Here is a 57671-nt window from a genome sequence, read left to right on the forward strand (position 1 = left end):
ACCGTCGTCACCTTCACCCTCAGCGACATCTCCCACCGCATGCCGATGGGGCAACGCGTGCGCCCGCGTCTCACCGCGTTGAACGACGCCGTCCGCGAAGCATCCGTCAGCTACGGCGCGACGCTCGTCGACCTCTGGCCGGATCACGCCGCGCACGATTCCCGCTACTTCGGTCCGGATCGGCTGCACCTGTCCGAGCAAGGCCACCGGCGGCTGGCAGGGCACGTGCTCGATAGACTCGGCGTCGCGCACGACTCGTCATGGCTCGAACCGCTCCCCGGCCCGGCCGGACGCGCCGGCCTGCGGGCGGACCTGCGCTGGGTGGCCAAAGAGGTACTCCCGGTCGCGGTCAGCCGGTTCCGCAACCGGCTCATCGGCCGCCAGCCTGGTGACGGCTTCCTGCCCAAACGCCCCGACCTCCTGCCCGTCCTCGAGGAGAGCCGTCCATGGGCGCCCGAACCCGCCTGATCGACACCGCGGCGAACCTGCTGGCCGAAGACGGCGTCGCAGCCGTGACGCTGCGCGGGATCGCGAAAGCGGCCGGCGTCTCGCACGGGGCGCCGTTGCGTCACTTCACCGGCCGCGCCGCCCTGCTCTCGGCCGTCGCCACCCGCGGCTACACCGAGCTGCTCGACCGGGGCACCGAACTGCCGGACGCGACGCCGCGAGAACGGCTCATCGCGGCTTGCCACGGCTATCTCGACTTCGCGCTGGCCAATCCGGCGATGTTCGAGCTGATGTTCCGCCGCGACCTCATCGATCCGGCCGATCCCGAACTCACGCGGGTGAGCAGCGCGGTGTTCGACTTCTTCGCCACGCTGGTCGCCGACGTCCAGCACGAAGACTGGCATCCCGCCACCGATCCGCGGTTGCTCGCGTCCTCACTGTGGGCGTCGCTGCACGGTCTCGCCCAGCTGTGGCTTTGGGGCGGGCTGGCGGGCGCCAGTTTCGCGTCGTCACCGGAGATCGCGCTGGCCGTCACGCTCGACGCCTACCTCGGCTGACCCCGGAGGAGCCGGGCACCGACACCTCGGCCGACATGCCACCCCCTTGCCGGGATCCGAACATCTGGGCGAATATTGTCGGACCCCTCTCCTAGGTTGATCCACTCCAACCCACTCAGGAAGGGGGAGCCATGCCCGACCATGACACGCTGCTCGCACGCGTCCGGAAACTTCTCGCCAAGGCGGAGGACCCGGCGGTCACCGAGGCCGAAGCGGAGTCGTACAACACCAAGGCCGCCGAACTGATCGCCCGGTACGGCATCGATCAGGCGCTGCTGGCCGATTCAGGGGCGACGGCCGACGAGATCACCCAGGTCTTGATCCCGATCGACAACCCGTACAGCCGGGACAAGGCGGGACTGCTCACGAACATCGCCCATCCGCTGCGCTGCCGGGCCCTGCTGCACCGGCTCGGCCAATCCGTCACCGGGGTGACCGTCTTCGGTTTCCGCTCGGATCTGGAGCGGGTCGAACTGCTGTACACGAGCCTGTTGCTGCAGGCGACCACCCAGCTGACCAGGGTCCGCCCGGAGAACCGCGTGTTCGCGGGCGAATCGCTGGCCGCGTACCGGCGCACCTGGCTGCACGGGTTCTCCGGCGCGGTCTACGAGCGGCTGCGCAACAGCGAGGACACCGCGGCCCGCACCCACACCGCCACCGCGGGCCGTCGCTCCGCCGAACTGGTGATCCAGGACCGGACGACGATGGTCAAACAGGCATACGACGAGCGATACGGCGACCTGCGCTCGGCCCCGCCGAGGCGGCTGTCCGGCAGCGGCTACCTCGACGGGCACTCCGCGGGCGAGCGCGCCAACCTCAACACCACCGGCATCACCGGACGGCGCCGCGCGCTGCCGGTACGTTAAGCCCGCACCGCACAGACATCTCCCCCTCGTGAACAGCCACGGCGCGAACGAAAGCCGTACCTGAAAACCACCTCGTGAGAAGCGTGCCCTCGGGTCTACTGAGGACATGATCGTGATCGAAGACCTGTCCACCCGGCCCGAGCTGCGCGAGCCCGCGCTCCGCCTCGGCGGTGTCGGCGGCGAGTTCCTCCAGCACGACCAGACCGGTTTGCTGGCGAAGTCGTCCCATCTGGCCGCACGCTGGCCGGAGTACTTCCTCGTCCTGCTGGAAGACGACGTCCCGGTGGCGAGAGCGGCCGCCGTCCCGGTCGAATTCCCGACGGCCGAACGCCCGGAACTGCCGGACCACGGCTGGGACGCCGCCCTGATCTGGGCCGCGGAAGACCTGATGAGCACCCGTGAGACGAATACGCTGATCGCACTCGAAGTGATGGTCACGCCAGGCCACCGAGGTGGCGGCCTGGCCACGAAAGCGTTGGAAGCGTTGAAAGAACGCGCCTCGGGGACGGGGATGCGCAAACTCGTCGTGCCGGTCCGTCCGGCCGGGAAGGAGAACGAACCGGGACTGTCCTTTGAGGACTATGTCGCCCGCCGTCGGCCGGACGGGCTGCCGGAGGATCCGTGGCTGCGCACGCACGAGCGGCTAGGTGCCCGGTTCGTGAAGGTGGCGCCGTTCGCGATGACGGTGACGGGCACCTTCGCGCAGTGGAAGGCGTGGACCGGTGTCGAACTCCGGGACGGTCTCACGACCGTGCCGGGCGGGATCGCGCCGGTACTCGCCTCCTCGGCGCTGGACCTCGGCGTCTATGTGGAACCGAACGTCTGGCTGGAGCACCTGGTAGACGGAGTCGGCACCTGCTAGATTTCTTTGGCATGTGCAGGAGCGTGGGGTGAACGACACCGGACCGACCGGCGACGAGTTGCTGCGGCTGCTGGGAACTCTGGCGAATCCACACCGGCTGCGCATTGTCGCGGCGCTCCGCGCGGAGCGCGCGTACGTGAGCCAGCTGGCGCGAGAGCTCGGCATCAGCCGGGCGCTCATGCAGCTCCACCTGCGCAAACTGGAGGCGGCCGGACTCGTGTCGGCCACTCTCGAACTGTCGGAGGACGGGAAGGCGATGAAGTTCTACGAGGTGAATCCGTTCCTGGTCGAACTGAGCCCGGACGCCATCGCCGCCGCGGCACCGACGCTGAGTAGGTCAACACCGGGTACAGCGACACCGGACACGGCGATAACGGACGAGGGCGAGCAGAGGGAGCGACCGTGAAGTGGCATCAATGGCAGGAGGTCGCCGGACTGGTCGGCATCTTCGTGTTCCTCACCGTGGTGATCACGGTGGTCGTCTGGCAGTTCGGCGCGACCATCCGGGCCAAGGGCGCGCTCGCGCGCGAGCAGGAATACCGCAGGCTCGCGGAAAAGGCCGTCCAGGCGCAGGAAGAGACCGAACGCAAACTCACCGAACTCGACGGGCGCCTCGCCGATCTCCAGAAGAACGTGGGATCGGTCGAGCGGATCCTCAAGGAGGTCGACTGACCACCCGCGCTCCGGCTTGAACCGGATCGAAAGGCCCTGGGCCGCCGAGCGGCAACTCGACGACCCAGGAAAGAAGAAGCAAAAACCTCGCCCGAGGCATCTCACTCCTTCACGCAAAGGACTGTAGTTCATGCTGCCCGAAAACAAATCGCGCGCACCGGTGACCGAGCGGATCGCCGTCTGGTCTCTGCGACACCGCGCGCTGACCCTCGTCGCCTGGGTCGCGCTGGTGCTCATCGCCCTGCTGTCGGGAACACTGCTGGACGGCGAAAGCCGACGCAGTACCGATCCCGGTGAATCCGGCCGCGCGCAAACCGCCTTGAACGCCCAGAACACCTTCGATCCCCTACGCGAGAACGTTCTCGTCGAGGCGAAGGACCCCGGCTCTCCCCCGTTCGCCGCCAACGGGGACCTCCGGCGGGCGACCGAAGACCTGGTCACCACGCTCGCCCGGTCCGGCGCCGTCGCCGACGTCCGGTCCCCGCTGACCACCGCTGGCGAGGAAAGAGTTTCCGGTGACGGCAGGTCCGGTCTGGTCGGCTTCTCGATCGCGGGCGGGGAGCAGGAAATCCGCCCCAACTTCGAGACCGCGGCGACGCGGATCGACCAGGTCGCGGCCCGGCATCCGTCGGTCCGGCTGGGCCTGTCCGGCGATCTCAGTCTCTCGACCGTGGTCGACAAGGGAATCCGGGAGGACGTCAAGCGGTCCGAGTTCCTTTCCCTGCCGCTGACGCTGGTGATCCTGCTGATCGTGTTCGGCGCGCTGGTCGCCGCGTCGGTCCCCTTGCTGCTGGCGGGCACGAGTGTGGCGGCGACGTTCGGGTTCCTCTCCGTCGTCGACGACTTCGCCCCGATCAACGGCGCGACGACGGTGATCACCCTGCTCATCGGAATGGCGGTCGGTGTCGACTACTCGCTGTTCTTTCTCAGGCGACAACGGGAAGAACGCGCGCGCGGGCACTCCGTCGACGACGCGATCCGGATCTCGGCGAGGACGTCCGGCCACGTCGTGGTCGTCTCCGGCGTCACGGTCGTCCTCTGTGTGAGCGGGTTGGTGTTCACGGGACTCGACAATTTCAGCGGCCTCGCGATCAGTACGGTGTTCGTGGTCGGTTTGGCCGTGCTCGGCGCGGTCTTGGTCCTGCCCGCGTTGCTTTCACTGCTGGGTGACAAGGTCGATCGAGGCCGGATTCCCTGGCTGGGCAAGCGACGCACGGTCGCGGAAAGCTCGCGGTTCTGGTCCGCTACGGCACGGGCGGTCACCCGGCGGCCGGCGTTGTGGGGCGGACTCGCGACCGCGTTGCTGATCCTGCTCACGCTGCCCGCGCTCGGCATGCACCTGCAGGATCCGACACCGGCGGAGAGCCTGCCGCGATCGACGGCGACGATCGACGCCGCCATCCGCACCCAGGAAGCGTTTCCCGGGGTGGTCTATCCCGCGACAGTGGTACTGACGGCCGAGAACGGGGGCCCGGTGGACAGTCCGGCGCTCCGGTCGGCGATCACGGAACTCGACCGGCGGATCGGCGAAACCGGTGGGGTGCTGAACAAACCGCTCGCGGTCGGGAACGCCGGTGACGCGGTGGTCGTCCGGGTCCCGCTGTCCGGCGCGGGCCGGGACGCGACCTCCGATGCCGCGCTGGCGAAACTGCGCACCGAGGTGCTGCCCGCGACGATCGGCGAGGTGGACGGGGTCGAGTTCGCCGTATCCGGCCGGACGGCGAACGCCCGCGACTTCGCCGACCGGGTCATCGAGCGGATGCCACTGGTCTTCGGTTTCGTGGTGCTGGCCGCGTTCGTGCTACTGCTGCTGGCTTTCCGATCGGTGGCGGTGTCTCTCGTGTCGATCGCGCTCAACCTGCTGTCGATCGGCGCGGCCTACGGCGTGCTCACCTGGATCTTCCAGCACGGGCACTTCGCCTCACTGCTGGGTTTCACCCCGTACGGCGGGGTGGTCGGCTGGCTGCCGATGTTCATGTTCGTCCTGCTGCTCGGACTGAGCATGGACTACCACATCTTCATCCTCAGCCGGATCCGTGAACACCGGGCCGACGGTGCCCTCGCCGCGATCGTCCGCGGTACCGGCAGCAGCGCGGGGGTGGTCAGCAGCGCGGCGGTGATCATGGTCGGGGTGTTCAGCGTCTTCATCACGCTGAGCGCGATCGAGTACAAGATGATGGGCGTCGGGATGGCGGTCGCCGTACTGATCGACGCCACCCTGGTCCGCGGGGTGCTGCTGCCCGCGTTCCTCGCGCTGCTGGGAAATCGGGTCTGGCGGCCCCGTCATAAATCCGTGGCTGCCGAACGTGTCCCGGAACTATCGTCGCCGAATGCCTGACGCGCTCTTCGCCCACGCCCGGCTCGCGCCGATCTACGACGCCTTCGACGGCGCTCGCGACGACCTCGACCACTACCTCGCCATCATCGAGGAACTCGGGGCGAAACGAGTGCTCGACGTCGGTTGCGGCACCGGCTGCCTCGCCGTCCTCCTGGCCGCACGCGGGATCGAGGTGGTGGGGGTCGATCCGGCCGAGGCGTCACTGGAGATCGCGAAAGCCAAGGACGCGGCAGGGAAGATCACCTGGATCCACGGTGACGCGAAAGCCGCGGGTGAGGTGGGCGCCGATCTCGCCGTGATGACCGGGAACGTGGCCCAGGTCTTCCTCACCGACGCCGAGTGGGACCGGACTCTCGAAGGCATCCACACCGCGCTGACGCCCGGCGGGTATCTGGTGTTCGAGATCCGGCGTCCGGGCCGCCGCGCGTGGGAGGACTGGAGCGCCGACACCGCGCACGAGATCATCGACGTCCCGGGCGTCGGCGAAGTCGAGCAGTGGCGCGAGGTCACCGAGGTGAACCTCCCGTTCGTCTCGTTCCGGTACAGCTACCGGTTCTCCGACGGCGAGGTCGTCACCTCGGATTCGACCTTGTGGTTCCGTGAGCGCGAAGACTTGGAGGCGCTGCTGAGCGAACACGGTTTCCGCGTCCTGGACGTCCGGGACGCCCCGGATCGTCCAGGACGCGAGTACGTGTTCATCGCTCAGCGGAGCTAGAGGACTTCGTCGTCCGGAATGGTCTTCGGGCCGGTGAGCTTCACATCGCCCCGGACGACGACGTTCTTCCCGAAGGTGACGTCGCCGTCCACTTCGAGACTCGTGCACTCCTTGAGCGAAGGCGCGGAAGGGATGCGCGCGTCGAAGTCCGGCAAGAGCTTGTAGAACTCCTTGCTCAGCGACACGACCGGCGGGGTGGTGGTGTACTCCGGGATCAGCTCCCCGCCGGGGTCGAGCACGTAGGCGTCGGAACGGACGACGAGCAGGTCGTCGGTGGTCTTGACCGGCGCGAACCGGGTGCGCGGGATCTCGATGGCCCGCGCACCCTCGACCGAGCCGATCGCCGCTCCCATCGCCGTTTCGAGCTGGATCACCGGTGTACTGGTGGCATCGGCCGGATCGACGGTCTTCCGGTTCACGATCAGCGGCAGCACCGGCGCGGCGGGGTCGGCGTCCTGCAGTTCCTTCAGCCGTTCGAGGTCGAACCAGATGTTGTTGGTGTTGAAGAACCGCCACTTGGCGACGTCGCCGAACGAGTCGTCGCCGTCGGGCACCTGTGCGGATTCACGCAGGACGATCCGGCCGTCGCGCAGCGCGAGGTGGCCGCCCTTGCGGTCGGCCGCGGTGCCGAGCACGGTCTCCATCGCGAACGGGATGTTCTCGCTGGCGAGCCACGCGGCGATCCGGGCGTCCGGGAGCGCGCCGAGGTTGTCGGCGTTGGACACGAAGCACCAGCGGATGCCTTGGGCGAGCAGGAGATCGAGCATCCCGCTCACCGCGAGCGCGATGTAGATGTCGCCGTGGCCCGGCGGGCACCATTCGAGTTCCGGGTTGGCTGGCCACTCGACCGGCCCGCCGTCGGCGGTGATCTTCGGTTCGCGGCCCTGCAGGAAGTCGGCGGGGATGGCCTCGTCGGCGAGATCGGGGTACTTCTTCAACAACTCCAGCGAGGGCTCGCGGGTGCCCGCCGAATTCATGAGGATCAGCGGCAGCCGCGCGTTGTACTTCTCGCGGGTGGAGAGCACCTGCATCGCGATGACGTCGAGGAACGTCTTGCCCGGTTTGATTTCCAGCAGCGATTTCGGTCCGGTGAGCCCCATGCTCGTGCCGAGTCCGCCATTGAGTTTGAGGACAGCGGTGCGGTCCAGGACCCGGCGCGCTTCTTCGGCGTCCGGTTCCGGCAGATCCACGAGCCTGCTGATGTCACCGAGGGGTTCGAGTTCGTTTCCCGGCAATTCACCCGCGCCGGGTTCGGACAGCTGCTCGATACGTCGTCGCAGGGCGGCCAGTTCCATGGCGTGTGCGCCCGCGGAACGCATTTTCGACAGCGTTTCGGCGAAACGATCGGACAGGTGCGCTTCAGAGCTCATTGTGCCCTTTCTGAACCACTGCGTCGGGGCGTCAGTCTATTACCGGGCGCGGCGCCAGGCCGTGCTCCGGGGTCAGTACCCCGGTCATGCGGACGTCATGCGGTTCCGCGGGCAAGTGATGAACGAGTTCGGTGTCCCGGACGACGGCGATCAGCGCGGCGTCCGGCGCGGCGAAGGAGAGTGACCGGTCGTAGTACCCGGCGCCCCTGCCGAGCCGGACGCCTTCGTCGTCGACGGCGAGCGCGGGGATCAGGACCAGCTCGGCCGCCCCCAGCGTGTCGGGACCGAGCCGGCGGCCGGTCGGTTCGAGCAGTCCCCGTAGCCGGCCCGGCCCGAGACTCGACGGGCCTTCGTAGTCGGCCCAGCCGAGCGGCCCCGGTGCGCCGGGGACGATCGGCAGCAGCACGCGTTTGCCCTGGTCGCGAAGTTGATCAAGGAGCGACGCCGACCCCGGCTCGGTGCCGAACGGGACGTACGCGCACACGACCGCGCCCGGCAACAGGACGGCCGCGGCGGCCAGCGAAACCGCCTCACGAGCCCGCTCTTCCGGTACCAGCGAACGCCGTTCGGCGGTTATCCGGGAACGCCACTCCGCCTTGCTCAGGTGTTCATTGCCGGGCTTGCCCACGTGGTCAGGTTAGGCTTCACGCCTATGACAGGCGCAGCGACCACCCCGGCGGCACGGACCACGAGGAGCTTGCCCGATCGGGCGATTTCCACGGCTTCGGACCGCATCACTCCTGGTAACGGTGGTGAACTTCAGTTCACCGACGGGCCTTCATCGCGTGCCTGGTCGAACGAACGGATCGAGATTTCCCAGTCATGACGGAGCCCATCGCCGAAGCGGCCGAGACCGAAGACGCGGGACAGTTCCGTTCCGTCGAGGATCAGATCGCGCTGACCCTGGACGCCGCGGTACGCCCGCGACCGGTCCGGGTCGCCATCTCCGAGGCCCAAGGCCTCCTGTGCGCCGAAGAGGTCGTCGCCGAACACGCGCTGCCCGGTTTCGACCAGGCCGCCGTCGACGGTTACGCCGTGCGAAGCGTCGACGTCCGCACCGCCGGCCAGGAGCCGGTGCAGTTGCCGGTGGTCGGCGAGATCGCCGCCGGTTCACGCCAGCCGCGACGGCTGCAACCCGGCCAGGCCGTACGCGTCGACACCGGCGCGCCGCTGCCCACCCTCGCCGACGCCGTCGTCCCGACCGCCTACACCGACGGCCACCAGGCCAAGGTCACCGTGCACAAGTCGGTGCCGTCCGCCGGTTACGTGCGCCGGACCGGCGAGGACGTACAGATCGGTGACGTCGCCGTGCGCAAGGGCGACACGATCGGCTCGGCCCAGGTCGGCCTGCTCGCCGCTGTCGGCCGCGCGAAGGTGCTCGTCTATCCGCGACCGCGGGTTTCGATCGTGTCCGTCGGCGACGAACTGGTCGACATCGACCGCACCCCGTCGGTCGGGCAGGTCTACGACGTCAACTCCTACGCGCTGTCCGCGGCCGCGCGGGACGCGGGCGCCGAGGTGAGCCGCGTCGGCATCGTCCCCGGTGATCCGAAGCGGCTGCGCGAGATCGTCGAAGGCCGCCTGCTGATGTCGGAGATCGTCGTCGTCGCGGGCGGCGCCGGCGGGAGCGCGGGCGACGAGGTGCACGCGGCGCTGTCCGATCTCGGCAACATCGACATGACCCGCGTCGCCATGCACCCCGGCTCGGTACAGGGTTTCGGCAGGCTCGGCCCCGATTCGGTGCCGACGTTCCTGATCCCCGGCAACCCGATGAGCGCGCTGGTCGTGTTCGAGGTCCTGGTCCGCCCGCTGATCCGCGCCGCGCGCGGCACCCGCAACCCGCATCGCCGGATCGTCGGCGCGCGGCTGCTCTCCCCGATCACCTCGACCAAGGGACGCAAAGGTTTCCTGCGCGGGCAACTGCTGCGGGACGAGGGCAACGGCGAATACCTGGTGCAGCCACTCGGCACTTCCGGCGCGCACCTGCTCGCGTCGCTGGCCGAGGCGAACTGCCTGATCAACATCGACGAGGATCTCACCGAGGTCGCGGCGGGCGAGCAGGTCAAGGTGACCTTCCTGGCCCAGAGAGCGTAATGGGCGCACCGATTTCCGGCGTCGCCTATCCGATCGAGAGCAGGCATCCGGGCTGGCCCGCGAAGCTCGGGCCGCTCCGGGTACCGGCCGGGATCCTGGCTGTCCGACCGGTCCGGCTGCGGGACGCCGGCGAGTGGAGCCGCGTCCGGCTGCGGGACCGCGAACATCTCGAGAGATGGGAACCGACCGGCGTCGGACCATGGCCGGAGCGCAACGCGTTCTGGTCATGGCCGTCGCAGTGGCTGGCCCTGCGCGGCCTCGCCCGGCGCGGGCAATGCCTCCCGTTCACCATCACGGTAGATGGACGCTTCGTCGGGCAGATCACTGTGGGTAACGTCATCCGGGCCTCCCTCCGGTCCGCTTGGATCGGCTACTGGGTGTCATCGGACATCGTCCGCAGCGGTGTCGCGACCGGCGCCGTCGCCCTCGTCACCGACCACGCCTTCGACTTCGGCGGACTGCACCGGCTCGAGGCGACCGTCCGCCCCGAAAACACCCCCAGCCTGCGGGTTCTCACCAAAGTCGGGTACCGGCGAGAGGGCCTCTTCGAGCGTTATCTCGACGTCGCGGGCGGCTGGCGGGACCACTTCTGCTACGCCGTCACCAAGGAAGAAACCGGTGACGGACTGGTATCCCGGCTCGTCGCGAAGGGCCTCGCGGAGCGGGTTTGACCTCCTCACGGGTCGTTCCGGTGACCGCGTTACCACAAACTGTGAGATTCACCTAATTTGGTGATGCATTTTCCGTGATCGAAACCGGCGAGTCTGCGCGGCGTGTGTGACTGTTGTGGCTAGCGTGACTACAGCAGTGGATCGGGGGAGGTGACGGGAGATGCCCAGTTCGGTGATCATCGTCGCGCTCGCAGCGGCATGGCTCGTCGTTCTCGTGCCCATGGTCGCCCGCAAGCGCCAGCAGGTCGCACGGACGGCGGACTCGGCCCTCGCGGCGCGAGTCGTGCGGAGCGGGAGCACACGCCACGAGGGACCGGAGGAGTTCGCCATGGCGGAGAACACGGAACCATCGGTAGAAGACGACCTGGCCGAGCTCGAGGCGGAACTCGACGCCGACCTCGAAGAGGAGGAGCCGGAAGCCGAACCGCTTCCCCAGCCCTCGCGCGCGTCCCGCACCGAACGAGAACGCCAAAGCGCGGGCTACCGTCCCGGCCGGGGCGGGTTCGACCCCGAGGCGGCCGACATCGCCGCACGCGCCAAGTACGCGTTCCGGCAACGGGTCGTCATCGCCCTGCTGGTACTCGTGGTCACCACCGCGGCTGTCGCCGGCTTCCTGACGCCGATGGTCTGGTGGGCCAACGGTGTCGTCGACGCCGTCCTCATCGGCTACCTGGCCTACCTGCGCCGCCAGGTGCGCATCGAGAACGAGATCCGGCAACGCCGCCTCGCCCGCTACAACAGCACCCGCGCCCCGCGCCGCCCGTCGATCGCCGACGACGAGACCTCCCACGAAGACGTCGAGGTCGCCGCCGCCGACCGCCCGGACATCGTGGAACGCAAACCGTCCCCGATGTCCCGCCTCCGGCGCCAAGCCGTCGTCGTCGACCTCGACGACGAGGACCCGGCCTTCCACGAGCTCGACGAGCCCGGGACCAGGCCGTTCCGCCGGGCCGTCGGAGAGTGACCCCCCTCGTTGGGAGCTCCATGAGCCACTGATAGGCTCATGGAGCTCCCAACGAGGGGCAAGCTTCACCAGGGGCTGTAGCGCAGTTGGTAGCGCGTCTCGTTCGCATCGAGAAGGTCAGGGGTTCGATTCCCCTCAGCTCCACAGCAGCTCAAAGGCCCTTCCCAGGAATATGGGAAAGGGCCTTTTTGCTATCCGTACAGCAGCAGGTCAGTGCCGATCAATAGCCGAGGGGATTAGGACTGTCCTCATAGGCCTTCTTCACGAGGTTGGCGAAGTTCTCATCCACTCCTGGCACGGAGACGTCCAGGCCCAACGAGCCGCCACCGGCCGTGGCAGCCCCGACCTTGCCCTTGAAATGGACCCGGCGGTCGTCGGTCTCGCTCAACCCGACCTCCGCCTCACCGCCCAGCCCGACCCATGCCTCCGGCTCGGCCTTGATGGTGACCGGCCCCAGGTTCCACTCGGCCGCCGGCAACGCGTTCGTCCATGCCACCTTGGTCCCGGCGCCGAGCTTGAAGCCCTCCTTCGGGGAAATCCCGGCTTCGAGGTTCGCGGAGAGACCGACCGATGTTCCCTGCTCACCGGACACCTCGACCGCGCCCACGTTCTCGTCCACCTCCGGACCGGTGCCGCGGTAGCCGACGAAACCCTCGGCGCTGCCCTTGATGCCGTCCTTGATCGAGATCCCGCCTTCGAGCTTGCCGTCCGCGCCGATGTTGTTCCTGCCGATCACCTGGCCGCTCGGGGTGACCACTTCGTTCCGCACGGCGTAGGCATAGCCCTTGTAGCCGCCGAAACCACCCTTGCCGTCCGGTTCGATCGCCTCGCCGTCAGCGTCCGGCCCCAGATCGACGAGACGCGGGCTCCGCTTGATGAGCTCCCACATCGTCCGGTCACAAGCCTCGGTGTCGCACACCCCCGGGAAGATCCTGATCGGCTTCGTTCCATCGCCGTCGTCATCGAACCAGCCCAGTCCCTTGGGTACGGCGAGGGCATTCATAGGCATCACCTGGGCAGTGCCCTTGGTGCCGGTAGTGCCGACGGGGACCACCTCGCCACGCTGAGGGGTGCCGAACTTCCCCTCCTTCTGAGCTTGCCGAGCCCTAGCCGGACTCTTCCGCGCCGCCTCACCTCTCTCCCGCTGCACGGCACCCTTCAGACTCTCCAGCGCACGTCCTTCCTCACCACGCTGTATGACACCGAATCTGAGTTCCTTCTGAGCTTGCCGAGCCCTAGCCGGACTCTTCCGCGCCGCCTCACCCCTCTCCCGCTGCACAGCACCCTTCAGACTCTCCAGCGCACGTCCTTCCTCACCACGCTGTATGACACCGAAATTGAGTTCCTTCTGAGCTTGCCTGGCACGCCCCGGATTCCGCTGCGCCTCCTCACCCCGCTGCTGCTGAGGAGTCAGGACGGTCTCACCACGCTGCGGCGAACCGAAGTCCTTCTCCTCCTGCTCCTGGCGAGCCCGACCCGGACTCCGCTGCGCTTGCTCATCCCGCTTGTGCTGGTCCTCGGCTTTCGGGTTCTTCTCGCTTTCCTGCTCCGCCCTCGGCTTCACGTCGGCTGAATCGAAGTTCTCCTTCTGCTCCTGCCGAGCCCGGCCCTGACTCTTCTTCGCCTCATCGCCCTTCGTCTTCCCGCTGGACTCCTGCCGCGGCTTCGGCTCGGCCTTCGGTTTCGCCTGCACCGGCTGGGAATCCTTGGCCTTCGCGGCTTTCGCCTTGTTCATCGCCACTTTTTCGGCGTTCTGCTGACTAGGCGACCCGCCCGGCTCGGTGGCCGCATGTGCCGCGGCGGCACCCAGCACACCGAAAACGACCGTCAGCACCCCGCCCGAAACGGAATACAGCACAGCCTGACGTAAAACGGTATTGGTGTGTTTCATCGTGATTCTCCGAACGTCGACGACGTCGGAATGGTGACCGGTAGGGGTACAGCGCCGGTACATCGCCGCGGCCGACCGGTATGGAATCCTCATGCCGGGTGATACCGAACCGACTCGCGCCGGACTGGTAGTCGGTGATCAACTGACGCCGTCAGCGGAAGAAGATCGAGATCACGGCCGTGCGGACACGGCAATCAGCGAGATGAGCCCGCACGGACCGCGATGTGACGATGAAGCCCGCAACGCGGCGGCGTACCGAAGAACGACAAGCCGTTGGACGAGACCGTCGAGGCGGTGGCCGACGCCGGGTTCTTACCTCTGAGGGCGGAAGAATGACGTCGACGCGACAAGAGCTCATCGACCGGCTCACCCGGCGATTCGATTACCACGATCCCGAGTACACCCCCGACATCGCGGAAATCGTCAACCGCGAGATCGGGAAGAACGAGGGTGTCACCTATTCCGAAGCGCATGGGGGCATGTGGATCCTGTCCCGTTACGAGCACATCAAGGCGGCCTTCAAAAACCACGAGACGTACAGTTCCGGCAGTGGCGTCTTCTTCCCCCGTGCGGCGGGGACGCCGAAATTCTCGCCGATCGACTTCGACCCGCCGGAGCACCGCGCTCGCCGCAAGCTGATGTCGCCGCCGCTGCAGCAGGAAAAAGTGCGGAACCTCGAATCCGCCGTCGTCGAACTCACCGCCCGCATGATCGAACCGATGGTCGATCGTGGACACGGGGATTTCACCGGAGAGGTGTCGAAGCCACTCGCGATCGGCGTGCTCGCGATCGCGCTCGGATTGTCGGAGTCGGCACAGCACCAGATCCGTGAACTCACCACCACGCTGTGGGCACGGCTTTCGAAGAACCCCGACATGACCGATTTCTGGTCGGAGTTCCGCCAGCTTGTCTCGGAAGAAGTCCGGCGGGCGACGGAAGAGCCGGGGGATTCCTACCTGTCGCGGTTGGCCGGGCTCGAAGTGAACGGCGAGCCGCTCGCCGAGGAAGCCCTTCAGTCGATCATCGTCTCGTATTGCATCGCCGGCCATGAGACCACGATGAACACGATCAGCCGGATGCTGTGGTATCTCGGCGGAAATCCCCATCTCCAGGAACGGCTCAAAGCCGAACCGGCGCTCATGCCGGTCGCGGCAGACGAGACCCTGCGCCGGTGGTGCCCCACCGATCGGTTCACCCGCGTCACCACCCGCGACGTGACGATCGCCGGGACCGCCATCCCTCGCGGCTCCCGGGTGGTCTTCCTCCTGGACGCGGCGAATCGTGATCCGGGGAAATTCCCCGACCCGGACACCTTTTCCCTCGACCGCGGGAATTCACACCAGCACCTCAGTTTCGGGTTCGGCATCCACCATTGCATGGGCGCGCACCTGGCGAGGCTGGAGCTCAGGACCGTCCTGGGCGAACTGGCGCGGCATCCCGTCTACCACCTCACCGCAGAACCGGCCCGCCACTTCGAAAACGGCAGGCACATCGTGTTCGAACAGGTCCCGGTCAAATTCGAAACCAGCTAAAAGGGGAAACAAGTGGAAACTCGACCCGCCCTCGACGGTCTGGTCCGGCTGACCAGTGGCCTGTGGGCTTCGCAGACGCTGGTCGCCGCCGAAGACCTCGGCCTGTTCACCTTCCTGTCCGGCGGGAGCGCGACCGCGGCCGAGGTCGCGGCGGGGACCGGGATCGCCGAACGACCGGCGGAGATCCTGCTCACCGCGTGCGCCGCACTCGACCTGCTGGAGACCGACAGCGGCCGCTTCCGCAACACGCCGGTCGCCGAGGCTTATCTGGTCAAGGGAAAACCTGACTACTTCGGCGACTACATCAGGATGCTCGGCCAGTACGCCAATCCCGGCTGGATGCGGGTCACCGACGTGGTCCGGGCGAACCGGCCGTCCAGGCTGCTTTCCGGTGAACAGCAGGAAATCTTCGAAGAGCAGGCGCGACCGAGGATCTTCTGGGACGGCCTGTACCCGCTTTCCGCCGGTACCGCCCGGGTGCTCGCGGCCGAGGTCGATTTCGGCGAGACGTCCAGCCTGCTCGACGTCGGCGGCGGAGGCGGCGCCTTCGCGATCGAATTGTGCCGGCGCTACCCCGATCTGCACACCACGATCTTCGACCTGCCCTTCGTCTGTGAGTACACAGTGGACAGGATCGAGGATTCGAAACTGTCCGATCGGATCAGTCTGCGCGCCGGTGACTTCCTTCAGGACGCGGAACTGCCGTCGGGGCACGACGCGATCCTGCTCTCCATGATCCTGCACGACTGGGACGAGGCCAGTAACGCCTCGCTGCTGGCCAAATGTCATCGGGCGCTGCCGAGCGGTGGGCGGCTGGTCGTGTCCGAGCTGCTGGTCGATGACGACAAGGCCGGTCCGGCCGACGCGGCGCTGATGAGCATGGCCATGCTGGTCGGAACCTGGGGACGCAACTACACGGCCGCCGAGTACCACGAATGGCTGAGTGCCGCGGGCTTCGAAGACATCCGCACGGTGCGATTCCGGGCGCCGGGGGCCAATGGGGCGATCACGGCCAGAAAGCCCTGACGAGCCTCACGTCACGAAGGGAGCCTCCCTCGCGTCATTCGCGAGGGAGGCTCCCTTCGTTGTGTCTCAAGACAAGTAGGTCCGTGAAGGCCCCTTCCCTCGACTGAGCCGAGGGAAGGGGCCTTCACGGCACCTGGATCAGGCGGCTTCGGGTTCCCGCAGAATCTCCGTGAGGTGCGCGGAGAGCGCGGCGACCGTCGGCTTCGCCCACAGGATCGTCGGCGGCAGGTCGAGCCCGAAACGGCGGCTCAACCGGACACGGAGACCGACGGTCATCACCGAGTCGACACCCAGTTCGACCAGCGGACGCCGGAGGTCGACGTCTTCGGCGGCCAGGTTCAGCTCGGCACCGACCTGTTCCCGGACCTCCTTGGTGATCAGCTCGTGAGCCTCCTCCTTCGGCAGGCTCGACCAGTCGACGTCCACCCCGTTGTCGGCTTCGCCCGCATCGGCGTCGATGGCGGCCAGATCCCGGAACATCGGTACCCGCGTGGTGCGCGCCGGCAGCGGCAGAACCCGCAGAACCGCCTGGTAAGGCGTGTCGTATCGCTCGGCGAACGCCCAGGCGCGGAACGCCTCGGACGCGGTGATCGCTTCGAGGCCGCGGGCGTTGGCCTCGAACATGGTGCTGGCGATGCTTTCCGACATCCCGACACCGAGCCACGACGTCCAGCCGATGCTGGTGGTCTCGGTGTGGCCGCCGGCGTTGCGGTGCGCGGCCAGCGCGTCGAGGAACGAGTTCGCCGCCGCGTAGGCGGTCTGCCCGGTGAGCCGGGCGAACTGGCCACAGGAGGAGAACAGGACGAAGAAGTCCAGCGTCCCCGGCGGGAACTGCCGGTGCAGCACCAACCCGCCTCGCGCCTTCGGGGCGAGCACGTCGCGCAGGCCGTCCAGGTCCACCTTGTCCATCAGTGCGTCGTTGACGACACCGGCGGCGTGGATGACGCCGCGAATGGGCGGGAGACCGTGTGCGGCCGGGTCGAGCGCCCTGGCGACGTCGCCTTCGTCGGTGATGTCCACCGAGACGGCGCGGACCGTGACCCCAGCCGCCTCGAGGGAGAGCACACTGTCGATCTGGTGCCTCGTCTGCGGGTCCGTGACGCCTTCCCATTCCGCGCGGGGCGGCAGTCCGCGCCGTCCCGCCAGCAGGAGGCGACGGGCACCGCGGTCGGCGAGCCACTGCGCGACTTCGAGACCGAGACCGCCGAGACCGCCGGTGATCAGGTAGGTGCCGGTGGCCCGGCATTGGAGGCTCGCTCCGTCGGACGGCCGCTCGATGGTGGTCAAGCGGGCGACCTCGGTGGCGCCGCCGGTCAGCGAAATGACGTCTTCGGTGCCGCCCGCGTGCCGGAGCAGCTCGAGCAGCCGGTCGGCGGTGTCCTCGCCCACCTCGTCGACATCGATCGCGCCACCCCACAGTTCCGGGCGTTCACCGGCGGCGATCCGCGCGATACCCCAGAGCGGCCCGTGCGCGAGCGCTGCCTCGTCCCCGGCCTCGCGCACGCCACGCGAAAGCGCCCAGACCTGCTGCGCCGGGAACTCCTCGCCGGCGATCGACGCGATCTCGCTGATCCGCTGAACGGTCCGGATCACCGCCCAGCTCGCCCGTTCGGTCGCGGTTTCGAGTGTCTCACCTTCGCGGATGAGCGAGGGCGCGACCACGACCGCACCCGGCTCCGACAGCAGCTGCTCGCCGAAATCGGCGGTGCAGTCGCAGTCCCGCGGCTGGTCGACGTGCGGATTCGGCTCGCAGACCCGCGCCGTCGGCACGCCGAGCGCTTCGAACCGCGCGGCGAGGGTACCGGTCAGCGAGGGGTCGCCGACCAGGAGGATCTGCCGGAGGTCATGGCTGGTTTCCGGGAGCTCCAACGCTTTCCACGCGATCTCGTGGACGAGGTCCCGCGGGCCCGCCGCGGCGGCGCCGAGATGTTCCACCGCCGCGAACCGCAGTCCGGTGACCTCGCAGACGATCCGGCCGGTCTCGTCGGCGACCAGCACGTCGGTGGTGTCCCGCGGGGAACGCGGCGACCGGCGGCTGTGCACGACGATCTTCGCGGGCGGGACGCCGTCGAAGACGACCTTTTCGATCGACCTCGACATCCACAGCACCGGGGCGTCCTCGGGGGTCACCACGACCGCGCTGATGGTCAGCGCGCCGTCGATCACGTGCGCCCAGCTGGCCGCGTGCGGGGCGTCCGGCTCGATGGTCATCACGGCGAGCTGTTCGGAGTCCGTGCGGCGCAGTTCGTCGAGGTCCCACGGGAACGCGTAACCACCGACACCCATCCGGCGGAACATCGTGTCGACCTTCTCCCACGACCACTCCGGCAGCCGGTCACGAAGATCCGCGGTGTCGATCGTGCCTTCGGTGACGCGCACGCCGGGTTCGACCGCGGCCGTGGTGTGGGTGATCCACTCGTGTTCCTCACCGGCGCCGCCGTCTTCGGCGAGGCGGGTGGAAAGCCGGAGGGTGTTCTCCGAAGACACGATCTGCACGACCCGCGGCGGGACGACGGAAAGCGGTGTGCGCAGCACGATGTCGGTGATCGCCGCCTGTTTGCCGTCGCGGACCGCCGCTTCGGCGAACGTGTTGATGATCGACGCCGCCGGCGTGATCTCGACCCCGACCACCTCGTGGCTGAGCGGATACGGACGGCAGTCCATGTCCAGATAGGTCTGCCACACCACCCTCGCGGGCGAGCCGCTGACGGCCATCTTCCCGCCGAGGAGGCTGTGCTTCTCCGGATCGTGCCCGCCGCCGACGCCACTCGACCCGACGGCCTCGTCGCCGAAGATCCAATAAGGACGGTGCTGCCAGGCCACGGGAGGAAGGGCGAGCAGCGGGGCGTCCGGATGCTCGGCCGTCCAGTCGAAGTCCGCGCCTTCGCAGTGCAGCTCGGCGAAGTTCGTCAGCAGGGTGCTGACCTCGTCCTGGTTGCGCCGCATGGTGAAGGCGACCTTCGCCTCCTCGGCACCGAGGTGGTCGAGCGTCTCCTTGATCGAGTGGGTGACCACGGGATGTGACGACACTTCGAGGAACAACCGGTAGCCGTCCTCGATCGCCGCCGTCACGGCCTCCGCGCAGCGGACCGGCTGCCGGAGATTCGCCACCCAGTAGTCGGTGTCACGGGGAGCCGTCGACCGGGTGTCGGTGAGCGCCGTGCTGTAGAGCGGCACGGCGGGGGTGCGCGGGGTCAGCTCAGCGGCCGCGGCGGCCACGTCCGCGACGACCTCGTCGACGTGCGCGCTGTGGAAGGCGATGTCCGTGTCGACCGTCCAGATCCCGATCCCGTCCGCCTTCCATTCCCCGGCGATCAGTTCGACCTCGGCGTGGTCGCCGGAGACGACGGTCGAGCCGGGGCTGGCGGAAATGGCGGCTTCGACACCGGCGCGTCCGGCCAGCCGCCGCTCGACCTCGTCGAACGCCAGACCCGCCATGGCCATCCCGCCCCGACCGGCGAGCGGCTGCAGTGCCGCCGCTCGGCGGCAGACGAACCGGGCCGCTTCCTGGACATCCAACGCGCCCGCCACGACCGCGGCCGCGATCTCGCCGACGGAATGGCCGAGCACCGCGGCCGGCTCGGCGCCGTGGCGGCGCCAGACCGCGGCGAGACCGATCTGGATCGCGAAGGTCATCGCCTGGACGTGTGAGGCGCTCCACGGCCCACCGTCCACAATGGCCTCACGTGGGGTCCAGCCGAGTTCGGCGCGGAACACGTCGGCGAGGGAGTCGATCGCTTCGGCGAAAACGGGCTCCTCGACGAGCAGCTGCCTGCCCATGCCGGACCACTGCGCGCCGTGCCCGGAGAACACCCAGACGACCTTGCCGTCCGCGGCCGACGGCACCCGTCCCTTGACGACACCGGGCGCGGGCCGTCCGTCGGCGAGCGCGCGCAACCGCTCCGCGAGTTCGGTGGTGGAATCCGCCACGACCGCCGCGCGCTGCGCGAGGTGGGAACGCCGCCGGGAGAGCGTGCTCCCGACCGCGGCGAGGGAGACACCGGGGTTCGCGGCCAGCCAATCCGCCGTGGTCGCGGCGAGCGCCCGCACTCCCCCGTCGGAAGCCGCGGACAGCGGGAACACCGACGTGCCCAGTTCCGCGGTGGCACCCTTCAGCGCCTCGGGCACGGCGACGGGGGCCTCCTTCAGGATCACGTGGGCGATGGACCCACCGACGCCATAGCTGGAAACACCGGCGATACGCGGCTGTTCGCCACGCGGCCAGGCCTGGCGGCCGTCCACCAGCCGCAGCCCGGAACCGGCCCAGTCGAAATCGGGGTTCGGCTCGTCGTGCAGGCTCGGCGGGATTTCTTCGTTGCGCAGGGCGAGAATCGCCTTGATCACCCCGGCGATCCCGGAGCCCGCCTCGACATGCCCGATGTTCGGCTTCACCGAACCGATCAGGCAAGGATCGTCGATCCTGTTCGCGCCGCCGAACACCGCCGCCAGCGCGAGGGCCTCCTCCCGGTCCCCGACCGGGGTACCGGTGCCGTGGGCCTCGACGTAGCCGACCGACTCCGGCGCGATCCCGGCCCGGCGGTAGGCCTGGCGCAACATGTGTTCCTGCGCTTCACCGTTCGGCGCCATCATGCCGTCGGACTTGCCGTCCTGGAACACTCCGCTGCCCGCCACGATCGCCAGCACCTCGTCACCGTCGCGGCGCGCGTCCGACAGTCGTTTGAGCACGACGACACCGGCACCTTCGCCACGGCCGTATCCGTCGGCGTTCTTGTCGAACGCCTTGGACTTCCCGTCCGGTGCCAGCGCCCCGGCGGCTTCGAGCGCGATGTTGAGCGTGGGGCTCGCCATGATGTTGACGCCGCCGACGATCGCGACCGGCGTTTCGCCGATCCGCAGGCTCTGGCAGGCGAGGTGCAACGCGGTGAGCGAGCCCGCGCACGCGGTGTCGACGGCGAGGCTCGGACCGCGCAGGTCGAGGAAATACGAGATGCGGTTGGCGATGCCGTAGTAAGTCGTGCCGTTGACCGCGTAGGCGCCTGTGCGGCCGACGTCTTCCAGCAGCCGTCGCCCGTAGTCGTTGGAATTCGCGGCGACGAAGACGCCGGTTTCCGAACCGCGCAGGAGATGCGGCGGCAGCCCGGCGGTGACCAGCGCCTCCCAAGCCAGCTCCAGCACGATGCGCTGCTGCGGATCGAGGAAATCGGCTTCACGCGGGGAAATACCGAAGAAGTCGGCGTCGAATCCCTCGATGTCGTCGAGGAATGCGCCCTTGCGGGTGGTCTTCCGGAGGATGTTGGTCGCCTGTGGACTGGCCGCCGCGTAAGACGACCATCTTTTCTCCGGCATCTCGCGCACGGAATCGCGTCCGTCGACAAGGAACTCCCACAACCTGTCCGGAGAGTCGAGGTCAGGGGCGAACCGGCAGCTCATGCCGACGACGGCCACCGCGTCTGTGAATTGCACGTCCTGGCTCAAGTCCCTGCTCCTCTTCGCAATACGACCCGGTCACGTTGGCGTCGCCTGCGGAGCGCGGGCTCGTTCGCCACAGCCGGGAACTCCGACCAGGCCATCTTTTGCCGCCGTCGTCCGCACTGGCATCTCCTGCTTTGCCTGCACGCCCATGGCGCGGCCGGCAGGTGGACTCCTCGCATTCGAGAAGAGGGTCTGAGCAGGTCAGGGCACTTATCGTTCGGTCAAATCGAGTCGCCGCAAGCGTATGGAGGACCGGCATGCCACACAGAAGTGCCGAAGGAACCGTTCCCTGGCCGCCGGATTTCGCCGCCAGGTACGTCTCGCACGGCTATTGGGAAGGCCGGTCACTCGCTTCGTTCCTGCGATCGGCGGCCACCGCGACGCCGGACGCGGTCTGCCTGGTCGACCGCGGTCTGCGGCTGACCTATCGCGAACTGCTGTCCCTCGCGGACGGCGCGGCCGCGAGAATGCGCGAGCTGGGGCTGCGCCCGGACGACCGGGTGGTGCTCCAGTTGCCGAACTGCTGGGAGTTCGTCGTCACGATGGTGGCGTGCCTCCGGCTCGGCGTCCTCCCGGTGCTGGCGTTGCAGGGCCACCGGAAACAGGAGATCGCGACGGTCACCGAACACGCCGGCGCGCGGGCGATCATCACCTCCGGTGTGGTCAAGGGGTTCGATCACCAGGCGCTGGCTCACGAGGTCGCCAGTGAATCGGAGACCTGTGAACACGTCCTGGTGACCGCGGACGAACTTGAGGAAGGAAGTCTGAACCTCCGGGCGTTCCTGCGTCCGCTTGAGGACGAGGTCTTCGAACCCGCGGAGCCGGACGGCACGGACGTCGCGCTCTTCCTGCTGTCCGGCGGGACCACCGGCGCACCGAAACTCATCGCCCGCACCCACAACGACTTCGCCTACCTCGTCAAGCGGGCCGCGGAGATCTGCGGAATCGGGCGCGACACGGTCTATCTGGCGGTCCTGCCGCTCGGACACGGTTTCCCGATGACCTGGGTGCTCGCCTCGCTGTTCGCCGGCGGCAGAGTGGTCGTCACCGGTTCGCCGACCCCCAAGCGGAATTTTCCGCTGATCGAAGCGGAGGGCGTGACGATGACCTCGCTCGTCCCGGCGATCGCCCAGCGCTGGCTTGAGCACCGGGCCGTCGACTCCACCCACGAGCTCGGCTCACTCGAACTGATGCAGGTGTCCGGGTCCCGGATCCCGGACGAGATCGCGAGCCGGGTCGGCCCCGTGCTCGGCTGCACGCTGCAGAACGGCTACGGGATGGGCGAAGGGCTGATGTGCCTCACCCGCCCGGGAGATCCGGCCGAGGTCATCTGCCGGACGCAAGGCAGACCGATCTGCCCCGGCGACGAGCTGATGCTGCTCGGGGAAGACGGGGAACCGGTCGCCGACGGCGAGCCGGGCATCCTGTTCACCCGTGGCCCGTACACCATCCGCGGCTATTACCGGGCGGAAGAGCGGAACGCGACGGCCTTCCGGAACGGCTGGTACAACACCGGCGACATCGTGCGCATGCGGCCGGACGGGAACCTCGTCGTCGAGGGACGGGAGAAGGACGTCATCAACCGCGGCGGCGAGAAGATCTCCGCCGAGGAGATCGAAAACTTCGCCTATCGGGCCGGGGTGGGTCTCGCCGCGGCGGTCGCCATGCCGGACCCGGACCTCGGCGAGCGGATCTGCCTCTACAGCACCGGGAAGCGACTCGACCTCGGCCGGTTGCGCGAGATGATGGAAGCCGCGGGCGTGGCGACGTTCAAGTTTCCCGAGCGGCTGGTCCACGCCGCGTCGCTGCCGATGACGGCGGTCGGGAAGGTCGACAAGAAAGCGCTGCGCGCCGATATCGCGGCCCGGATCGAAGCCGAGCGAGTGCAGGCCGAACGACGGGCGAGCTGAAGAAAGGGAGCGTCCCCGCGCGGATGGCGAGGACGCTCCCTGACCGGGTGGGTGCGGTTCCGTCGTCGTTCGTCCATAACGGAATCGGGAGACTCAACGTCCCCCTTCCTTTATGGACGTGGGCATTCCGATGACGACTGGCCCGCGCGACATGAGGACGCCAGGACATCCGGCGCTCCGGTGCCCTCGCTCGCGCCATCATGTACTGAGGAAGGTGGAAGGTTGAGTTCCCACCTTGAGCGTCAGGGTCCCGGCAAAGTCGGGATATGGCGATTTCTGGACGCCGATCGGGCTCTCCCCGCGCCTGTCCTGCGCGAGGGAGACGGTTCAGCGGGTGCCGCGACGACGGAAGGTCGGCCACGACTTCCGGCTGACTCCGAGTGGGGGCGATTCCGGACGTTCAACGGCCGGAATCTTCCCCGCTCATCCACGTCGGCCTCCAAGACGCCGGGATCGACGGTGAAGGAAGCAGGACACTCAACGTCCCGATTCCTTCACCGTCGCGACCTCGCCACACCCCGATCAGGATCGACCCGCTCTCGACAAGCACGAATCGGGCACCCGCTCGTCAATCACTTGTCGCGCGGGGTGTTCTGGTAGGCGGCGAGGCGCCATTCGCCGCCGTCGCGGACGACGGTCCACGAAGCACGGATCGCGTTGTGGTCGGCGACCTCGGACTCTCCCTTGTACAGCACGCCGCCCTGCGTCAGGAGTACCGCGGAGTCAGGCGAAAGGAACCGCAGGCTGAGCGGCTTCCCCGTGACCTGCGTGTCCTTGTAGTTGGTGGCGTAGGCGTCCTTGAGGAACTTCCGGATCGCTTCCCGGCCGTCGGCGTAGCTGCCGGCGAGGATCATCGTGCCGTCCTCGGTGAAGACGTCGGCGAAGGCGTCCGCGTCGTGATACGCCCAGGCGGCGATCACCTTCTGCGTGAGCGCCGCGATGGCTGCCTTGTCCGCGTCGGTGACCTTGACGGTTTCAGTGGTCGTCATCAGGACTCTTCCCTTTCGTGACCGGTCTCGCTGTCGGCGGGTTTCAGATGTAGAGGGTGTTCGGCTCGAGCCCGCACAACACGCGGCCGTACAGCTCGTTGTTGGTGTCGGGGTGCATGAGCGCGTGCAGGTTGACCGCCTGGATGTCACGGGCGATGCGCTGGATCGGGACGTCGGAGAAGATCGACGATCCACCACTGGCGCCGGCGAAGATGTCGATGGCCTCCTTGCTCCGCCGCACCGTCGCACCCATGTCGGCCCGCGCCTGGACCCGCTCTTCGAGCTTCCACTCGGTGCCGTCCGCCGCCTTGCCGTCGACGAGCGACGTCAGCCGTGTCGCGTGGAACTCGGCTTCGTCGAGCTTCAGCGTCGCGTCGGCGACCTGGTGGTGGGTCAGCGGCGCTTCACGCTGACTGTCGTAGGCGGTGTAGGTGATCTTCCGGTTCGGCAAGCGCTTGAGGAACGACTCCTTCGCGGCGCGGCCGAGCCCGATGACACTGCCGACCGACGACGCGGCGGCGACCGGGAGCAGGGGCGCGCGGAAGATCTCCAGCCCGGCGTTGGTCACCGACGAGTACTGGCCCTGCAGGACCGCGGGCAGGCTGATGATCCGCTCCGCCGGAATGAAAAGGTCCTTCGCGACCGTACTGACGCTGCCCGAACCACGCAGGCCGGTCGTGTGCCAGTCGTCGACGATGAGCAGGTCCGTCAACGGGACCACCCCCATGACCGGGTACGGCTCCGCGCCCTCCTCGACGAGGACGGCGATGACGACCTGCCAGTGCGCGTGACGCGCGCCGCTGATGAAGCCCCATTTGCCGTTGACGACCACGCCACCCTCGGTGGGTGCCGCGATCGCCGTCGGGCTCAGCGTCCCGCACACCCGGATGTCGGGCCGGGCGAACACCTCGTCCTGTACCGCGTCCGGGAAGAGGCCGGTCATCCAGCTGGTGATCCAGCTGACCCCGGTCGTCCACGCCGCGGAACCCTCGGCACGGCCGAGCTCCGCGGCCACCTCGACGAGCGTGCGGGTGTCGGCTTCGAAGCCGCCATACCGCTTGGGGACCCGCAGCCGGAACAGGCCGGCCTCGGTGATGGCTTCGATCGTCTCGTCGTGCAGGCGGCGGTTTTCTTCCGTCCACGCCGCGTGCTTCCGGAGTGTGGGCACCAGATCGGTGGCCCGTTGGACGAGCTGTTCGCGAGTCGGGTTCTCGGTGGTCGACACCATTTCCTCCAAGCTGTGGAACCGAGGTTGGCTGGTAGCGGGAGGACACCGGTCCTCGCGTGAACCTGTTCCGACGATCCCAGTACCGCCCCGCGGCCGCGTCTCCCTGATTGCGGCAGCTTTGAGGACGTGGGTCACCGGTTGCCGGAGTCACCATGTTCGTGCCGGAAAGGCCTTACGCCGCACCGGTTTCCGAAATGCCCCGACCAGAGGAGAACGACACCATGGTGATCGTTATGACGCCGGACGCCACCGAAGACGAGGTCGAGGCGATCGTCAGCCAAGTGGAATCCGCCGGTGGCGAGGCCTTCGTCAGCCGCGGGGTGAGCAGGACGATCATCGGGCTGATCGGCGACGTCGACCAGTTCGAGACGCTGAACCTCGCCAGCCGTCCCGGCGTCGCCAAGGTGACGAGGATTTCGGCGAAGTACAAGCTGGTCAGCCGGGAGCACCGGCCGGAGGGCCGGTCGACCGTCGAGGTCGGCGGCGTCCCGATCGGACCGCACACGATGACCCTGATCGCCGGGCCGTGCGCGGTGGAATCGCCGGAGCAGACCCTCGAAGCGGCTGTGATGGCGAAGGACGCCGGGGCGACACTGTTGCGGGGCGGCGCGTTCAAACCGAGGACGTCGCCTTACGCGTTCCAAGGACTCGGGGAACGCGGACTCCGCATCCTGGCCGACGTCCGGGCGGAGACGGGGCTCCCGGTGGTCACCGAGGTCGTCGCGCCGCAAGACGTCGAAATGGTCGCCGAATACGCCGACATGCTGCAGATCGGCACCCGCAACATGCAGAACTTCGCGCTGTTGCAGGCAGCGGGGCGGGCAGGCAAACCGGTACTGCTCAAACGCGGGATGAATTCGACCATCGAAGAATGGCTGATGGCCGCCGAATACATCGCGCAGCGCGGCTGCCTCGACATCGTCCTGTGCGAACGCGGGATCCGCACCTTCGAGACCTCGACCCGCAACACGCTGGACGTCTCCGCGGTGCCGGTGGTCCAGCACCTTTCGCATCTGCCCGTGATGATCGACCCGTCGCATTCCGGCGGTCGCCGTGACCTGGTGCTGCCGCTGAGCCGTGCCGCGATCGCGGTGGGCTCCGACGGGGTTCTCGTGGATGTGCACCCGCGTCCGGAAGAGGCGTTGTGCGACGGGCCGCAAGCCCTGATGACCGAGGATCTGCGGGAACTTTCGGGGGCGATCCACGCGCTGGCCATCCTGATGGACCGGCGGCCGTCGGCATCGCCGCGGCGCTACCTGCGCGCCAGCTGATCCGGCGGGCCGCGGAGCCGTTTCCGGTGTCCCCTCCCGGAAACGGCTCTCGCCGGGTATCTCCCAGCGCGGGGCGTCAGCCGAGGCGGACGGGCAACGTCCGGTGCCCGTTCATGATGAACGTCGGCAGTGGGCGGAGTTCACCGGGTTCGACGGCGAGGGAGAGGCCAGGGAACCGTTCGAACAAAGTGGACAGACCGATCGTCGCGACGGCACGGGCGATTCCCGCGCCGAGGCAGAAGTGCGGACCGTGCCCGAACGAGAGGTGTTCCTTGTTCTCCCTGGTGATGTCGAACTCGCCGGCGGTGTCCCCGTGTACCTCCGGATCCCGCCCGATCGCGCTGTAGTTGACCAGGATCGCGTCACCACGGGGAATCGTGACCCCGTCGAGTTCGATGTCCTCCACCGCGTACCGCAGGGGCAGATGCGCGAGCGGCGACTCGACCCGCAGGGTCTCGTCGATGACCTCGTCCCAGGAAATCTGCCCGCCGGTCACCAGCGCCCGCTGTTCGGGATGGGTGAGCAGTGCGGTGATGGCGTTGTCGAAGAAGTTGATCGTGGTCTCCGAACCGGCACCCAGGATGGCGAAGATGGTGTCGGTCAATTCCTCTTCGGACAGTCGCGAACCGTCCTCGTCCCGCGCGGCGATCAGATCGCTGGTGATGTCTTCGGCTGGCTCTTCCCGTTTGGCCGCGATCAGTTCGGCCATCGCGCCGCGCCAGCCCGCCAGCACCGCCTGCGCCTGTTCGGGGGTGACCGTGGTGTCGACCATCATGTCGATCACCTTGGCGGTCTTCACCCTGGCGTCGTCCGACATCCCGATCAGGTCGGCGACCAGCATCGCGGGCAGCGGGTAGGCGAACCGCTCGCGCAGGTCGACGATCTCCCCGGCGGGGACCGCCTCCAGTGCGGCGACCAGCCCCTGCGTGAGTTCGGCGATCCTCGGCTTGATGGCTTCGGTGCGGCGACGGGTGAACGCGCTTCCGACCAGTTTGCGCAGCCGGACGTGGTTCTTGCCGTACGCGGTCACCATGTTGTCCATCGCGATCCAGCTGATCATTTCCCAGTCCGGCGGGATCTGCCCGTTGATGAAGGCGGGCCAATGGTTCCTGGCGCTCTTGGTGACCCGCGGGTCGGACAGCACACGTTTGATCACCGAATGGCTGTTGAGCGACCACACCACGACCCCACCGGGAAGCTCCACCTGGGTCGCCGGCCCCTGCTTGCGCAGCGCGGCGGCTTCACCGTGGATGTCGGCCCCGGTGACATCTAGTGCGACTGGGCAACGGTTCTCCATGAAAATCTCCCTCGAGGACTCCATCGGCACTGAAAGACGATTCCGGCGGCCGACCGGTTGGACGAGTCAGTTCCGCGGGAAGGAGATCCTCGTGGACTACCTCGCTGCCGTGGATCGTAAGTGACGAAACCCTTGTGTTTGAAGACTTTCAGCGGGCATACGGAGCACTCGGCACGTTCGAAGACTTGTGCCGTGAGGAACGCCCGGCGAGGAGGTGTGAAACCGGTGGCGGTCGCCGGGAAACGCTCACGGGCCGGGCCTGACGCGTGGGGTCGTGAGTGATCTGGGTCGTCCTATTGATGGGTGAGACAAACGTGTCGTGGTGGAGTTGGCGGGAGCGGGCAGCGGCGCGTGAAGGCTCTTCCCTCGACTCAGCCGAGGAAACTCGACCTTCACACCTTGCCCAGTACATGATGGCGGCGGCGGTGGCCGTTCGGTACAGGTGGTCGTGAGTGGCGATTCGGGTTAGAACCCGAATCGCCACTCACGACCACCCTGACCCACCCCTCACCGGAAGCCTCAAAACGCCACGTTTGCCTTACCTCGGCAGAGAAGGAGGCCTTCACGACCTGCAAGCGTGGCGCTCGCGAACTAGCCGGGGAGGCTGGCGGGTTCGGGTACCGGGAAACAGTTCGCGAATTGGGTCACCACCGCGAGGTCGCCTTCCACCGTGACGTCTCCGTCGTCGATGGCGTGCTCGAGCCCGCGGCCTTCGAAGACCACTGCCCGCAACGCCTCCACCGAAGCGGTCACCACCGCGTCCGGCCGGTCCGAAGTGCCGTAGCCGATCTCCAGGACCCCGTCGCCGACGCGGGCGCGCACCGCGTGCTGTCCGAGGTACAGCTGGCAGTTCACTTCGAGGCCGCCCGCCGAGGCCGGATCGAACATCGTGCGCATCGCCAGCACCAGCGAATCGAGGGACAGCGGGGCGCGTGCCGGCATGAGCGGCGACCGGGCCGCCCAGCGGCCGAGTGCCAGCAGGGCGGGTTCGAGCTCGGCGCCCCATTCGGTCAACTCGTACACGGTGGACGCCGCGGGCGGCGGCAGTGTGCGCCGTCGCAGGATGCCGGTCTGCTCCAGTTCGCGCAGCCGCTGGGCGAGCATGGTCGGGCTCGAACCCGGCAAGCCCGCCCGAAGGTCGGTGAAGCGTTTGGGACCCAGCAGCAACTCGCGCACGATCAGCAGCGCCCATCGTGACCCGACCAGGTCGAGCGCGTGCGCGGTGCCGCATCCGTCGAAGTACTCGCGCGTGACCACCACGGTTTCACTATAACCACACCATCGAGTTGCGTCACCGTAGTTGATAGTCAGTTTTCCGTACTTTACGATATGGTTATCTTCGGCACCGACCAAGGGAGAGCGATCGTGAGCACCGTCATTTCGGCGGATGGAACCGCCATAGCCCGCACTCGCATCGGGCAAGGACCGCCGGTCGTACTGGTCGACGGGGCGCTTTGCCACCGCGGAGCCGGCCCGCTCACCGGCGTGGCGGAGGCACTGAGCACGCGGTTCACCGTCACCACCTACGACCGCCGGGGCCGAGGAGAAAGCGACGGCGCCGGGGTCGTCGCCGAGTCCGCATTGGAACGAGAACTCGAGGATCTCGCCGCGGTGATCGCCGACACCGGCGGTCCGGTGGCGTTGTTCGGCATGTCGTCGGGCGGGGCGCTGGCCCTGCGGGCGGCGGCGACCGGGCTGCCGGTGACGGCGGTCGCCGCCTACGAACCGCCCTTCTATCCGAGCGACGACCAGCAGGAAAGCGCGCGGCGCTATTACGACGAACTCCGCGGGCTGATCGCCGCCGACCGCCCCGGCGACGCCGTCGCGTTGTTCCTGGATCGGGTCGGCTCACCGCCGGAGATGGTCGACCAGATGCGGAAGTCCCCGATGTGGTCCGGCTTGGCCGCCGTCGCGCCGACACTGGCCCACGACTCGGCCATCATGCGCGACGCCGACCTCGGCGCGGCCGTTCCCGCCGAGTGTCTGTCCACAGTGGATGTTCCCGCGCTCGTGCTCTACGGCGCCGACAGTCCCGAGTGGATGCTCGACGGCGCACAGGAGGCGGCCAAGGTCCTGCCGCGTGGTGAACAACGGACACTGGACGGCCAGAACCACGACGTTTCCCCGGCCGCGCTCGCTCCCGTCCTCGCCGACTACTTCTCCCGCAACGGCTGACGTCCCGCCTTTTGCCGGTGCGCGACCCTGATCGCGTTGGTGAGCGCCAGCAAGGTCAGCGTGGCGAAGACGCCGATCGTGATGGGGATCAGCGGTCCGGGCGTGCTGCCGGTGATCCCGCCGATCACGATCGGGGAGAGCACGCTGCCCAGCATGCCGCAGCCGAGGATGGCGGCGTTGGTCGACTGTGCCGAGGACGGCGCGACCTTGGCCAGCCAGGCCATCACCATCGGGAGCACCGGGCCGAGCGCGAATCCGGCCAGGCTGTAGCTGAACGGCGCCAAGACCGGTGACGTGGCACTGAAGAGGGCGAGGACGGCGAAAGCCGTGCAGACGAGCACCACGCGCGGCGGTGACATCCGGACGGTCAGCACGGGAATCACGAGACGGCCCAGTGTCGAACCCGCCCAGTAGCCCGCGTCGATCTGGGCGGCTGCGGACACCGAGTACCCGACGCCGACGAGATAGGTGCTCTCCCAAGCGGCGATGCCGGTCTCGGTCGAGGCGTACACGAAGCCGATGGCGGCGAAGGCCACCAGGATGGGGAGGCCGCGACGCAGCCGTCCACTCGGGACGCCGTCGCCCTCCCGCCCGTCCGGGTCGGCCAGCAGGGAAGCACAATCCCTTACCTGCCAGCACAACAGGATGAGCACACCGATCACCGAGAACACGAAGGGCAGGTTCGACGTCCCGACCGTTCCGATCACCAGCGGACCGCCGACCGCGCCGACCCCGAAGACGGCGTTAAGGATGCTCAGCTTGATGGCGCTGCGCTCCCCGAAACCCTTGGCGAAAGCCGTGTTCAGCAACACGACGAGGCCGCCGAACCCGGTACCCGCGATCAGCGCCGTGCCCAGCAGCATCGCCCATGAAGTGGCGAGCCCCATCAGTATCGCGGCACTACCGACGACGAACACCAGCACGGTGATCGACCGGCGCGGCGGCAATCGGCGGGCGGCGATCCCGAAGAGCAGGGTCGACAGCAGCGCACCCCCGTTGAAAATGCTGATGAGTTCGCTTCCCGCGGTCGGACCGAGCTGGTAGACCAACCGCAGCTGCGGCAAGGCCGCGCCGAGGCCGGCGAACAGCGCGCCGAGCAGGACGAACAAGGCGTAAGCCAACAGGGTCCGCCGGAGGCCCGGGCCCGGCGGCCTCGTCGGCGGGGTCGGGCTTGCCTGCGCGTCGATGATCAGATTGCTCACGACCTGGCCTCCTGTGCCGAGTGCGCTCTCGCGTCGATCCACTGAGCCTTTTCATCCGCGGGCAGGCTCACTGCACCGCCCAGCGTCAGCCACCTGCGGAAGTGTCCTTCTCCGAAAGCGCCGACTTCACCGACGACATGAAAAATTCACGTCGACGCGGTGGCTCGATCACTGGCTGTGACCACATCCGGAACAGCACACTGAACGCGTTCGTGTGCGCTGGATGCGTGAGCCGACGAGGAGGCGTGTGCCGATGTCCGGATCCCGGCGATCCCCGGCACGGCCTGACGGCGCGAGCGGCTCGCAACCCAGAAGACGTTCTCCGCCGTGGCCCGGTGAAAGCCTGGAAAAAGCTCCGGTGGTGGGTCTTTCGGTCACCACCCGATTCACGGATTGGAGACTTCGATGACCGTCGCGTCCATCCAGGAGGCCTTCTCGGCCCGCGCACGAGCCCACCCCGACGCCGTCGCGGTGCGGTCCGGCGACACGGCCGTCACCTACGCGGAATTGGACGCACGGGCCGCCCGGCTGGCCGGCAGGCTCCGCGCGCTCGGTGTCACCGCCGAAACCCCGGTGGCCGTGCTGATGGACCGGTCGCCCGACCTCATCGTCGCCCTGCTCGCCGTGCTCAAGGCGGGCGGCGCCTACCTGCCGTTGCACAGCGCCTACCCGCTCGACCGGATGCAGTGGATCATCGACGACATCGGTGCCGGGATCCTGCTCACCGACACGGCGATGAGCGGCGGGGAGCTGCCCGTCACCGACGAGCTCATCGTGGTCGACCGGGAACAGGCGGGAGAGCAGCTCGGCGAAGCCCCGCTTCCCGGCGCGGACGACGACCGGCTGGCCTACGTCATCTACACCTCGGGATCGACGGGCAGGCCGAAGGGTGTCGAAGTCACCCATCGCTCCGTGCTGAGTCTTCTCGGCGATTCCTGCTGGGATTCCTCGGTCCACGGCCGGGTACTGATGGTCGCGCCCTACGCGTTCGGGGTGTCCACCTTCGAGGTCTGGGGGCCGCTGCTGCGCGGCGGTGAGGTCGTGCTCGCCCCGCCGGGGACGTTCGATCTCCAGGCGGTGCGGCGGATCCTCGCCGCGGAGGTCGTCACCTCGGTGCACCTGACCGCGGGGCTTTTCCGTGTGGTGGCCGAAGAAGCACCGGAATCGCTGGCCACGGTCAAGGAGGTCATGACCGGCGGGGACGTCGTCTCGGCCACCGCTGTCCGGCGGGTGCTCGAAGCATGCCCCGGCATCAAGGTGCGGATCATGTACGGCCAGACCGAAACGACGTTGTTCTCCACCTATGCCACCTTCGACGCCCCGGAGGAGGTCACCGGGACGGTCCCGATCGGCCGGCCGATGGACGACACCCGGACCTACGTCCTCGACGGCGACCTGCGGCCCGTTCCCGACGGCGAAATCGGCGAGCTGTACGTGGCGGGCGCCGGAGTGGCGCGCGGCTACGCGGGCCGCCCCGATCTCACCGCCGAACGGTTCCTGGACGATCCGTTCGGCGCGCCGGGCGAGCGTATGTTCCGCACGGGGGACCTGGTCCGCGTCGGCGAGGGCGGCGGACTGGAGTTCTCCGGACGGACCGACAGCCAGGTGAAGATCCGCGGTTTCCGTGTCGAGCTCTCGGAAATCGAGGCCGCGCTCGGCAGGCACGCCGGCGTGGCCCACGCCCTCGTCGTGGGCGCCCGCGAGAACGGCGAGCGCAGGCTGGCCGCCTACGTCGTCCCCGGCGCCGGCGGAGTGGATCTGGCCGAGCTTCGCGCTCACGTCGCCGAGACGTTGCCGGACTACATGGTCCCTTCGTCGTTCCAGGCACTCGACGCGCTGCCCGTGACGGCGAACGGGAAGATCGACCGGGCTGCCCTGCCGGAGCCGATGTTCGGTGCGGACAACGGATACCGCGCCCCGCGGAACCCGGTCGAAGAGACGCTGTGCGGCATCTTCGCCAAAGTGCTCGGCACCGAACGCGTCGGCCTCGACGACAGCTTCTTCGACATCGGCGGCCAGTCCCTGCACGCGGCCCGGCTCGTCCTCCGGATCGAAGGCGAGCTCGGAGTCCGCGTCACGGTCGCGGAACTCTTCGACCTCCCGACGGTCGCGCTGCTCGCCAAACACGTGGCGGAGCTGACGGCCGAAGACCAATGACGGGCAACCACAAGGGGAACAGCCACATGTCCACCTTCGACGACCTGACGGTCGACCACGTAAAGTTCTACACCGCCGACGCGGCCGCCACCGCCGAGTGGCTGGCCGGGGGTTTCGGACTCGCTCCGTACGCGGAGTCCCACACGGACGGCACACGCCTGATCGCGGTCGGCCGGAACGACATCAGGCTGGTCGTCAGCGAACCCCGCACCGACGGTGAGCCCGGCTCGTTCTACCTCGCCCGGCACGGCGACGGGGTCGGGGACATCGCACTCGGTGTCCCCGACGCGGCAGCGGCCTTCGACGACGCCGTCGCCAGAGGGGCGCGTCCGGTGTCCGGAGTCGTCGAAACCGACGGCATCGTCACCGCGACCATCGGCGGGTTCGGCGACCTCACTCATACCTTCGTCCAACGACCCTCCACTGTGGACGCCCGCGTGCTGCCCGGGTTCCGCACGATCGAGGGTGCCGGCGCGGCGGATGTCGATCTCGGCCTGGTCGACCACTTCGCCGTCTGCGTACCCCCGGGGCAGCTGGAGCCGACCGTCGCGTACTACGAACAGGTCCTGGACTTCCGGACGGTCTTCACCGAGAAGATCTCCGTCGGCGCACAGGCCATGAACTCGAAGGTGGTCGAAAGTCGTTCGGGCGCCGTCACCTTCACCGTGATCGAGCCCGACATCAGCCGCGCGCCGGGGCAGATCGACCGGTTCCTCCGCGACCACGGCGGGGCGGGCGTCCAGCACGTGGCGTTCACCGCCACCGACATCGTGCGGGCGGTGGACGCGATCGGCACCAACGGAATCGGCTTCCTCAGCACGCCGGAGTCCTACTACCGCAGGCTGGGCGACCGGCTCTCCCCCATCGGCCACACGATCGACTCGCTGCGACGGCTCTCCATCCTCGTCGACGAGGACCACGACGGCCAGCTGTTCCAGATCTTCGCCAAATCCGTGCATCCGCGCAACACCTTCTTCGTCGAGATCATCGAACGGCTCGGTGCCCAGACCTTCGGCAGCGGGAACATCCAAGCGCTCTACGAGGCCGTGGCCGACCAGGAGTCCGCCGACCGGGCCGTCGGCGAAACCGCCGCGTGACACACCTCGAGGAGGTTCACGAAATGTCCGAAGTGGACGAGACGGCACCGCGCCGCTACCCGCTTTCCCTTACCCAGGAGTTCCTGTGCGGTTTCGACGACAACGTCGAAGCCGACGAGGGACCGTTCGGGCCGCGGTATCACAACGTCCGCGGCTGGCGGCTGCTCGGTTCGATCGACGTCGCCCTGCTCCGTGCGGCGCTCGGTGACGTGGTCAGCCGGCACGAGGCACTGCGTACCGTGATCAACCGGCCGATGAGCGACCGTTACCAGGAGGTGCGTCCGCCGTCGGCCGCCGAACTGGAAGTCGTCGACGTTCCCGGCACCGATTCCGAGCACCGCGTCGAAGAGTTCCTCGGCGTGGTGGAGGCGGGGACGATCTCGGCGAACCGCCCACCGCTGGTGCGGGCGGTGCTGGGCAGGTTGTCCGCCGAGGAGTCCCTGTTCGTGCTGGTCGGGCACCACATCGGCACCGACGGCTGGTCGATGCGGCTGCTCATGCGGGACATCGCCGAGTACTACGGCGCACGGCTCGAAGGGCGCGATTCCCGGCTTCCGCAGGTGCGTCAGTACCGCGAGTTCGCTGTCGCGCAGCGGGAAGCGAGTACGTCGAAGGCACACGAACGTTCGCTCGCGTACTGGCGGGACAAGCTGCGTGACGCGCGTCTGCTCGGCCTTCCCGCGGACGCCGTCGTCACCCCCGGGCCGGACAAGGTGACTTCGACCTACCGGTTCGTGCTGGACCCGGTCTTGACCGAGGCCACCGTACGACTCGCCAGGAGTTCCCGCGCGTCGGCGTTCATGGTGCTGCAAACCGCCTACAACGTCCTTGTCGCGCGCCGGACCTCGGCGACGGACATCGTCGTGCCGACCATCACCTCGGGCAGGCTCGACGAACGATTCGAGGAAACCGTCGGCCCGTTCTTCAACTTCCTGCCGCTGCGAACCGATCTCAGCGGCTGCGAAACCCTGCGCGACGTCCTTCAGCGCACCCGCACCACCTGCATCGAGGCACAGGTGAACGACCTCCCCTTCGCCCATCTCGTCGCGGAGGCCCCGGAGCTGCCGAGCACCTTCGCCACCCCTGGGGTCGCCGTCAGCGCGCTGCAGGTGTTCCAGCACCCGTTCGGCGCCGACGGCGAACTCGGGACCACCGCGAAGTATTCCGAGGTGCGCCACCGGGTCCTCGGTCAGGCGGTCTCCTCCGACATCCCCAACGGAATGCTCTGGACCCTGGACGTCGACGCGGAGCACGGCATCTTCGGCAGCGTGAAGTACGACCGGGAGGAATTCCGGGAAGACACCGTCGCCGGCCTGGTCGAACAGTTCCGCGCGATTCTATCCACTGTGGTCACGGACACCGACGCGCCGCTCGCGGCGGAAGAGGCCCGATGAGTACCGAACCCGCCGCCAACGTCCGCAAGACCCGTCCACTGACCGGCGACGAATACCTCGAAACGCTGCGGGACGGCCGGGAGGTGTTCATCTACGGCGACCGGGTCAAGGACATCACCAAACATCCGGCCTTCGCCAACCCGGCGAGGATGACGGCGCGGCTCTACGACGCGCTGCACGATCCGGAACGCCAGGCGACGCTCACCGCGCCGACCGACACCGGGAGCGACGGGTTCACCCACCGGTTCTTCCGCACTCCGCACAGCGCCGAGGACCTGGTCGCGGACCAGGCCGCGATCGCGGGCTGGGCGAGGATCAGCTACGGCTGGATGACCAGGACCCCCGACTACAAGGCGTCGTTCCTCGGCACACTCGGCGCCAACGCCGACTTCTACGCGCCGTTCACCGACAACGCCCACCGCTGGTACCGGGAAACGCAGGAGAAGGTGCTGTTCTGGAACCACGCCTTCGTGCACCCGCCGGTCGATCGCAGCAAGCCGCCGGACGAGATCGGCGACGTGATCGTGCATGTGGAGAAGGAGACCGACGCGGGAGTCGTGATCAGTGGCGCCAAGGTCGTGGCGACGGCATCGGCGATGACGCACTACAACTTCATCGCGAACCAGGGCATGCCGGTCAAGGACAAGCGGTTCGCGCTCGTCGCGACCGTGCCGATGGACGCGCCGGGCGTGAAACTGATCTGCCGGACCTCCTACGCCGCGACCGCGGCGGTGATGGGCAGTCCCTTCGACTATCCGCTCTCGGCGCGCATGGACGAGAACGACAGCATTCTCGTCTTCGACAAGGTGCTCGTGCCGTGGGAGAACGTGTTCGTCTACGGGAACATCGGCAAGATGCAGATGTTCACCGGCCATTCCGGGTTCAACGAGCGCGCGATGTTCCAGGGGTGCACACGGCTCGCCGTGAAGCTGGAATTCCTGGCGGGACTGCTTTTCGAGGCGTTGGAGCTGACCGGCTCCAAGGACTTCCGCGGCGTGCAGACCAGGCTCGGCGAAGTGCTGGCATGGCGGACGTTGTTCCAAGGTCTGTCCGACGCGGCCGCGCGAAATCCGGTGCCCTGTAAGAACGGCGCCGTCCTGCCGAACCCACAGTACGGAATGGCATACCGCTGGTTCATGCAGATGGGGTACTCCCGCATCAAGGAAATAGTGATGCAGGACGTGGCCAGCGGGCTGATCTACCTCAATTCCAGTGCCGACGACTTCCGCAACCCGGAGATCCGCGGTTATCTCGATCGTTTCGTCCGCGGATCGAACGGGACGGATTCGGTGGCCAGGGTCAAGGTGATGAAGCTGCTCTGGGATGCCATCGGCTCGGAATTCGGGGGCAGGCACGAATTGTACGAGCGCAACTATTCGGGAAACCACGAGAACACCCGGATCGAGCTGATGATGTCGCAGGTCGTCTCGGGGCAGGTCGACGGTTACCGGGACTTCGTCCGCGAATGCCTGGCCGAATACGACCTGGACGGCTGGACCGCTCCCGACCTCTCCTCCTTCGACGAGCTGAGGCGGACGAGCGCCGATTTCCTCCAGCGGTGATCATCTGATCGCCGCCGGGCCGTGCCCCAGAGAAAGGAAGGTTGATGGACGCAACAACAACACCGACGGGCAATGCGCCCGTCTTGGCAGGGCGGAAGGAATGGTTCGGGCTAGTCCTGCTCGCGCTGCCGACCCTGCTGATGTCAGTGGACTTGAGCGTACTGGTGCTCGCGACCCCGCACATCACGGCGGATCTCGCGCCCAGCAGTACCGAGCAGCTGTGGATCTTGGACATCTACGGCTTCCTGCTCGCCGGTTTCCTGCCGACGATGGGCGCGCTGGGTGACCGGATCGGCAGGCGCAAGATCCTGATGTTCGGCGCCGCGGCGTTCGGGATCGCTTCACTGCTGGCGGCGTTCTCGGTCAGCACTGAGATGCTGATCGTGTCCAGGGCGCTGCTGGGCATCGCGGGTGCGACCTTCGCGCCTTCGTCCTTGGCGCTGCTGAGCAACATCTTCCAGCACCCGAAGCAGCGGTCCACGGCCATCGGGATCTGGATGGCCTGTTTCATGGGCGGTTCGGTGCTCGGTCCCATCGTCGGCGGTGTCATGCTGTCGGGCTTCTGGTGGGGTTCGGTCTTCCTCCTCGCCGTGCCGGTGGTCCTGCTCGTGCTCCTCGCCGGCGGCGCGGTGCTGCCGGAGTTCAAGGCACCGGGCGGGCGGAAGGTCGACCTCGGCAGTGTCCTGCTCTCGCTGCTCGCGATCCTGCCGCTCATCTACGGCATCACCGAAGTGGCCCGCGAAGGCTGGAAGCCGCTGCTGGTCGGCTCGATGGTCGTCGGCCTGATCTTCGGCGCGCTGTTCATCGCACGGCAGAAGAGGCTCGCCGACCCGATGATCGATCTCGGCCTGTTCTCCCACCGGGTGTTCCGCTCGTCGTTCATCCTGAGCCTCGGCGGCGGTGCCATCCAGGGTGGCGGGCTGCTGATGGTGAGTCTCTACCTGCAGACCGTGGTCGGGCTCACCCCGCTGGCCGCCGGTCTTTGGCTGGTACCGACCGGATTCGCCATGGTGGTCGCCATCATGCTGGGCAGCGGCATCGGACGGCAGGTCCGGCCCGCCTACGTGATGAGTGTCGGCCTGGTGGTCGCGGCCATCGGCTACGGCCTGCTCACGCAGGTTTCGGCCACCGGTGGCCTGACGCTCACCGTGATCGGGTTCGCGCTCGCGATGGCGGGTATCGGGCCGGGCACCGCGCTCGGCTACGAACTGATGATGGGCAACACGCCGCCGGAGAAGATCGGCGCGGCGTCGGCGTCCATGGAGATGGGTGGGCAATTCGGTGTGGCGGCGGGTATCGCGCTGTTCGGCACCGTCGGTACCGCCGTGTACAGCAGCCAGGTCGAGGTGCCGCCCGGCGCCGACGCGGCGCGGGAAAGCGTCAGCAACGCCCTCGCCGTCGCGCCGGGACTCGGTGAACCCGCCGGTTCGCAATTGCTCGAATCGGCGAGGAGCGCGTTCACCAGTGGGTTGAACGTGGTCGCGATCGTCGGCGCGGTTTTGTTCGCGCTTTTGGCTACCCTGTGCATCAAGTCGTTCCGGCAGATCCCGCCGCTCTCCCACCAAAGCCCCGGTGGCGACGGGCAGGGTGGCGCGCCGGAAACGGAAGAAACAGCCACCGGAGAAGGCGCCGAGGCCGGGACGTCCGTTCTGGCCAAGGACTGAAAGTTCGACGAAAGGGACAGGAAATGATCATCGTCGCGGGATACTTCCAGATCGACGCGGCCGACCGGGACAAATACGTGCAGCTGCACCAGGACGTCATCTCGCGTGCCCGGAAGTTCGACGGCTGTCTCGACTTCGCCATCACGGCGGACGCGGTGGATCCGGGCCGGGTGAACCTGTTCGAGCGCTGGGAATCCGACGAGGTGCTCAACTCGTGGCGCCAGGTCGCCAACCCGCCGGAGCAGTTCACCGAGATCCAGGGTGGTGACCTGGCGAAGTTCGAGATCGCCAGCGTCGGCTCGCCTTACTGAGCGACCCACGACGAAAGGGCCGTACCCGGCAGCCATCCGGGTACGGCCCTTTCGGCTTTCTCAGCCGGCGGCGTGTTCGCACACGCCGCACCGGTCCGCGTTTTCGTAACGGTCGTGGTGCCGGACCCACTCCTGGGTGAACCCGAGCCCCTCCTCCTGCCTGCCGAGCGGCGTCAGGTCGAGGTAGTTGTAGGTCGTGTTCAGCAGATCGCTGCCGCGGCCGTGGGTCGAATACGCGTACTGGATCGTGTCGCCCTCACGAACGAAGGCGCTGATTCCGGGAGGCTGCACGCCGGCCCCGAGTGAAACGTGGAAGTCCTGGTAGAAATCCGAGCCGAGTGACGAGACCCAGGGCACCGTCCACCCCATGCGTTCCTTGAACGGCTGGATTTTCTCCAGCGGCGCCGGGCAGTCGATCACCAGCGTGGTGTCACGGGCGTGCAGATGCGCGAGGTGCCCGATGTTGTCGATCCAGAAGGAGCAGCTCGGACAGAACTCTTCACTGGGTCCCAGCATCATGAAGTGGTAGACGATGAGTTGCCGCCTGCCTTCGAAAAGGTCGGTGAACGAGAGTTCACCTCGCTCCGGATCATGGAACGTGTAATTCTTCTCGACCAAGATACGCGGCAGCGACCGGCGCTGGGCGTTGATCTCGTCACGCGCCTTGGTCAGTTCTTTTTCCTTGGCGAGGAAGGCGGTGCGAGCTGCTGTCCATTCTTCTCGCGAGACGATTTCGGGGACGGTCACTGCAACATCCTCACTCTCGGCGAACCATGCCTGTGTTTTCATTCGATGCTAGCTCGACGGAGAGCCGTTCCCCTACTCCGTGTTTGCCGGAAAAGGCGGCACCGGCCTGCTTATCCTGGATTGTCACACCTGCCGCGGACGCACTGTGGCAGGCGTTCACTCCGGTATTCTGATCAGTGGACAACCGCCGGGCCCGTAGCCGAAAGGGAGCTGTCGCGTGACACTGCACAGGCTGGGATCGGTCACCATCGGAGTGCCCAATCTCGCGGAGACCTCCGCCTATTACGACGACTTCGGCCTGACCCGCGGGGAAGACGGCTGGTACTCCACTGTGGACGGTGGCCGTCAGCTGCGGCTGGTGTCGTCGAAATTCCGGCGGCTGGCCGGGATGACCGTCTCCGTCGACGACGAGGACGACCTCGGCCGGGCCGAGGCGAATCTGGCACGGATCGGCGCGGCCCACCGTCGCGCGCCGGGCAGCCTCATCGGCACCGATCCGGCCACCGGCACCGAGGTGACCCTGAAGATCGAGCCGCGGATCCGCCAGGCGGCGGGCGAACCGACGCCGTACAACGCCAACGGGCGGATCGAACGACCGGGGACAAGGGCGCCCGGTGTGCTGCGTGACGACCAGGTGCGGCCGAAGCGGCTCGGGCACGTCGTCCTCGGCTCGACCGATTTCGCGATCTCGCAGAAGTTCTTCGTCGAAGGCATCGGGTTCAAGGTCAGTGACCTGATCCGGAACGCGGGCGCGTTCCTGAGGTGCACGACCGAACACCACAACCTGCTGCTCCTGCGTTCCCCCGTGACCTATCTGCACCACACCGGCTGGCAGGTCGACGACGTCGACGAGGTCGGCCGCGGTGCGACGTCGATGCTCGAGAACCACCCGGAGCGGCATGTGTGGGGCCTCGGCCGTCACCACGTCGGGTCCAACTTCTTCTGGTACCTCAAGGACCCCGCCGGCAACTTCAGCGAGTACTACAGCGACACGGATTGCATCCTCGACGACGAGCTGTGGAAGCCCGAGGTGTTCGAGGGCGCGCTGAGCTTCTTCAGCTGGGGCACTCCCCCGCCTCCGTCGTTCCTCGCGCCGGAGGACCTCGCCGCGCTCATGATGGGCGCGGAAGACGCCTGAGCGGGTCGACTTGCCCTGGGACGGCTCGGTGCTGCGAATAGGGGAGCCGTCCCGATTCTGGGCGCCGATCAGGCTTGAGTGTCCACATGGGACACCTCCGGCTCGAGTGCTCCCGCCGGTGTGATCCCTGGTGACACTGGGACGGCCGTGACGCCAAGCTCCGGTCGGGGACCATCGGCGTCCGACCCCCGTGTCGCGAAAGCCACTTTCGGGACACCAGACGTCGCGAAAGTGGCTTTCGCGACACGCCACGTTCGCCTTACCCCTCAAAAGAACGCTCATGACCCCCTCGCCAAACCGCGCAAAGCACTTTAACCGGGCGCCATACCTTCGATACGTGTCCCTTATGGACAGTCAAGGGCGGGCCGTGTCTCTTGAGCGAGCCCGCTCCCGCCAGTCTGTCCCGCTACGTCAGTGGCACCGACCAGCAGTTATACGACTTCGCCGGGGCCCGGGCGGAGCGGGGCGAGGTAGTGACGGTGAAGGAATCGGGACGGTGAGTGTCCCGATTCCCTCACCGTCGATCCCGGCAGCCGCTGAACCGCGACCGACAACGGCTCAAGCCGCCCGCCGGCTCTCCCCCGCCCGGAGTTTCGCGGTGAACGCGCGCAGATCGGACACGAGCAGCCCGGGTTGCTCCAGCGCCGCGAAATGCCCGCCGCGGTCATGCTCGGTCCAGTGCGTGATGCTGGGGACATCGCGTTCCGCGAGACGGCGTACCGGCACGAAGATGTCGCGCGGGAACACCGCGACGCCGACCGGCACCGGTACCGGTGGCGGCGCCACGCCGCTCGCCGCCTGGCGAACGGCGTCCGCGCCCTCGTAGTAGAACTGTGCGGACGAGCCCGCCGTGGCCGTCAGCCAGTACAGCGTCACCCCGGTCAGGATGTGGTCCCTGGAGACCGCGTCTTCGGGGAGTTCCGCCGAATCGGTCCACTCCCGGTACTTCTCGACGATCCAAGCCAGCTGGCCGACGGGCGAGTCGGTGAGCGCGTAGGCGATCGTCTGCGGCCGTGTCGCCTGGACCTTCATGTAGCCCGAGAGTTCGGTGTCGAACCGGCCGAGCCCGGCCAGTCGCGCCCCGTCGGTTTCGCTGATTCCCTCGAGTTCCGAGGGATCGCCCGACGGGAAGGTCATCAGCATGTTCACGTGCACGCCGAGTACGTGCTCGGGATCCAGCATGCCCAGCACCAGCGAAATCGGGGACCCGGCGTCACCGCCTTGCGCAACATAGCGGTCGTATCCGAGGCGTGCCATGAGTTCCCGCCAGGCGCCGGCGATCCTCGGCACGTCCCAGCCCGGCTGGCGCAGCGTGGAGAACCCGTAGCCGGGAATGGACGGGATGACCACGTGATAGGCGATCGAAGGGTCCAGTCCGTGCGCGCGAGGGTCGGTCAGCGGCCCGATGACGTCGAGGAATTCGGCGAACGAACCCGGCCAGCCGTGCGTCAGCACGAGCGGCGTCGCGTCCGCTTCGGGCGAGCGGACGTGCAGGAAATGCACGTCCTCGCCATCGATTTCGGTGACGAACTGGGGAAACGCGTTGATTCTCGCTTCCACCGCGCGCCAGTCGAATTCCTCCGCCCAGTATCGCGCCAGCTCGCGCAGGTAGCCGAGCGGGACACCGCGATCCCAGCCGACGCCGGGAAGTTCGTCGGGCCATCGGGTCTGCCCGATCCGGCGACGCAGGTCCGCCAGGTCGGCCTCCGGCACTGCGAGGCGGAAGGGCTTCATGACTACTCCGATCATCGAAAAGGACAAGGCTCCCCCGGCGAGCACGCTAACTCCCCGGATCCGCCGAATACGTCTCCTTCGCTGCGGGCAGGGAAGGAAAACCACCAAGCAGTCGGGAAGAAGTATCCGTATGGGCAGTCGTGTGACGATTTCCATCACCGGGATGAGAAACGCCGGTGGCGCGGTCGCTTGGCGACGGCGCCGGAGGAGAAATCGACCCTGTGGGAGAGCCATGGACAAGGTATTTTCGCGCGACGGCACCGCGATCTCGGTCCAGCGGGTCGGTGCCGGCCACCCCGTGATCCTGCTCGGCGGCGCGCTCTGTGATCACTGGGCCACCGCGGAACTGGCGGAGCTGCTGTCCCCGCATTACGAGGTCTTCAACGTGAATCGCCGCGGCCGTGGGGAAAGTGGCGACACCGGCCCGTACGCGGTCGAGCGCGAATGGGAAGACCTCGAAGCGGTCATCGCCGAGGCCGGTGGCCAGGCCCACGTGTTCGCCCACTGCACCGCCGCCGTGCTGGCCTTCGACGTCGCGTTGCGCGGCAACGGGATCACGAAACTCGTCGCGTACGAACCGCCGTACATCCTGGAAGGCTCGCGCGACCGCCTCGACGAGAAGTACCGGTCCGACCTCGCGGAGTACGTCCGCAACGATCAGCTCGGCGACGCGGTCAAGCACTTCATGATCAACGCGGTCGGGTTCAAACCGGATTCGGTCGGCCGCATCGAAAAATCCGAGGCATGGTCGCATCTGGTGGGCTTGGCGCACACCCTGCCCTACGACGGCGAGATCATCGGCGACTGTCACGTGCCCGACCGGATCTCGAAGATCACCGTGCCGACGCTGGGGGTCACCGGCGCGAAAAGCCCGCAATGGCAACGTGATTCGGTCGCCGAGGTGGTGTCGCGGATCCCCGGGGCGAACGCGCTGACCTTGCCCGACAGCGACCACAACCTGGTCGCCGCCGCCGTTGCCCCGTCGGTGATCGAATTCTTCGGCACGGACGACTGAGTTCGGCCTTCCGGCCACTGATCGAATCAGAGACGAAGACAGGGAGGCCCTGGTGGGCAAGCAAGTGGGAGAGCGCGCGGTCGTTCTCGGTGGCAGTATGGCCGGCCTGCTGGCCGCACGGGTCCTGTCGGAGTCCTACGCGGACGTCGTCATCGTCGATCGGGACGAACTGCACGGTCTGCGGACGGCGCGCCGCGGTGTGCCACAGGGCAGGCATGTGCACGGTCTGCTCGCCAGGGGACAGCAGATTCTCGACGAGCTGTTCGACGGGTTCACCGACGCCGCCGTCGCCGCCGGTGTCCCCACCGGGGATCTCGGGGAACTCCGCTGGTATTTCAACGGCAGGCGGCTTTCGCCGGCGCACACCGGGTTGGTCTGCGTGTCGGCCGCGCGTCCGGTGCTGGAAGGTCTCGTCCGCGACCGGGTGGAGGCGCTCGCCAACGTCCGGCTGCTGGGTGACCACACGGTGCTCGGGCCGATCCTGTCCGGCGACCGGTCCCGGGTCGAGGGCGTGGAGGTCCGTGACGGCGCCTCCGGCGAAGACCTGCGGCTGACGGCCGATCTGGTGGTCGACGCGACCGGACGCGGCTCGCGAACGCCCGCGTGGCTCACCGAACTGGGTCGCGCCGCGCCGGAAGAGGACCGCGTCAAAATCGATCTGACCTACACGACGCGGGTTTACCGGCTGCCGGAAGGCGGGCCGCTCGGGGACGACCTGTCGATCAACCCCGTGTCCACTCCGTCGCATCCGCGAGGCGCCTTCCTCTCCCGGATCGAGGGAGGCAAGTTCATGGTCTCCCTCACCGGCGTGCTCGGTGACAGCGCGCCCACCGACGACGCCGGCTTCCTGGCGTTCGCGAAGTCGCTCGAAGTTCCCGACGTGTACGACGTCATCAAGGACGCTGAACCGCTCAGCGACCCGGTCGCCTTCCGGTACCCGGCGAGTGTGCGCCGTCACTACGAACGGCTGACCGGGTTCCCGGAAGGTCTGCTCGTGGTCGGCGACGCCGTGTGCAGTTTCAACCCCGTCTACGGGCAGGGCATGACCGTCGCCGCGCTCGAAGCGCTGACCCTGCGGGAACACTTGCGCGAAGGGAAAGCACCGGAAGCACTGGCGTTCTTCAAGGACATCTCCGCCGTCATCGACGTGCCGTGGCAGATTTCCGCGTCGGGCGATCTGAGTTTCCCCGGTGTCGCCGGAAAACGCCCCGCCCAGGTCCGGATCGCCAACGCCTACATGGGACGCGTGCAGCGCGCGGCGACCAGGGACGGCCGGGTCACCGGCACCTTCATGCGGATCGCCGGGCTGGTGGACCCACCGACGAACCTGATGAAGCCCGCCATGATGTTGCGGGTGCTGAGGCAGTCCCGGCAGGTTCCGGCCCCGGCGCCCACACCCCCTCCAGCGGTGGTGACGCCGGAGAGGCACGCGGCATGAGCACGGCCGACGAAGCAGCACATACCGCGTACCGCGACTATCTCGCCCTCGACGAATTGCTGGAGCTTCAACAGCCCAACACCGGCGAACACGACGAGCTGCTCTTCGTCATCGTGCACCAGGTGCACGAGCTCTGGTTCAAGCAGCTGCTGCACGAGTTCACCGAGCTGGGCCGGGCGTTCGGGGACGGCGAAGTAGGGGCGGCTCTGCGGACCATCGGCCGCCTCCTCGCCATCGTGCGGGTGATGCTCCGGCAGATCGACGTCCTCGACACCCTCACCCCCGGTCAGTTCGCCCGGTTCCGGGACGACCTCGGTGGAAGCGGCTTCTACTCCGCGCAGTTCCGCGAGATCGAAGTGATCCTCGGAAGACGCGACCCCGGCGTGCTCGACCGGTTCCCGGCGGGCACGGCGGACCGGGACCGGCTGCTCGCCGCGCTGGCCCGGCCGTCCTTGTTCGACTCGTTCACCGTCTACCTCACCGCGCACGGTTTTCCCGTGCTCCCGGGCGAATCCCCCGAAACCGCGGCGCCGACGATCGCGAAGGCCTACCGCGAGGACGGCGTGGTGGCGCAGGTGTGCGAGCGGATGGTCGACCTCGACCAGACCTTCACCGAATGGCGCTACCGGCATTCGATGATGGCGCAGCGCATCATCGGCGACAAGACCGGGACCGGCGGTTCGAGCGGCGCGGCGTATCTGCGGCGTGCGGTGTTCACGCCGTTGTTCCCCGCGTTGTGGGAGGTGCGGAACATCACCTGACCCGCGGTGAAACCCGGCCATCGATTCCTGATCTGATGAGGGAAAGCACTATGACACCGCAGAAGGACACCCTGGCCGCGACGGGGGCCGTCCCCACGACGACCGGGGTCGGACGACTCAGCCTCCGAGCGGTCGGCGCGGGCTCCTGGAGACGCTCTCCACGGCTCGCCGTCGAACAGCTCGACCGGTGGTTCGAGCGGCTCCTTTCCGGAGCGGCGACCGGGGAGACGGCGCGATTCCCCTACGACGCCGTACTCGGGCATTTTCAGGCGGTCGGCCGCAATCAGGTCGATCCGGTCCTGATCGAGAAGCTCCGGGACCTCGCCGGAGCGCTCCCGCCGCCGCGCACGATCCACGACCGGATTCTGGCCGGCTGGCTGCCCGGGACCTTCGACCACGAAGACGGGAACTACGATTCCTACGCCGCGATCCCACTCTTGGAAGAGGTCGCCGAAGCGGACGGACCGGACCGGGTCGACGCCGGGCTGGACGGCCTGATCGTCGCGCTGCTGGCCGATCTCCTGCGGTTCGAGGCGACCTCGCTGCGGGCGAATCCGAACGCGAGCAAGCAGTGGGCCCGTACGCAGGCGGTCTTCCGCGCGCTCGTCCGGGCCGGGGAGATCGCGCCGCTGGCGAGCGCTCTCCTGAAGCCGGTGTCCACGGACGGAAGCGCACCGGGAGACCAGGAGATCGCGGTCGCGGATTCGACCCTCGCGCGGATCGAGGAGCCGGTCCGGCACGCGGTGCGGATCGCGATGCTGCCGACCACGAGCAGACACGACGAGGTCATGTTCATCCGCAGCGTGCAGGCCTTCGAACTGCTTTACCGCCGGGTCGCGCGCGGTCTCGGCCGGGCAGTGTCCGCTGTGGACGGTGGACGGCCGTCGGCCGCGATCGACGAGCTCACCGGCGCGGCGGACAAGATCACCGCGACCACGATGCTCTACCGCGTGCTGACGACCATGCCGCAGGACAGTTTCGCGGAAATCCGTGCGAACACAAGTGGCCGCAGCGCGATCCAGTCGAGGGCGTATCGCGAAGTCGAACTGCGCAGCGCGCCGATCCGGCCCAATCCGCAGGCACCACCGCTCTCCGTGGAAGGCCTCTCGCTGCAAGAGGTCTTCACCGCCCTGCCCGCCGGCTCCGGGTCCACCGCGCTGGCCGGTGCGATGCGGAAGCTCGACGACGCGTGGCGCGGGATGAAGAGAACCCATTGGGGTATCACGCTGAAGATCATCGGCCGGGTGCCCGGAACCGGCGGCACCGCCGGCGCGGACTACCTGCGGGTGGCGGCCGACCAGCCGCTGTTTCCGGTACTCCATCCCGAGCACGGCGAACAGCAGGGAGGTGCCCGCATTGCTTGACAACGACGATTTTCTCGACAACGACCAGGCGAACAGCTTGCTGCGGCGGAAGATCATGGGTTACGTCGTTTCGCAGGCGATCTTCGCGGTGACCAAGGCGGACATCATCGAGCGGCTCGGCGACGACGCGCTCCCGGTGGAGGTCATCGCGGCGAAGGCGGGAGTCGAGCAAGACGCGCTCACCCGCTTCCTCAGGGTTTTGGTGGCCGAAGGGCTGTTCACCGAGGAGCCGAGAGGTACCTTCGCCGTCACCGAACTCGGTTCGCTGCTGCGCGAGGACACCCCCGGGTCGCTGAGGCATTTGGCGACGCTGATGGACGACGAGGCCTACTTGGCCTGGTCCGCGGCGGGGCACAGCCTGCGCACCGGCGAAGCGGGCTTCGACGAGGTGTTCGGCAAGCCGATGTTCGACTGGCACGGCGAGCATCCGGCCGCGGCCGCGGCGTTCGACCGGGCGCAGGCGGGGCTGGTCACCTTGCGGATGCTGCCACTCCACGAATGGGACTGGCGCGGCGCCGGGAGCGTGGTCGACGTCGGAGGCGGCAACGGCACCCTCGTCGACGAGCTGCTCGCCCGCCATCCGCATCTGCACGGCACGGTTTTCGACCAGCCGCACGTCGTCGGGCCGCCGTCGGCGTCCGGCCGCCGCGAGGTGGTCGGCGGGGACTTCTTCGACCGTGTCCCGCCGGGCGGGGACGTGTACGTGCTCGCGCAGATCCTGCACGACTGGGACGACACCGACGCGACCCGGATCCTGCGCCGGGTGGCGGAGGCCATGACACCCGGTTCGAGGCTGCTGATCCTGGAACAGGTCGTACCCGACGGCACCGAACCCCATCCGGCGAAACTGCTGGATCTGCACATGCTCGTCCTGCTCGGTGGCCGGGAACGGACCGAGACGCACTGGCGGGAACTGCTCGGCGGCGCGGGGTTCGAAATCACCCGGATCACCGGTTCGTCCCGTTCTTCGCTGATCGAGGCCAGGGTGGCGCGATGACGACGGCCGAACGGGATTTCGCCACGCTCACCCAGCGGCTGCTCGACGGCGTCGATCTGTCCACTTCGGACGCCGCGTGGGTGATCGACGCGGTGATGGCGGGCGACGTCACTCCGGTGCGCCTGGCCGGTTTCGCCGTGGCGCTGCGCGCGAAGGGCGAAACGGCGGCCGAGGTCGCGGCGCTGGCGGAGCGGACCGTGTCCCACGCGCCACCGGTGCGCCTGAGCCGTTCCGCGGTGGACATCGTCGGTACCGGCGGCGACGGTTCCCGTTCGGTGAACATCTCCACCATGGCGGCGATCGTCGTCGCCGCGACCGGCGCGGACGTGGCCAAGGTCGGCAACCGGAGCGCTTCTTCCTCCTCCGGGTCGGCGGACGTGCTGGAGGCGCTGGGCGTCGTCGTCGATCTGCCGCCCGAAGGGGTGGAACGGTGCCTCGCCGAACTGGGCATCGGATTCTGCTTCGGCCCGGCGTTCTATCCCGGCCTCCGGCATATCGGCCCGGCACGCCGCGAACTAGCCGTTCCGACCACCTTCAACCTGCTCGGCCCGCTGTCGAATCCGGCGCGACCGGAGGCCGCGCTCGTCGGTTGTGCCTTCGCCACCCAGACGAAGACCCTCGCGGAGGCGTTCGCGCGGCGCGGGACGCGGGCGCTGGTCGTCCGCGGCGACGACGGGCTCGACGAAGTCACCACGGCGACGACGAGCGCGGTCTGGGTCGTGTCCGGCGGAACCGTGCGCCGGGACGAGTTCGATCCGCGCTCGGTGGGGATCCCGCTTTCCGCGCCCGGCGCGCTGCGTGGCGGCGGCCCGGCGGAGAACGCGGCCATCACCCTGGAAACGTTGGGAGGCAAGCTAAGTCCCGTCCGGGACGCGGTGCTGCTCAACGCGGCCGCGGCGTTGGCCGCCCACCACGGTTTCGGCGATTCGCTGAGCACCGACATCCGCCATTGGCTGCCCGTCGCGGAACACGCGATCGATTCGGGCGCGGCGGAATCCCTGCTGCGCGGCTGGGCGAAACTTTCCACCACCATCGCCGCCCCGCACTGAATCCGGCAACGAGCGAGAAGCCCGCGCGGCACGACGATGCGACGATTTCCGAGTGGCTCATGATCAGGAGGGATCAGGTGAACGGTCGGAGTTTGCAAGAGGTTCTCGACAACGCGCGGCTGGACGGCCGGGCCGCGTTGATGGCCGACGTCAAGTTCATCTCGCCCCGCGACGGGCTGTTGCTGCGCCCTGAGGACCTGGAGGGCTACCTGGCCGAACTGATCACCGGAGGGGTCGAGGCGCTGTCGACACCGACCGACCCGGTGTACTTCGGCGGCGGGATCGAACTCGCCGAGCGTATTCGCGCCCTTTGCCCGCTTCCGTTGATGCGCAAGGAATTCTTCAACTCCATCGAGCAGGTGGACGAATCGGCGGACGCCGGTTTCGACGCGGTGCAGCTTTCGGTCAACACCGTCGTCGAGCCCGGCCTGCTGGAGCGGATGATCGAACGATCGGAACGCCTCGGCTTGGAGGTGGTCGTCGGGGCACACCAGCCCGAGCATGTGGCGCGGGCACTGGAACTCGGCGCGAAGACCATCGCCGTGAACAACCGGGACATCGTCGCGCTGGAACTCGACACCGGCACGGTGAGCCGGACCGAAGCACTGCTTTCGGCGATCCCGCCGGAGGTCCGGGTCATTTCCGAGAGCGCGTTCCACACCCCCGAGGACGTCGCGCGGGCCGTCGCCGCCGGCGCGGACGCCGTGCTCGTGGGCACGGCACTGGCGAAGAGCCCCGACCCCGCCGCACTCGCGAAGCGGCTGCGAGCCGGAACCGTCCGATGCCTCACCTAGGCGACCGGCTCGGCGAAAGCCGGGCACGAGGCGAGGCGCTGTTGGTGGTCTACCTGACCGTCGGCGACCCGATCGCGCCGACCGGACGGCTCGCCGAGGCCTTGGTGGAAGCGGGCGCCGACGTCCTGGAACTCGGGATCCCCACCGAAGGCACGCGACCACGCGGAACCGAGGTGGCGCGCTCGTTCGAGCGGGTGCGCGGCCTCCCGCCCGGTCGCTCGTGGGAGATCGTCGAGGAACTGCGTACGGCACTGCCGGACACCCCGCTGCTGCCGTTGGTGTATCCGGCCACGGTCGCCGATCTCGGCATGCGGTCGCTGCTGGCCGACGCGGTGGCGGCGGGCACCGACGGCCTCGTGCTGACCGATCCGTCGAATTCGCCCAGCGTCGGTCAGGTCCTCGACCGCGGACTCAGCGCGGTTCCCCTGATCACTTCCTCGACCGAGCCCGGGCGCGCCGTCCGGCTGGAGGCCGAAGCCGACGTGCTGACCTACCGCTCCCTCGCCGCCCGCACCGGCGACCCACTCACCCACGCCGAAGCGGGACGGATCACCGAAGCCGCCGCCGACGGCGCGAAGAAACCTTTTCTCGCCGGATTCGGCCTTCGTGACGAGGGCGGCATCCGCGCGGTGTCCAGACACGCGGCAGGCGTGGTCATCGGGAGCGAGCTCTACCGGGTGCTCGGCGCGGGCGGTGCGCGGCTCGACCGCGTACGCGACGCGGTCACCCGGTGGAAAGCGGCGACCGTCCGGACGAGCACCGAATCGAGGGCGTGATGCGAGTCGACATCATCGGGGCGGGGCCGGGCGGGCTCTTCCTCTCCACACTGCTCAAACGCGGCGGGATCGCGGACGAAGTGCATGTCTTCGAACGCAACGCCGAAGACGCTTCGGCGGGCTGGGGACTCGTGTTCCCCGACGGCGCGCTGGCCGAACTGGGCGCGATCGCGCCGGACCTCCACGAGGAGATCGTCTCGGCCGGAACCACCTGGACCCCCGTCGAGATCCGGTACCGCGGCACGGTCCGCCGGGTCGAAGGCAACCGGTTCCACGGCATTCCCCGGAATCAGGTGCAGACGGTGCTGCGCCGGGACGCCAGGCGGCTCGGGGTGGAACTCCACTTCGGACACGAAACGAAGTCCCTCGCCGAACACGACGCCGCCGATCTCGTCGTCGGCGCGGACGGTGTCGGCTCGGTGGTCCGTACCGAACTCGCCCATACCTTCCGGCCCGCCTTCACGCCGTCGAAGTTCCACTTCGGCTGGTTCGGCGTCGAACTCCCGCTGCCCTACTTCACCTACGCCTTCGCCGAGACGGAATGGGGCCTCTTCCAAGGCTATTTCTATCCCTCCGGCCAGGGCTGGTGTTCGCTGATCCTCTACGTCTCGGACGACGCTTGGCGGCGGTCCGGGCTGGCGGAAATGAGCTTGGAGGAATCACTCCGGTTCTGCGAAGCCGTGTTCGCGGAACACCTGAACGGCAAGCCGATCCTGCCGCGCGGCTCGGAATGGTCGCGGTTCCGGCTCCTCGAATGCGAAAACTGGCACACCGAAGACGTCGTACTGATCGGCGACGCCGCGCACACCGCGCACTGGTCCATCGGCTCCGGCACCCGGCTGGCGCTGGAAGACGCCATCGCGCTCGCCGGTGAGCTACAGGCACAGCCCGGCCGGATCTCCGAAGCGCTCGCGATGTACGAGAAGACCCGGCGGCCCAGGGTCGAGCAGTTCCAGCAGGCTTCCCTCCGTTCGGAACGCCACTTCGACCACGCGCACCGCTATCTCGGTTTCGAGCCGATCCAGTTCGCCTACCAGTTGCTCGCCAGGTCATGGCGGATCTCCCACGACGACATCCTCGCGCTGGACCCGGAGTTCGCGAACGAGTTCACCCGATGGTTCCACGCGCGCGCCACCACACGGCCGCTGCCACCGGCGTCGTCGCCCGCGCGCACGCCACTGAGCCTGGGGCCGCTGGAACTCGCGAACCGGATCGTGACGACGACCGGCGAGCCGGGCGCCGGGCTGGTCCTCGTCGACGGGACCGACGGCATCCCGCCCGCCCCGGTGAGTCCGGTCCCGCCGGCCGTCCGGCTCGCCGCGGCGGACGCCGGACTGGCCGAAACCGCGGCGGAACTAGGCTATCGGTTGCTGGTCCTCGACCTGGGTGACCGGCTCACCGCGACCGTGCCGCCCGCCTCCACGTGGGCCCGAGCACGGGCTTCGCTACCGGTCGTGGCCGCGTTCGGCCTGGACGAGTGGACCTACTCCGGGGACGGGCTGGACGCGGCGATCGCATTGGCCGGTTCGCTCAAGGAGTCCGGTGTGGACGGTCTGCTGCTCGCCGCCGCGGACCGGGACCCGCTCTCGGCGGGCAGGGTCGTCCAGGTCGCCGACCTGATCCGCAACACCGCCGAAATCGTGGTGATCGCCGACGACGGGCTGACGACGATCGACGAGGCCGACACCACGGTCGCGTCCGGTCGCGCCGACCTGTGCGTCCTGCACACAGAGGAGACGGAATGAGTACTCCGGAGGCCGCGTTCTGGCAACCCGCGACCGAAACCATGCCGCGGGACCGGCTGGCCGGCTGGCAATGGGTGAAGCTGCGGAAGGCGCTGGAGCACGCACGGGTCAACTCGAAATTCTGGGCGACACGCATCCCGGACGGCATCGAGTCGCTCGCCGACTTCCGGCAACGGGTCCCGTTGCTGTACAAGAAGGACCTGGTGGCGGCGGAGGCCGTCGACCCGCCGTTCGGCATCCTGCCGTCCACCGATCCCGTGGCCGGTGTCCGGTTCCACCAGACCAGTGGCACCAGCGGGAACACGCCGCTGCGCACCTTCGACACCGCACGGGACTGGGCGTGGGGTGTCGACATGTGGTGCGCCGCCCTGCACGCCGCCGGGGTGCGCCCCGGCCAGAAAGGGTGTGTGGCCTTCGGATACGGCCTCTTCATGGGGTTCTGGGGGATGCAGGACGCGCTGTCCAGGATGGGCTGCACCATCGTGCCCACCGGCTCGATGGACTCCGCCACCCGTGTCCGGCTGATCGTCGACCAGGGCATCGAAGTACTCGGCTCCACGCCCACCTACGCGATGAGGCTGCTGGAAACCGCCGAAGCGATGGGAATCGACCTGGCGACCGAAAGCAGGCTCCGGATCATCGTGACCGGCGCCGAACCGCGATCCGCCGCCACGACCCGGACGCTGACCGACGGATTCGGCGCGAAGGTGTTCGACTTCGCCGGGATGACCGAACTCGGCACGGTCTTCATGTTCGAATGCCCGTCCCGGCCCGGCGCCTGCCACCTCATCGAATCCGGCGTCATCGAGGAGGTGCTCGATCCCGACACGAAGCTCCCGGTCGGCTACGGCGAACGCGGCGTCCGGGTCATGACCGGCCTCGGCAGGGAAGGGATCCAGGTCTTCCGGTACTGGACGGACGATGTCGTGGTGAAGCGGCCGTGGCACGAATGCCCGTGCGGGCGCACCTGGGACTTCTACGACGGCGGCATCCTCGGCCGCAGCGACGACATGCGCAAGATCCGCGGCATCTCGGTGACCCCGGTGCTGGTCGAGGACGTGGTCCGCGGCTTCGGCGAGGTGGCGGAATTCCAGACCGTGCTCCGCACGGACGGTGGCCTCGACAAGATGGTGCTCCGGATCGAACCCCGCCCCGGCGCCGACACCGGCGCGCTCGCCACCGGCGTCCGCGACGCGGTCAAACGGCTGATCGGGCTGCAACCGGAAGTCCAGCTCGCCGCGCAGGGCGAGCTTCCCCGATTCGAGGCGAAGGCGGCGAGGTTCCATGACGAACGCGACCGGTGAACTCAGTGCCGAACACCGGCACGCGCTGATCGACACCTACCTGACCCTGCACGAACTCGCCACCGGCTGCGCCGTCCCGTCGGTGCGGGCCGCGGCCAGAGCGGCGGTCGCCGAAGTCCACGCCGCGCTCGACGGGCAGGCGATCGACTTCGAGTTCTATTCGCACCGCTGGGTACCCGCTGACCCACCCGTGACCGAGGGAGTACCGAAACGATGTCCCTGAACGGCTCCGACCAGAGCTTCAACGTCGCCGAACGCTTCCTCGACGGACGCGACGGGCACCGGACGGCTCTGCTCACCCACGACGGCACGACGACCTACGACGAGCTCCGTGCACAGGTGAACCGGGCGGGCAACGCCTTGCGCGCGCTCGGGGTCGGCCGGGGCGACCGGGTCCTGCTGTCCCTGCGCGACGGCGTCGAATACGTCGCGACCTGGTTCGCGGTACAACGGATCGGGGCCATCACCGTCGAGGTGTACAGCTTCCTCGGCCGCGACGACTACCGGTACTACCTCGACTACCTGAAACCGAAGGCGATCGTCGCCGACGTCGGCACGGCACCGGAACTCCGCGCGGCCGGCGCACGGGAGATCGTCGTGGTCGGCGCCGCTCCGGACGAGCTCGCGCCGGGGGAACACCGCTTCGAAACGCTCGTTTCGGAGCTGCCAGCGACGCTGGAGGCCGTGCACGTCGACGGCGACGACGAGGCGATCTGGAAACTCACCAGCGGTAGCACGGGGAAACCGAAGGCGTGCCGGCTGACCGCGCGCAGCCCGTGGCTGAGCTTCCAGTGGTACGCGCGATCGACGCTCGGGATCGATCAGGACGACGTCGTCCTGCCGGTGCCCAAGCTGTTCTTCGGCTACGCGAGGGACATGGTGGCGCTCTTCCCGCTCGGGGTCGGCGGAACCGGCATCCTCTTCCCGGAACGGTCCACCGCGGACACGCTCTTCGACCTCGTCGAACGGCATCGGCCGACGATCCTGGTCAACGTGCCCACGATGATGAAGGCGATGGTCGAGCATCCCGACGCCGCCGACAAGGACCTGAGCAGCCTGCGGTTCGTCACCTCGGCCGGCGAACACCTGCCGCCCGATCTGCACCGGCGCTGGCTGGACACCTTCGGGGTCGAAGTCATCGACGGCATCGGCTCCTCGGAGGCCTACCACGGCTACATCACCAACCGGCCGGGCGAATCCAGGATCGGCACCCTCGGCAAGGTCGTGCCCGGCTACCACGCGCGGGTCGTCGACGAGGGCGGGAACGAGGTGCCGGACGGCGAGACCGGCGTGCTGGAGGTGTCGGGCGAGCCGGTGGCGCTCGGCTATTACCGGTCGCCGGAAAAGTCGGCCGCCACCTTCCCCGCCGAACACACCGTCCGGTCGGGCGACCTGTTCACCCGCGACGCCGACGGGTACTTCCACTACCGTGGCCGCGCCGACGACCTGCTCAAGGTCGGCGGGGTGTGGGTGGCGCCGGTCGAGATCGAGAACTGTCTCGCGACGCATCCCGCGGTCAAAGCGTGCGCCGTCGTCGGCTATCAGGACGGCGGCCTGACCCGCAGCCGTGCTTATGTCGTCCTGTCCGGCCCTGTCGAAGCGACCGAACTGCGGGACTACGTGCGCGCCCGGCTGGCCCCGTACAAGTACCCGCGCGACATCCGTTTCGTCGACGCCCTTCCCGTGACGCCCTCGGGGAAGGTCGACCGGGGCAGGCTTCGCGACGCCGCCTGAGCCTGGCCGAGGCGAGGGCGGCAGGCTCGACGACGGAGGATCGGGGACGTTGAGTGTCCCCGATCCTCCGTCGATCAACGTCAGGTCGGCCACGACTTCGCAGGCTCCGAGCGGCGCCCGTTTCAGGTGATTCGCGCCGTAGCGGCGTCGGCTCGCGCGGCGGTCACTGCCCCCAATGTGGCATTGGGGACACTGACGTCTTCAATGCCACATTGGGGGCATCCCCGGCTCCCGATTCCCCGCTCACACCGCCACGGTGACCAGCCTCGACGAGGTGGTGCGCGGAACCGCGCATGGAGGTATCGACCGGACATCCAGTCGTCAGGATGTGTCCCTTGTGGACACTGACGACACAGGAGCCGGCGCCCCGGCAAGGGTTCAGTTCCCGAAGCGCTCCGTCAGCCAGTCGTTCAGCGCGGTGGCGGCATGCTCCGCGTGCTGGGTCAGCAGGGTGTAGTGGTTGCCGGGCAGGTCGACGGTCCGCGCGCAGAGCGCGGTCGGGAACTGTTCGTCCGCGGTGAACGACGGCAGGCCCGGCAGGGCTTCCGAGGCCCGCAGGTGCAGGGTCGGCGTCTGGATCGGGACCGGCTCCCAGGTGTCGAACAACGTGACGTACCGGCCCATCGCGCCGAGCTGGCTCGCCATCGAACCCGTTTTCCCGCCACCGAAGAGTTCCTGCCGTCCGGCCTGCTCCTGCATGAACCGCCCGCGCACCTCGTTCCGGTCCGAAGCGGGCAGGTAGATGTCCACGAGCACGACGGCGTCGGCCGGGCGGCCTTGTGCCTCGAGGTACTCGGCGAAGGCGCGGGCGACCCAGCCGCCGGCGGAGTAGCCGACCAGCACCAGCTCTCCGGTGCCCACGTGCTCGTCGAGCGCGCGGCGCTGTGCCGCGAACAGGCTGGGCAGGTCGGGCGGCAGTGGCTGGCCGTCGGTGAATCCCGGCGGCCACATCGTCCACATGTCGCGTGGCCGTGGCATCGCGGGGGCGATGAACGAGTACGCGGCGTCGGTGATCGGCGAAACCGGCGGTATCGCGCACACCAGCGCGGGACCGCCCGAACCGACGGCCAGCCGCGAGACCGCCACCAGCGCGGCCGCGTCCGTCTCGTCGTCGAACGAGGCCCGCAGCAGCCCGGCCATCCTGGCCAGGCCCATCGCGTCGTGCGGTCGTCCCTGCTCGACACCACCCAGGTACAAGGAAACCAGACTGTCCGAATCGGACTCTTCCGCCGGCGCCCCGCCGGATCCGCTTTCGGGGACCTCGTCCGTCAAGAACTCCGCCAGCTCCTCGACCGTCGGATAGTTGAGCACATCGGTCAGCTGGAGGTCGACGCCGGTCGCGGCGGCGATCCGGTTGCGCAGTTCGACGGCGGTGAGCGA

General features: G+C 68.1%; 47 protein-coding genes and 1 tRNA gene (2 of these 48 cut by a window edge). 36 read left to right on the forward strand and 12 right to left on the reverse strand.

Annotated elements, in window-relative coordinates:
- The 8 genes from ACZ54P_RS17445 to ACZ54P_RS17480 form a co-directional block, all read left to right on the forward strand.
- Positions 1-468, forward strand: the 3' portion of a protein-coding gene (locus tag ACZ54P_RS17445; RefSeq protein WP_465462547.1) for an SGNH/GDSL hydrolase family protein. It extends 333 nt beyond the left edge of the window; only the last 468 of its 801 coding nucleotides appear in the window; its start codon lies off the left edge, out of view; the stop codon is at positions 466-468.
- A complete protein-coding gene (locus tag ACZ54P_RS17450; RefSeq protein ID WP_465462548.1) occupies positions 447-1004 on the forward strand; it encodes a TetR/AcrR family transcriptional regulator in 558 nt (185 codons plus the stop codon). Before ACZ54P_RS17445 ends, ACZ54P_RS17450 begins: the two co-directional genes overlap by 22 nt.
- A gap of 131 nt (positions 1005-1135) precedes the next feature.
- Entirely contained in the window at positions 1136-1870 is a 735-nt protein-coding gene (locus ACZ54P_RS17455) for a DUF2786 domain-containing protein (RefSeq protein ID WP_465462549.1), read from the forward strand.
- Between the two features lie 106 nt (positions 1871-1976).
- Complete coding sequence (locus tag ACZ54P_RS17460; protein ID WP_465462550.1) at positions 1977-2732, forward strand: GNAT family N-acetyltransferase; 756 nt, start codon at positions 1977-1979, stop codon at positions 2730-2732.
- 28 nt (positions 2733-2760) lie between these two features.
- Positions 2761-3138 carry an ArsR/SmtB family transcription factor gene (locus ACZ54P_RS17465; protein WP_465462551.1) on the forward strand — a complete coding sequence of 126 codons (378 nt, stop codon included), beginning with the start codon at positions 2761-2763 and terminating at the stop codon, positions 3136-3138.
- A complete protein-coding gene (locus tag ACZ54P_RS17470; protein WP_465462552.1) occupies positions 3135-3404 on the forward strand; it encodes a hypothetical protein in 270 nt (89 codons plus the stop codon). The genes ACZ54P_RS17465 and ACZ54P_RS17470 overlap by 4 nt, the downstream gene beginning before the upstream one ends.
- Positions 3405-3534: 130 nt before the next feature.
- Positions 3535-5742, forward strand: coding sequence for an MMPL family transporter (locus tag ACZ54P_RS17475; RefSeq protein WP_465462553.1), 2208 nt, complete (start codon positions 3535-3537; stop codon positions 5740-5742).
- Positions 5735-6457, forward strand: coding sequence for a class I SAM-dependent methyltransferase (locus tag ACZ54P_RS17480; protein WP_465462554.1), 723 nt, complete (start codon positions 5735-5737; stop codon positions 6455-6457). Before ACZ54P_RS17475 ends, ACZ54P_RS17480 begins: the two co-directional genes overlap by 8 nt.
- On the opposite strand, the gene ACZ54P_RS17485 is transcribed toward ACZ54P_RS17480, so the two are convergent.
- Complete coding sequence (locus tag ACZ54P_RS17485; protein ID WP_465462555.1) at positions 6454-7827, reverse strand: UTP--glucose-1-phosphate uridylyltransferase; 1374 nt, start codon at positions 7825-7827, stop codon at positions 6454-6456. The two genes, ACZ54P_RS17480 and ACZ54P_RS17485, sit on opposite strands and share 4 nt — an antisense overlap.
- A gap of 31 nt (positions 7828-7858) precedes the next feature.
- Positions 7859-8431 carry a 5-formyltetrahydrofolate cyclo-ligase gene (locus ACZ54P_RS17490; protein ID WP_465462629.1) on the reverse strand — a complete coding sequence of 191 codons (573 nt, stop codon included), beginning with the start codon at positions 8429-8431 and terminating at the stop codon, positions 7859-7861.
- Between the two features lie 218 nt (positions 8432-8649).
- Between ACZ54P_RS17490 and glp the strand changes: the two genes are divergently transcribed.
- The 4 genes from glp (at position 8650) to ACZ54P_RS17510 (ending at position 11700) form a co-directional block, all read left to right on the forward strand.
- Entirely contained in the window at positions 8650-9921 is a 1272-nt protein-coding gene (gene glp, locus ACZ54P_RS17495; RefSeq protein WP_364205522.1) for a molybdotransferase-like divisome protein Glp, read from the forward strand.
- Positions 9921-10592 carry a GNAT family N-acetyltransferase gene (locus ACZ54P_RS17500; RefSeq protein ID WP_465462556.1) on the forward strand — a complete coding sequence of 224 codons (672 nt, stop codon included), beginning with the start codon at positions 9921-9923 and terminating at the stop codon, positions 10590-10592. The genes glp and ACZ54P_RS17500 overlap by 1 nt, the downstream gene beginning before the upstream one ends.
- 160 nt (positions 10593-10752) lie before the next feature.
- Positions 10753-11556 carry a divisome protein SepX/GlpR gene (sepX, locus tag ACZ54P_RS17505; protein WP_465462557.1) on the forward strand — a complete coding sequence of 268 codons (804 nt, stop codon included), beginning with the start codon at positions 10753-10755 and terminating at the stop codon, positions 11554-11556.
- A 71-nt stretch (positions 11557-11627) separates the two neighbouring features.
- Positions 11628-11700 (forward strand) — tRNA-Ala (locus ACZ54P_RS17510).
- A gap of 76 nt (positions 11701-11776) precedes the next feature.
- On the opposite strand, the gene ACZ54P_RS17515 is transcribed toward ACZ54P_RS17510, so the two are convergent.
- Positions 11777-13447: a hypothetical protein gene (locus ACZ54P_RS17515; protein WP_465462558.1), complete on the reverse strand. Its 1671-nt coding sequence runs from the start codon at positions 13445-13447 to the stop codon at positions 11777-11779.
- Between the two features lie 332 nt (positions 13448-13779).
- Here ACZ54P_RS17515 and ACZ54P_RS17520 point away from each other — a divergent pair, with 332 nt between their 5' ends.
- Both ACZ54P_RS17520 and ACZ54P_RS17525 read left to right on the forward strand, forming a co-directional pair.
- Positions 13780-14979, forward strand: coding sequence for a cytochrome P450 (locus ACZ54P_RS17520; RefSeq protein ID WP_465462559.1), 1200 nt, complete (start codon positions 13780-13782; stop codon positions 14977-14979).
- Between the two features lie 12 nt (positions 14980-14991).
- Positions 14992-16005 carry a methyltransferase gene (locus ACZ54P_RS17525; protein ID WP_465462560.1) on the forward strand — a complete coding sequence of 338 codons (1014 nt, stop codon included), beginning with the start codon at positions 14992-14994 and terminating at the stop codon, positions 16003-16005.
- Positions 16006-16143: 138 nt separating this feature from the next.
- Here the strand turns inward: ACZ54P_RS17525 and ACZ54P_RS17530 are convergent, their stop codons facing one another.
- A complete protein-coding gene (locus tag ACZ54P_RS17530; protein WP_465462561.1) occupies positions 16144-21441 on the reverse strand; it encodes a type I polyketide synthase in 5298 nt (1765 codons plus the stop codon).
- 254 nt (positions 21442-21695) lie between these two features.
- Between ACZ54P_RS17530 and ACZ54P_RS17535 the strand changes: the two genes are divergently transcribed.
- On the forward strand, positions 21696-23348 hold the full coding sequence (locus ACZ54P_RS17535; RefSeq protein ID WP_465462562.1) for a (2,3-dihydroxybenzoyl)adenylate synthase: 1653 nt from the start codon (positions 21696-21698) through the stop codon (positions 23346-23348).
- Positions 23349-23920: 572 nt separating this feature from the next.
- On the opposite strand, the gene ACZ54P_RS17540 is transcribed toward ACZ54P_RS17535, so the two are convergent.
- Positions 23921-24337, reverse strand: a complete 417-nt coding sequence (locus ACZ54P_RS17540) for an SgcJ/EcaC family oxidoreductase (protein ID WP_465462563.1) — start codon at positions 24335-24337, stop codon at positions 23921-23923.
- 43 nt (positions 24338-24380) lie between these two features.
- Entirely contained in the window at positions 24381-25562 is a 1182-nt protein-coding gene (locus ACZ54P_RS17545) for an acyl-CoA dehydrogenase family protein (RefSeq protein ID WP_465462630.1), read from the reverse strand.
- A gap of 224 nt (positions 25563-25786) precedes the next feature.
- Here ACZ54P_RS17545 and aroF point away from each other — a divergent pair, with 224 nt between their 5' ends.
- Positions 25787-26836 carry a 3-deoxy-7-phosphoheptulonate synthase gene (gene aroF / locus ACZ54P_RS17550; RefSeq protein WP_465462564.1) on the forward strand — a complete coding sequence of 350 codons (1050 nt, stop codon included), beginning with the start codon at positions 25787-25789 and terminating at the stop codon, positions 26834-26836.
- A 76-nt stretch (positions 26837-26912) separates the two neighbouring features.
- Here aroF and ACZ54P_RS17555 read toward each other — a convergent pair whose 3' ends face one another.
- On the reverse strand, positions 26913-28133 hold the full coding sequence (locus tag ACZ54P_RS17555; RefSeq protein WP_465462565.1) for a cytochrome P450 family protein: 1221 nt from the start codon (positions 28131-28133) through the stop codon (positions 26913-26915).
- A gap of 591 nt (positions 28134-28724) precedes the next feature.
- The gene (locus tag ACZ54P_RS17560; RefSeq protein ID WP_465462566.1) at positions 28725-29393 is read right to left on the reverse strand and encodes a winged helix-turn-helix transcriptional regulator; all 669 of its coding nucleotides are present in this window, start codon (positions 29391-29393) and stop codon (positions 28725-28727) included.
- A gap of 105 nt (positions 29394-29498) precedes the next feature.
- On the opposite strand from ACZ54P_RS17560, the gene ACZ54P_RS17565 reads away from it, so the two are divergent.
- Positions 29499-30308 carry an alpha/beta fold hydrolase gene (locus tag ACZ54P_RS17565; RefSeq protein ID WP_465462567.1) on the forward strand — a complete coding sequence of 270 codons (810 nt, stop codon included), beginning with the start codon at positions 29499-29501 and terminating at the stop codon, positions 30306-30308.
- Here ACZ54P_RS17565 and ACZ54P_RS17570 read toward each other — a convergent pair.
- Complete coding sequence (locus tag ACZ54P_RS17570) at positions 30287-31510, reverse strand: MFS transporter (protein WP_465462568.1); 1224 nt, start codon at positions 31508-31510, stop codon at positions 30287-30289. The two genes, ACZ54P_RS17565 and ACZ54P_RS17570, sit on opposite strands and share 22 nt — an antisense overlap.
- A gap of 405 nt (positions 31511-31915) precedes the next feature.
- Here ACZ54P_RS17570 and ACZ54P_RS17575 point away from each other — a divergent pair, with 405 nt between their 5' ends.
- The 6 genes from ACZ54P_RS17575 to ACZ54P_RS17600 are packed head-to-tail and all read left to right on the forward strand — an operon-like array spanning position 31916 to position 39695.
- Positions 31916-33667, forward strand: coding sequence for an amino acid adenylation domain-containing protein (locus ACZ54P_RS17575; protein ID WP_465462569.1), 1752 nt, complete (start codon positions 31916-31918; stop codon positions 33665-33667).
- 26 nt (positions 33668-33693) lie between these two features.
- A complete protein-coding gene (hppD, locus tag ACZ54P_RS17580) occupies positions 33694-34764 on the forward strand; it encodes a 4-hydroxyphenylpyruvate dioxygenase (RefSeq protein WP_465462570.1) in 1071 nt (356 codons plus the stop codon).
- A 23-nt stretch (positions 34765-34787) separates the two neighbouring features.
- A complete protein-coding gene (locus ACZ54P_RS17585) occupies positions 34788-36158 on the forward strand; it encodes a condensation domain-containing protein (RefSeq protein WP_465462571.1) in 1371 nt (456 codons plus the stop codon).
- A complete protein-coding gene (locus tag ACZ54P_RS17590) occupies positions 36155-37720 on the forward strand; it encodes a 4-hydroxyphenylacetate 3-hydroxylase family protein (protein WP_465462572.1) in 1566 nt (521 codons plus the stop codon). The genes ACZ54P_RS17585 and ACZ54P_RS17590 overlap by 4 nt, the downstream gene beginning before the upstream one ends.
- Before the next feature lie 44 nt (positions 37721-37764).
- Positions 37765-39384, forward strand: a complete 1620-nt coding sequence (locus tag ACZ54P_RS17595; RefSeq protein WP_465462573.1) for an MFS transporter — start codon at positions 37765-37767, stop codon at positions 39382-39384.
- 23 nt (positions 39385-39407) lie between these two features.
- Positions 39408-39695: a putative quinol monooxygenase gene (locus ACZ54P_RS17600; RefSeq protein ID WP_465462574.1), complete on the forward strand. Its 288-nt coding sequence runs from the start codon at positions 39408-39410 to the stop codon at positions 39693-39695.
- Positions 39696-39755: 60 nt separating this feature from the next.
- Here the strand turns inward: ACZ54P_RS17600 and ACZ54P_RS17605 are convergent, their stop codons facing one another.
- Positions 39756-40442: a DUF899 domain-containing protein gene (locus ACZ54P_RS17605; protein ID WP_465462575.1), complete on the reverse strand. Its 687-nt coding sequence runs from the start codon at positions 40440-40442 to the stop codon at positions 39756-39758.
- A 217-nt stretch (positions 40443-40659) separates the two neighbouring features.
- Here ACZ54P_RS17605 and ACZ54P_RS17610 point away from each other — a divergent pair, with 217 nt between their 5' ends.
- Positions 40660-41580 (forward strand): VOC family protein, encoded by a 921-nt coding sequence (locus tag ACZ54P_RS17610; protein WP_465462576.1) that lies wholly within the window; start codon positions 40660-40662, stop codon positions 41578-41580.
- Between the two features lie 558 nt (positions 41581-42138).
- Here ACZ54P_RS17610 and ACZ54P_RS17615 read toward each other — a convergent pair.
- Positions 42139-43314, reverse strand: coding sequence for an epoxide hydrolase family protein (locus tag ACZ54P_RS17615; RefSeq protein WP_465462577.1), 1176 nt, complete (start codon positions 43312-43314; stop codon positions 42139-42141).
- A 232-nt stretch (positions 43315-43546) separates the two neighbouring features.
- Between ACZ54P_RS17615 and ACZ54P_RS17620 the strand changes: the two genes are divergently transcribed.
- The 12 genes from ACZ54P_RS17620 (at position 43547) to ACZ54P_RS17675 (ending at position 56291) form a co-directional block, all read left to right on the forward strand.
- A complete protein-coding gene (locus ACZ54P_RS17620) occupies positions 43547-44329 on the forward strand; it encodes an alpha/beta fold hydrolase (RefSeq protein ID WP_465462578.1) in 783 nt (260 codons plus the stop codon).
- Positions 44330-44381: 52 nt separating this feature from the next.
- Positions 44382-45767, forward strand: coding sequence for an FAD-dependent oxidoreductase (locus ACZ54P_RS17625; protein WP_465462579.1), 1386 nt, complete (start codon positions 44382-44384; stop codon positions 45765-45767).
- Positions 45764-46528: a tryptophan 2,3-dioxygenase gene (locus tag ACZ54P_RS17630; protein WP_465462580.1), complete on the forward strand. Its 765-nt coding sequence runs from the start codon at positions 45764-45766 to the stop codon at positions 46526-46528. The genes ACZ54P_RS17625 and ACZ54P_RS17630 overlap by 4 nt, the downstream gene beginning before the upstream one ends.
- Positions 46529-46578: 50 nt before the next feature.
- Entirely contained in the window at positions 46579-47892 is a 1314-nt protein-coding gene (locus tag ACZ54P_RS17635) for a tryptophan 2,3-dioxygenase (protein WP_465462581.1), read from the forward strand.
- Positions 47876-48889, forward strand: a complete 1014-nt coding sequence (locus ACZ54P_RS17640; RefSeq protein ID WP_465462582.1) for a methyltransferase — start codon at positions 47876-47878, stop codon at positions 48887-48889. The genes ACZ54P_RS17635 and ACZ54P_RS17640 overlap by 17 nt, the downstream gene beginning before the upstream one ends.
- Complete coding sequence (trpD, locus tag ACZ54P_RS17645; RefSeq protein ID WP_465462583.1) at positions 48886-49938, forward strand: anthranilate phosphoribosyltransferase; 1053 nt, start codon at positions 48886-48888, stop codon at positions 49936-49938. Before ACZ54P_RS17640 ends, trpD begins: the two co-directional genes overlap by 4 nt.
- Positions 49939-50015: 77 nt before the next feature.
- Entirely contained in the window at positions 50016-50732 is a 717-nt protein-coding gene (locus ACZ54P_RS17650) for an alpha-hydroxy-acid oxidizing protein (protein WP_465462584.1), read from the forward strand.
- Entirely contained in the window at positions 50720-51508 is a 789-nt protein-coding gene (locus tag ACZ54P_RS17655; protein WP_465462585.1) for a tryptophan synthase subunit alpha, read from the forward strand. The genes ACZ54P_RS17650 and ACZ54P_RS17655 overlap by 13 nt, the downstream gene beginning before the upstream one ends.
- Entirely contained in the window at positions 51508-53253 is a 1746-nt protein-coding gene (locus ACZ54P_RS17660; protein ID WP_465462586.1) for an FAD-dependent monooxygenase, read from the forward strand. Before ACZ54P_RS17655 ends, ACZ54P_RS17660 begins: the two co-directional genes overlap by 1 nt.
- Positions 53250-54557 carry a phenylacetate--CoA ligase family protein gene (locus ACZ54P_RS17665; RefSeq protein WP_465462587.1) on the forward strand — a complete coding sequence of 436 codons (1308 nt, stop codon included), beginning with the start codon at positions 53250-53252 and terminating at the stop codon, positions 54555-54557. Before ACZ54P_RS17660 ends, ACZ54P_RS17665 begins: the two co-directional genes overlap by 4 nt.
- A complete protein-coding gene (locus ACZ54P_RS17670) occupies positions 54538-54780 on the forward strand; it encodes a DUF6052 family protein (protein ID WP_465462588.1) in 243 nt (80 codons plus the stop codon). Before ACZ54P_RS17665 ends, ACZ54P_RS17670 begins: the two co-directional genes overlap by 20 nt.
- Complete coding sequence (locus tag ACZ54P_RS17675; RefSeq protein ID WP_465462589.1) at positions 54771-56291, forward strand: benzoate-CoA ligase family protein; 1521 nt, start codon at positions 54771-54773, stop codon at positions 56289-56291. Before ACZ54P_RS17670 ends, ACZ54P_RS17675 begins: the two co-directional genes overlap by 10 nt.
- A gap of 378 nt (positions 56292-56669) precedes the next feature.
- On the opposite strand, the gene ACZ54P_RS17680 is transcribed toward ACZ54P_RS17675, so the two are convergent.
- Positions 56670-57671, reverse strand: partial view of a type I polyketide synthase gene (locus ACZ54P_RS17680; protein ID WP_465462590.1) — the 3' end only. It continues 2916 nt past the right edge of the window; the window shows 1002 of its 3918 coding nt (coding positions 2917-3918); its start codon lies beyond the right edge, outside the window; it ends in the stop codon at positions 56670-56672.

The organism is Amycolatopsis sp. NPDC034160, assembly GCF_055575355.1.

Coding starts and splice junctions, on each gene's coding strand:
- ACZ54P_RS17450 (WP_465462548.1), top strand. CDS start 447: ATGGGCGCCCGAACCCGCCTGATCGACACCGCGGCGAACCTGCTGGCC.
- ACZ54P_RS17455 (WP_465462549.1), top strand. CDS start 1,136: ATGCCCGACCATGACACGCTGCTCGCACGCGTCCGGAAACTTCTCGCC.
- ACZ54P_RS17460 (WP_465462550.1), top strand. CDS start 1,977: ATGATCGTGATCGAAGACCTGTCCACCCGGCCCGAGCTGCGCGAGCCC.
- ACZ54P_RS17475 (WP_465462553.1), top strand. CDS start 3,535: ATGCTGCCCGAAAACAAATCGCGCGCACCGGTGACCGAGCGGATCGCC.
- ACZ54P_RS17480 (WP_465462554.1), top strand. CDS start 5,735: ATGCCTGACGCGCTCTTCGCCCACGCCCGGCTCGCGCCGATCTACGAC.
- ACZ54P_RS17485 (WP_465462555.1), bottom strand. CDS start 7,827: ATGAGCTCTGAAGCGCACCTGTCCGATCGTTTCGCCGAAACGCTGTCG.
- glp (WP_364205522.1), top strand. CDS start 8,650: ATGACGGAGCCCATCGCCGAAGCGGCCGAGACCGAAGACGCGGGACAG.
- ACZ54P_RS17500 (WP_465462556.1), top strand. CDS start 9,921: ATGGGCGCACCGATTTCCGGCGTCGCCTATCCGATCGAGAGCAGGCAT.
- sepX (WP_465462557.1), top strand. CDS start 10,753: ATGCCCAGTTCGGTGATCATCGTCGCGCTCGCAGCGGCATGGCTCGTC.
- ACZ54P_RS17515 (WP_465462558.1), bottom strand. CDS start 13,447: ATGAAACACACCAATACCGTTTTACGTCAGGCTGTGCTGTATTCCGTT.
- ACZ54P_RS17520 (WP_465462559.1), top strand. CDS start 13,780: ATGACGTCGACGCGACAAGAGCTCATCGACCGGCTCACCCGGCGATTC.
- ACZ54P_RS17535 (WP_465462562.1), top strand. CDS start 21,696: ATGCCACACAGAAGTGCCGAAGGAACCGTTCCCTGGCCGCCGGATTTC.
- ACZ54P_RS17540 (WP_465462563.1), bottom strand. CDS start 24,337: ATGACGACCACTGAAACCGTCAAGGTCACCGACGCGGACAAGGCAGCC.
- aroF (WP_465462564.1), top strand. CDS start 25,787: ATGGTGATCGTTATGACGCCGGACGCCACCGAAGACGAGGTCGAGGCG.
- ACZ54P_RS17555 (WP_465462565.1), bottom strand. CDS start 28,133: ATGGAGAACCGTTGCCCAGTCGCACTAGATGTCACCGGGGCCGACATC.
- ACZ54P_RS17575 (WP_465462569.1), top strand. CDS start 31,916: ATGACCGTCGCGTCCATCCAGGAGGCCTTCTCGGCCCGCGCACGAGCC.
- hppD (WP_465462570.1), top strand. CDS start 33,694: ATGTCCACCTTCGACGACCTGACGGTCGACCACGTAAAGTTCTACACC.
- ACZ54P_RS17585 (WP_465462571.1), top strand. CDS start 34,788: ATGTCCGAAGTGGACGAGACGGCACCGCGCCGCTACCCGCTTTCCCTT.
- ACZ54P_RS17590 (WP_465462572.1), top strand. CDS start 36,155: ATGAGTACCGAACCCGCCGCCAACGTCCGCAAGACCCGTCCACTGACC.
- ACZ54P_RS17595 (WP_465462573.1), top strand. CDS start 37,765: ATGGACGCAACAACAACACCGACGGGCAATGCGCCCGTCTTGGCAGGG.
- ACZ54P_RS17600 (WP_465462574.1), top strand. CDS start 39,408: ATGATCATCGTCGCGGGATACTTCCAGATCGACGCGGCCGACCGGGAC.
- ACZ54P_RS17615 (WP_465462577.1), bottom strand. CDS start 43,314: ATGAAGCCCTTCCGCCTCGCAGTGCCGGAGGCCGACCTGGCGGACCTG.
- ACZ54P_RS17620 (WP_465462578.1), top strand. CDS start 43,547: ATGGACAAGGTATTTTCGCGCGACGGCACCGCGATCTCGGTCCAGCGG.
- ACZ54P_RS17630 (WP_465462580.1), top strand. CDS start 45,764: ATGAGCACGGCCGACGAAGCAGCACATACCGCGTACCGCGACTATCTC.
- ACZ54P_RS17635 (WP_465462581.1), top strand. CDS start 46,579: ATGACACCGCAGAAGGACACCCTGGCCGCGACGGGGGCCGTCCCCACG.
- trpD (WP_465462583.1), top strand. CDS start 48,886: ATGACGACGGCCGAACGGGATTTCGCCACGCTCACCCAGCGGCTGCTC.
- ACZ54P_RS17655 (WP_465462585.1), top strand. CDS start 50,720: ATGCCTCACCTAGGCGACCGGCTCGGCGAAAGCCGGGCACGAGGCGAG.
- ACZ54P_RS17660 (WP_465462586.1), top strand. CDS start 51,508: ATGCGAGTCGACATCATCGGGGCGGGGCCGGGCGGGCTCTTCCTCTCC.
- ACZ54P_RS17665 (WP_465462587.1), top strand. CDS start 53,250: ATGAGTACTCCGGAGGCCGCGTTCTGGCAACCCGCGACCGAAACCATG.
- ACZ54P_RS17670 (WP_465462588.1), top strand. CDS start 54,538: ATGACGAACGCGACCGGTGAACTCAGTGCCGAACACCGGCACGCGCTG.
- ACZ54P_RS17675 (WP_465462589.1), top strand. CDS start 54,771: ATGTCCCTGAACGGCTCCGACCAGAGCTTCAACGTCGCCGAACGCTTC.